This window comes from Streptomyces sp. NPDC086766, assembly GCF_044746005.1.
In the GTDB taxonomy this organism is placed as follows: domain Bacteria; phylum Actinomycetota; class Actinomycetes; order Streptomycetales; family Streptomycetaceae; genus Streptomyces.
The window spans coordinates 226,154-283,824 of sequence record NZ_JBIVBI010000008.1; the positions used below are offsets into that span (position 1 = coordinate 226,154).

General features: G+C 71.1%; 40 protein-coding genes and 2 pseudogenes (1 of these 42 cut by a window edge). 16 read left to right on the plus strand and 26 right to left on the minus strand.

What is annotated here, in order from left to right; genetic code table 11:
* Positions 1 to 137: the beginning of a hydrogen peroxide-dependent heme synthase gene (gene hemQ, locus ACIPM1_RS17850; RefSeq protein WP_402435330.1), read on the minus strand. It extends 595 nt beyond the left edge of the window; only the first 137 of its 732 coding nucleotides appear in the window; it begins with the start codon at positions 135 to 137; its stop codon lies beyond the left edge, outside the window.
* Between the two features lie 4 nt (positions 138 to 141).
* A complete protein-coding gene (gene hemG, locus ACIPM1_RS17855; protein ID WP_402435333.1) occupies positions 142 to 1,596 on the minus strand; it encodes a protoporphyrinogen oxidase in 1,455 nt (484 codons plus the stop codon).
* Between the two features lie 162 nt (positions 1,597 to 1,758).
* Between hemG and ACIPM1_RS17860 the strand changes: the two genes are divergently transcribed.
* Both ACIPM1_RS17860 and ACIPM1_RS17865 read left to right on the plus strand, forming a co-directional pair.
* Positions 1,759 to 2,742 (plus strand): DUF4349 domain-containing protein, encoded by a 984-nt coding sequence (locus ACIPM1_RS17860; protein WP_402435336.1) that lies wholly within the window; start codon positions 1,759 to 1,761, stop codon positions 2,740 to 2,742.
* 27 nt (positions 2,743 to 2,769) lie between these two features.
* Entirely contained in the window at positions 2,770 to 4,185 is a 1,416-nt protein-coding gene (locus ACIPM1_RS17865; RefSeq protein ID WP_402435339.1) for an FAD-dependent oxidoreductase, read from the plus strand.
* A gap of 65 nt (positions 4,186 to 4,250) precedes the next feature.
* Here the strand turns inward: ACIPM1_RS17865 and ACIPM1_RS17870 are convergent, their stop codons facing one another.
* The gene (locus ACIPM1_RS17870) at positions 4,251 to 4,559 is read right to left on the minus strand and encodes a hypothetical protein (RefSeq protein WP_402435342.1); all 309 of its coding nucleotides are present in this window, start codon (positions 4,557 to 4,559) and stop codon (positions 4,251 to 4,253) included.
* Between the two features lie 123 nt (positions 4,560 to 4,682).
* On the opposite strand from ACIPM1_RS17870, the gene ACIPM1_RS17875 reads away from it, so the two are divergent.
* The gene (locus ACIPM1_RS17875) at positions 4,683 to 5,507 is read left to right on the plus strand and encodes a rhomboid family intramembrane serine protease (RefSeq protein ID WP_402435345.1); all 825 of its coding nucleotides are present in this window, start codon (positions 4,683 to 4,685) and stop codon (positions 5,505 to 5,507) included.
* A 9-nt stretch (positions 5,508 to 5,516) separates the two neighbouring features.
* Here the strand turns inward: ACIPM1_RS17875 and hemE are convergent, their stop codons facing one another.
* Complete coding sequence (hemE, locus tag ACIPM1_RS17880) at positions 5,517 to 6,596, minus strand: uroporphyrinogen decarboxylase (protein ID WP_402435348.1); 1,080 nt, start codon at positions 6,594 to 6,596, stop codon at positions 5,517 to 5,519.
* A gap of 120 nt (positions 6,597 to 6,716) precedes the next feature.
* On the opposite strand from hemE, the gene ACIPM1_RS17885 reads away from it, so the two are divergent.
* The 5 genes from ACIPM1_RS17885 to ACIPM1_RS17905 all read left to right on the plus strand — a co-directional run bounded on the left by ACIPM1_RS17885 (position 6,717) and on the right by ACIPM1_RS17905 (position 13,563).
* Positions 6,717 to 7,385, plus strand: coding sequence for a DUF3000 domain-containing protein (locus ACIPM1_RS17885; protein WP_356184279.1), 669 nt, complete (start codon positions 6,717 to 6,719; stop codon positions 7,383 to 7,385).
* A gap of 416 nt (positions 7,386 to 7,801) precedes the next feature.
* Positions 7,802 to 8,464, plus strand: coding sequence for a response regulator transcription factor (locus ACIPM1_RS17890; RefSeq protein WP_356184276.1), 663 nt, complete (start codon positions 7,802 to 7,804; stop codon positions 8,462 to 8,464).
* A gap of 263 nt (positions 8,465 to 8,727) precedes the next feature.
* Positions 8,728 to 10,017 carry a ribonuclease D gene (locus ACIPM1_RS17895; RefSeq protein WP_402435351.1) on the plus strand — a complete coding sequence of 430 codons (1,290 nt, stop codon included), beginning with the start codon at positions 8,728 to 8,730 and terminating at the stop codon, positions 10,015 to 10,017.
* A gap of 199 nt (positions 10,018 to 10,216) precedes the next feature.
* The gene (locus ACIPM1_RS17900) at positions 10,217 to 11,437 is read left to right on the plus strand and encodes an acetyl-CoA C-acyltransferase (RefSeq protein ID WP_356184270.1); all 1,221 of its coding nucleotides are present in this window, start codon (positions 10,217 to 10,219) and stop codon (positions 11,435 to 11,437) included.
* Positions 11,434 to 13,563, plus strand: a complete 2,130-nt coding sequence (locus ACIPM1_RS17905) for a 3-hydroxyacyl-CoA dehydrogenase NAD-binding domain-containing protein (RefSeq protein ID WP_402435354.1) — start codon at positions 11,434 to 11,436, stop codon at positions 13,561 to 13,563. The genes ACIPM1_RS17900 and ACIPM1_RS17905 overlap by 4 nt, the downstream gene beginning before the upstream one ends.
* A 128-nt stretch (positions 13,564 to 13,691) precedes the next feature.
* On the opposite strand, the gene ACIPM1_RS17910 is transcribed toward ACIPM1_RS17905, so the two are convergent.
* From ACIPM1_RS17910 to ACIPM1_RS17935, 6 genes are all read right to left on the minus strand, one after another.
* Positions 13,692 to 14,417 (minus strand): Ig-like domain-containing protein, encoded by a 726-nt coding sequence (locus tag ACIPM1_RS17910; RefSeq protein WP_402435357.1) that lies wholly within the window; start codon positions 14,415 to 14,417, stop codon positions 13,692 to 13,694.
* On the minus strand, positions 14,414 to 15,220 hold the full coding sequence (locus tag ACIPM1_RS17915; RefSeq protein ID WP_402435360.1) for a rhamnogalacturonan acetylesterase: 807 nt from the start codon (positions 15,218 to 15,220) through the stop codon (positions 14,414 to 14,416). Before ACIPM1_RS17915 ends, ACIPM1_RS17910 begins: the two co-directional genes overlap by 4 nt.
* Positions 15,207 to 19,736, minus strand: coding sequence for a glycosyltransferase (locus ACIPM1_RS17920; RefSeq protein WP_402435363.1), 4,530 nt, complete (start codon positions 19,734 to 19,736; stop codon positions 15,207 to 15,209). The genes ACIPM1_RS17915 and ACIPM1_RS17920 overlap by 14 nt, the downstream gene beginning before the upstream one ends.
* Positions 19,733 to 20,902, minus strand: a complete 1,170-nt coding sequence (locus tag ACIPM1_RS17925; RefSeq protein ID WP_402435365.1) for a CDP-alcohol phosphatidyltransferase family protein — start codon at positions 20,900 to 20,902, stop codon at positions 19,733 to 19,735. The genes ACIPM1_RS17920 and ACIPM1_RS17925 overlap by 4 nt, the downstream gene beginning before the upstream one ends.
* Before the next feature lie 263 nt (positions 20,903 to 21,165).
* Positions 21,166 to 22,722 carry a hypothetical protein gene (locus ACIPM1_RS17930; RefSeq protein ID WP_402435368.1) on the minus strand — a complete coding sequence of 519 codons (1,557 nt, stop codon included), beginning with the start codon at positions 22,720 to 22,722 and terminating at the stop codon, positions 21,166 to 21,168.
* A 4-nt stretch (positions 22,723 to 22,726) separates the two neighbouring features.
* Complete coding sequence (locus tag ACIPM1_RS17935; protein WP_402435371.1) at positions 22,727 to 23,887, minus strand: hypothetical protein; 1,161 nt, start codon at positions 23,885 to 23,887, stop codon at positions 22,727 to 22,729.
* A 228-nt stretch (positions 23,888 to 24,115) separates the two neighbouring features.
* On the opposite strand from ACIPM1_RS17935, the gene ACIPM1_RS17940 reads away from it, so the two are divergent.
* Entirely contained in the window at positions 24,116 to 25,225 is a 1,110-nt protein-coding gene (locus ACIPM1_RS17940; protein WP_402435374.1) for an LCP family protein, read from the plus strand.
* Between the two features lie 149 nt (positions 25,226 to 25,374).
* Here ACIPM1_RS17940 and ACIPM1_RS17945 read toward each other — a convergent pair whose 3' ends face one another.
* The 3 genes and pseudogenes from ACIPM1_RS17945 to ACIPM1_RS17955 all read right to left on the minus strand — a co-directional run.
* Positions 25,375 to 26,436 carry a C40 family peptidase gene (locus tag ACIPM1_RS17945; protein ID WP_402435377.1) on the minus strand — a complete coding sequence of 354 codons (1,062 nt, stop codon included), beginning with the start codon at positions 26,434 to 26,436 and terminating at the stop codon, positions 25,375 to 25,377.
* Positions 26,437 to 26,472: 36 nt separating this feature from the next.
* Positions 26,473 to 26,955 (minus strand): poly-gamma-glutamate biosynthesis protein PgsC/CapC, encoded by a 483-nt coding sequence (locus tag ACIPM1_RS17950; protein ID WP_402435380.1) that lies wholly within the window; start codon positions 26,953 to 26,955, stop codon positions 26,473 to 26,475.
* Positions 26,952 to 28,106 (minus strand): annotated as a pseudogene (locus ACIPM1_RS17955) (poly-gamma-glutamate synthase PgsB); the annotation flags it as partial. The gene ACIPM1_RS17950 and the pseudogene ACIPM1_RS17955, both read right to left, overlap by 4 nt.
* 636 nt (positions 28,107 to 28,742) lie before the next feature.
* Between ACIPM1_RS17955 and ACIPM1_RS17960 the strand changes: the two are divergent.
* Positions 28,743 to 29,129: an NTP pyrophosphohydrolase gene (locus tag ACIPM1_RS17960; RefSeq protein ID WP_402435384.1), complete on the plus strand. Its 387-nt coding sequence runs from the start codon at positions 28,743 to 28,745 to the stop codon at positions 29,127 to 29,129.
* A 165-nt stretch (positions 29,130 to 29,294) separates the two neighbouring features.
* Here ACIPM1_RS17960 and ACIPM1_RS17965 read toward each other — a convergent pair whose 3' ends face one another.
* The 7 genes from ACIPM1_RS17965 to ACIPM1_RS17995 form a co-directional block, all read right to left on the minus strand.
* Complete coding sequence (locus ACIPM1_RS17965) at positions 29,295 to 30,818, minus strand: amino acid permease (RefSeq protein WP_402435387.1); 1,524 nt, start codon at positions 30,816 to 30,818, stop codon at positions 29,295 to 29,297.
* A 157-nt stretch (positions 30,819 to 30,975) separates the two neighbouring features.
* Complete coding sequence (dxs, locus tag ACIPM1_RS17970) at positions 30,976 to 32,904, minus strand: 1-deoxy-D-xylulose-5-phosphate synthase (RefSeq protein ID WP_356184228.1); 1,929 nt, start codon at positions 32,902 to 32,904, stop codon at positions 30,976 to 30,978.
* Positions 32,905 to 33,182: 278 nt separating this feature from the next.
* Positions 33,183 to 34,475, minus strand: coding sequence for an ABC transporter permease subunit (locus ACIPM1_RS17975; RefSeq protein ID WP_356184226.1), 1,293 nt, complete (start codon positions 34,473 to 34,475; stop codon positions 33,183 to 33,185).
* A complete protein-coding gene (locus tag ACIPM1_RS17980) occupies positions 34,472 to 35,263 on the minus strand; it encodes an ATP-binding cassette domain-containing protein (protein WP_356184224.1) in 792 nt (263 codons plus the stop codon). The genes ACIPM1_RS17975 and ACIPM1_RS17980 overlap by 4 nt, the downstream gene beginning before the upstream one ends.
* A gap of 187 nt (positions 35,264 to 35,450) precedes the next feature.
* The gene (locus ACIPM1_RS17985) at positions 35,451 to 36,551 is read right to left on the minus strand and encodes a substrate-binding domain-containing protein (RefSeq protein WP_356184534.1); all 1,101 of its coding nucleotides are present in this window, start codon (positions 36,549 to 36,551) and stop codon (positions 35,451 to 35,453) included.
* A 133-nt stretch (positions 36,552 to 36,684) separates the two neighbouring features.
* Entirely contained in the window at positions 36,685 to 37,884 is a 1,200-nt protein-coding gene (locus ACIPM1_RS17990; RefSeq protein WP_356184222.1) for an ROK family transcriptional regulator, read from the minus strand.
* Between the two features lie 304 nt (positions 37,885 to 38,188).
* Positions 38,189 to 39,112 carry a carbohydrate ABC transporter permease gene (locus ACIPM1_RS17995; RefSeq protein WP_402435392.1) on the minus strand — a complete coding sequence of 308 codons (924 nt, stop codon included), beginning with the start codon at positions 39,110 to 39,112 and terminating at the stop codon, positions 38,189 to 38,191.
* 56 nt (positions 39,113 to 39,168) lie between these two features.
* Here ACIPM1_RS17995 and ACIPM1_RS18000 point away from each other — a divergent pair.
* A pseudogene (locus ACIPM1_RS18000) lies at positions 39,169 to 39,996 on the plus strand (RNA-guided endonuclease InsQ/TnpB family protein); the annotation flags it as partial.
* A 39-nt stretch (positions 39,997 to 40,035) separates the two neighbouring features.
* On the opposite strand, the gene ACIPM1_RS18005 reads toward ACIPM1_RS18000, so the two are convergent.
* Positions 40,036 to 40,962 (minus strand): carbohydrate ABC transporter permease, encoded by a 927-nt coding sequence (locus ACIPM1_RS18005; protein WP_402435395.1) that lies wholly within the window; start codon positions 40,960 to 40,962, stop codon positions 40,036 to 40,038.
* 85 nt (positions 40,963 to 41,047) lie between these two features.
* Entirely contained in the window at positions 41,048 to 42,493 is a 1,446-nt protein-coding gene (gene ngcE, locus ACIPM1_RS18010) for an N-acetylglucosamine/diacetylchitobiose ABC transporter substrate-binding protein (protein ID WP_356184215.1), read from the minus strand.
* 466 nt (positions 42,494 to 42,959) lie between these two features.
* Between ngcE and ACIPM1_RS18015 the strand changes: the two genes are divergently transcribed.
* On the plus strand, positions 42,960 to 46,760 hold the full coding sequence (locus ACIPM1_RS18015; protein ID WP_402435398.1) for a GH92 family glycosyl hydrolase: 3,801 nt from the start codon (positions 42,960 to 42,962) through the stop codon (positions 46,758 to 46,760).
* A gap of 160 nt (positions 46,761 to 46,920) precedes the next feature.
* Here ACIPM1_RS18015 and ACIPM1_RS18020 read toward each other — a convergent pair whose 3' ends face one another.
* Complete coding sequence (locus ACIPM1_RS18020; RefSeq protein ID WP_402435401.1) at positions 46,921 to 49,716, minus strand: aconitate hydratase; 2,796 nt, start codon at positions 49,714 to 49,716, stop codon at positions 46,921 to 46,923.
* 402 nt (positions 49,717 to 50,118) lie between these two features.
* Between ACIPM1_RS18020 and ACIPM1_RS18025 the strand changes: the two genes are divergently transcribed.
* Together ACIPM1_RS18025 and ACIPM1_RS18030 are read left to right on the plus strand one after the other, a co-directional pair.
* Positions 50,119 to 50,316: a DUF4236 domain-containing protein gene (locus ACIPM1_RS18025; protein ID WP_402435404.1), complete on the plus strand. Its 198-nt coding sequence runs from the start codon at positions 50,119 to 50,121 to the stop codon at positions 50,314 to 50,316.
* 78 nt (positions 50,317 to 50,394) lie between these two features.
* Positions 50,395 to 51,924: a helix-turn-helix domain-containing protein gene (locus tag ACIPM1_RS18030; protein WP_402435407.1), complete on the plus strand. Its 1,530-nt coding sequence runs from the start codon at positions 50,395 to 50,397 to the stop codon at positions 51,922 to 51,924.
* A 103-nt stretch (positions 51,925 to 52,027) separates the two neighbouring features.
* Here the strand turns inward: ACIPM1_RS18030 and ACIPM1_RS18035 are convergent, their stop codons facing one another.
* Positions 52,028 to 53,884, minus strand: a complete 1,857-nt coding sequence (locus ACIPM1_RS18035; RefSeq protein WP_402435409.1) for a trypsin-like serine protease — start codon at positions 53,882 to 53,884, stop codon at positions 52,028 to 52,030.
* Positions 53,885 to 54,505: 621 nt separating this feature from the next.
* Between ACIPM1_RS18035 and ACIPM1_RS18040 the strand changes: the two genes are divergently transcribed.
* Complete coding sequence (locus tag ACIPM1_RS18040; RefSeq protein WP_402435412.1) at positions 54,506 to 55,849, plus strand: FG-GAP-like repeat-containing protein; 1,344 nt, start codon at positions 54,506 to 54,508, stop codon at positions 55,847 to 55,849.
* 70 nt (positions 55,850 to 55,919) lie between these two features.
* On the opposite strand, the gene ACIPM1_RS18045 is transcribed toward ACIPM1_RS18040, so the two are convergent.
* A complete protein-coding gene (locus ACIPM1_RS18045) occupies positions 55,920 to 56,354 on the minus strand; it encodes a DUF6299 family protein (protein ID WP_402435415.1) in 435 nt (144 codons plus the stop codon).
* Between the two features lie 249 nt (positions 56,355 to 56,603).
* Between ACIPM1_RS18045 and ACIPM1_RS18050 the strand changes: the two genes are divergently transcribed.
* Positions 56,604 to 56,798 carry a DUF5999 family protein gene (locus ACIPM1_RS18050; protein WP_356184182.1) on the plus strand — a complete coding sequence of 65 codons (195 nt, stop codon included), beginning with the start codon at positions 56,604 to 56,606 and terminating at the stop codon, positions 56,796 to 56,798.
* A 22-nt stretch (positions 56,799 to 56,820) separates the two neighbouring features.
* Here ACIPM1_RS18050 and ACIPM1_RS18055 read toward each other — a convergent pair whose 3' ends face one another.
* On the minus strand, positions 56,821 to 57,651 hold the full coding sequence (locus ACIPM1_RS18055; protein WP_402435418.1) for an alpha/beta fold hydrolase: 831 nt from the start codon (positions 57,649 to 57,651) through the stop codon (positions 56,821 to 56,823).
* Positions 57,652 to 57,671: the final 20 nt, after the last annotated feature.

A 57,671-nucleotide genomic window follows, 5' to 3' on the forward strand; every position in this document is an offset into this window, starting at 1 on the left:
GCGCGGTCCGCGGGGAGCGCGTCCTTCAGCTTGAAGACCGACCACAGGGTGTAGCGGATGACCTCGTTGAGGTCCTTGGCCAGCTTGCCCTTGTTCGGGATCCTGCCGGTCTCGGTGGTGGAGGCGTCGTCACTCATGGGGCTATTCTCCCGCTCCGCCGTGCAGGCTCTGCACCGGGTGGGCGGTGAGTTCCTGCACAGCGCCCGAGTCGCCGCCGAGCTGGTCCACCGCCGCGTACGCGCTCGCCACGCACGCCGGGATGCCGACGCCGTCGTACTGCGCGCCGCACACCGCCAGGCCGGGGAGCCCGGCGACGTGGTCGCGGATGCGGGCCACGCGCGCGTGGTGGCCGACCGGGTACTGCGGCAGGCCGTCGTCCCAGCGGGTGACCCGGGTCTCCAGCGGGGTGGCGTCCAGGCCGGTGGCCTCGCGCAGGTCGTGCCGGGAGACCTCGACGAGGTCGGCGTCCTCGCGGCCGAGGATCTCCGTCTCCCCGTACCGCCCGACCGAGGTGCGCAGCACCACCGTGTCCGGGTCCTCGTCGGCGATCCAGCCCCACTTGGCGGAGGCGAAGGTGGAGGCCTTGATGGTGCGCCCGTCGACGGGCGGCACCAGGAAGCCGCTGCCCTCCGGCAGGGCGGTGTCGCCGCGGCGGTAGGCCAGGGTGACCAGCGCCATGGACGCGTACTCCACGGCCCGCAGCTCCGCGGCGGCCTCGGGGGATTCGGCGGCCAGCAGCCCGGCGGCCACAGGCGCGGGCACGGCGACCACGACGGCGTCGGCGTGCAGCGCCCGGTCCCCGGCGACCACCCGCCAGGCCGTCGGCCCCTCCCTGCGCAGCTCCGTCACCGGGGTGCCGGTGAGGATCTCGCCGCCGCGGGCCCGCACCGACTCCGCCACGGCGAGCGGGAGCCGGCCCACACCGCCCTCGATCCCCAGGAACACCGGGCCGGTCTGACCCGCCGCGGCGGCCTTCGCCTGGATCTCGCGCACCGCCTCCGTCAGTGAGGCGTGCGCGCGGGCGGCCTCGAAGAGCTGGGGGACGGCGGAACGCATCGAGATGCGGTAGGCGTCACCCGCGTAGACCCCGCCGAGCAGCGGCTCGACCAGCCGGTCGACGACCTCGCGGCCCAGGCGCGCCGCCACGTACTCCCCGACGGCCACGTCGTCGCCGATCTCGGTGCGGGGCAGGTCCGCGTCGCGGTCGATGCGGGCCAGTCCCTCGTCGGACAGCAGGCCGGCGAGGGCGGCGGAGGTGCCGGGGACGCCCATGACGTGCCCCTTGGGCATGGGGCGCAGCGCGCCGCGGGTCCAGATCGAGGCGGTCGCTGTGGCCGGCGACCGCAGCCGGTCGCCGAGGCCCACCTCGCGGGCGAGGCCGACCGCCTCGGGCCGGCGGGCCAGCATCGACTCGGCGCCCAGGTCCACCCGCACGCCCGCGATCTCGCCGGGCAGCAGCTTGCCGCCGACCCGGTCCGCCGCCTCCAGCACGGTCACCCGTGCCCCGCGCTGCAGCAGCCGGTGCGCGGCCGCCAGCCCCGCGATCCCGGCCCCGATGACGACGACATGCCCCGTTTCCGCACCCGTTGCGCTCATGGCCCCACTCTCTCAGACCCCGCCGACACGCCCTGCCCTGCCCCGGTGTCCGGCACGAGTCCCGACCGTGACCGCATCGGGATCATTCTTGGCCAACGTTCCGCGCGGGCCGGGCGTCGAAGAAACGTCAGCCGTCAGGAGATCCCCCGGGGGTAGGTCCACATGCGCGTACGACGTTCCGTCCGGCCCGTTCACGCCCTGTCCGGGCTGCTGCTCGCGACCGCGCTCGCGCTCACCGGGTGCGGCGCGGCAGGCGGCTCCAGCGACAAGCCCGCCGCCGCGGGCGACACCCGACGGGGCGCGGCGGACGGGAGCGCGGCGGACGGGGGCGCGGCCTCCGACGCGAAGGCGGGCCCGCAGGGCACCGCCGCGCCCCGGATCACCACGAGCCACATCATCCGCACCGCCTCCCTCACCGTGCAGGTCCGGGACGTGCCGAAGGCGCTCGACGCGGCCCGCGCCACCGCCGAGGACGCGGGGGGCTACGTCGGCGACGAGAGCACCAGCAGGGACGACGGCGGCCACGAGCGCACCCGGGTCGTGCTGCGCGTGCCCACCGACCGGTACGACGAGGTCCTCACCGACCTGGCGGGCACCGGCAAGCTGCTGGAGCGCACGGCGAAGGCGAAGGACGTCACCGACCGGGTCGTCGACGTCGAGAGCCGCATCAGGTCGCAGCGCGCCAGCGTGGCCCGGGTGCGGGCCCTGATGGACCGGGCCGACAAGATCGGTGACGTGGTCACGCTGGAGGGCGAGCTGAGCCGTCGCGAGTCCGATCTGGAGGCTCTGCTGGCCCAGCAGGCCGCCCTGAAGGACCGCACGAGCCTGGCCACCGTCACCCTGTCGCTGTCGCAGACTCCGGTGACGCGGGCCGCCGGCGACGACGGGCCGGGCTTCGTGGACGCGGTGACGGGCGGCTGGCACGTCTTCGTCACCGTGGTCCGCTGGATCGCCCTGGCGCTCGGCGCGGTGCTCCCGTTCGCCGCGACGGCGGCGCTGTTCGCCTTGGTGTGGGTGCGGTTCGTACGGCCCCGGCGGGCCCGCCGCCCGGCCGCCGCGCCGGCTCCCGCGCCGTCCGCGGCCGGACCGCTGCCGGCGGCCCCGCCGGCGCCACGACCGGGCGGGGAGCGGGGCGGGCGCCACTGAAGTCCCGCGTGGCCGTAGCGTGTTCGCATGAGCATGAGCGGTGCGCGGGGAACGAGGGAGCGACTGGTCGTCGTCGGGGCCGACGCCGCGGGGATGTCCGCGGCGTCGCAGGCGCGGCGGACGCGCGGGCCCGACGAGCTGGAGATCGTGGCGTTCGAACGCGGCCGCTTCACCTCGTTCTCGGCGTGCGGCATCCCGTACTGGGTGGGCGGCGACGTCGGCGAACGGGACCGGCTGATCGCCCGCACGCCCGAGGAGCACCGCGCGCGGGGCATCGACGTGCGTCTGCGCACCGAGGTCACGGAGATCAACGTCGCCCGGGGCCGCGTCCGCGCGCGGGACCTCGATTCCGGGGCCGAGTCCTGGACGTCGTACGACGATCTCGTGATCGCCACCGGCGCCCGCCCCCTCCGGCCCGACCTGCCCGGCGCCGACGCGCCCGGCGTGCACGGCGTGCAGACGCTGGACGACGGCGAGGCGCTGCTCGGCACCCTGGCCCGCGTGCGGGACCACGCCGGGGCGGCCCGTCCCGGGCGGGCGGTGGTGGTCGGCGCGGGCTACATCGGCGTGGAGATGGCCGAGGCCCTCATCAAGCGCGGCTACGAGGTGACGGTCGTCAACCGCGGCCGGGAACCCATGTCGACGCTCGACGCGGACATGGGCCGGCTGGTGCGCGAGGCCATGGAGGGGCTCGGCATCACCATGGTCGACGACACCGAGGTGACCGAGATGCTCACCGGGGACGACGGCCGGGTCCGGGCGGTGGCCACCGCCGGCGCCGAGTACCCGGCGGACGTCGTCGTGCTCGGCATGGGCGTCCGCCCCGAGACGGCGCTCGCCCGGGCGGCGGGGCTGCCGCTCGGCGCGCACGGCGGCCTGCTCACCGACCGGGCGATGCGGGTGCGCGGGCACGGGAACATCTGGGCCGGCGGCGACTGCGTCGAGGTCCTGGACCTGGTCTCCGGGCAGACGCGGCACGTCCCGCTGGGCACGCACGCCAACAAGCACGGCCAGGTCATCGGCACCAACATCGGCGGCGGTTACGCCACCTTCCCGGGCGTGGTCGGCACCGCGGTCAGCAAGGTGTGCGACCTGGAGATCGCGCGCACCGGGCTGCGCGAGAAGGACGCCCGCCGGGTGGGGCTGCGGTTCGAGACCGTCACCGTCGAGTCGACGAGCCGCGCGGGCTACTACCCCGGCGCCTCCCCCATGACGGTCAAGATGCTCGCCGAGCACCGCACCGGCCGCCTGCTCGGGGTCCAGATCGTCGGCCGCGAGGGCGCGGCGAAACGGGTCGACATCGCCGCGGTCGCCCTCACGGCCGGCCTGACGGTGGAACAGATGACGGCGCTGGACCTGGGGTACGCGCCGCCGTTCTCACCGGTGTGGGACCCGGTCCTGGTGGCGGCGAGAAAGGCGGCCGCGAAGGTGCGGGGACACTAGGGGCCCACTCTCGGATCCCGCCCGGGGGCGGCGGGGGGTCCGCACGACCGCCCGGGACAGCGCCTCTAGGCCGTCCCGTTGAGCCGCGGCAGCGACGACACCGACCCGCTGGACGACGACACCGACCCGCTGGACGACGTCACCGCGGCGGGCTGCTCCCCGGCCGGCTTCGCGTGCGCCGCGGCCGGCCGGGTGGAGCGCAGCCGGTTGCTGACCGCCTCGTCGAGCGTCACCGGCCGCTGCATCTGCGCGGCCAGCCGCCCGGCCTCCTGGCCCAGTCGGGCCACGTCCTCCCACGGCAGCCGCACCACCAGCGAGATCTCCGCCTCGCCGTCGGGCAGGGCGTGCATCGGAGGAGTAACTCGGTCGTTCATCGCCTGATCCTCACGTCGTCCCCGCGGCCCGCGTCCCCGCGCCGCCGCCGTCGAGGGGACATACGGACGTCCGGCGCTCCGCGTTCATCGATTCGCCGGGCGCGTGGCGGGCACTACTCCCTTGTGGTCATACCCGTGCACGACCTGAACCCGGTGCGGCGCACCCCCTGGGTGACGTACGCCCTGATCGCCGCGAACGTCGCCGTGTTCCTGTTCATGCCCGGCCTGGCCGGCTCCGTGGCGGGCGACAGCTCCCTGTCGCAGCTGTGCCATCTGCAGGCGTTCACGGAGCACTTCGCCGCCGTGCCGCGCGAGTTGATCCACCATCAGATGCCGTCGCTGGTGCCCACCGGCGCGGTCGGGGTGGGCGCGCACGGGCCGGGCTGCGTGCTGGGACCCCCGGCCTACGACAAGTCCCCGCCGCTGTCGGTGTTCACGGCGATGTTCCTGCACGGCGGCTGGCTGCACCTGCTGGGCAACATGCTGTTCCTGTACATCTTCGGCAACAACATCGAGGACCGCATGGGGCATGTGCGGTTCTTCCTCTTCTACGTCGCCTGCGGCTACGCGGCCGGGTACGGCTTCGCGCTGCTCAACGCCGGCTCCGCCACGCCGCTGATCGGCGCCTCGGGAGCGATCGCGGGTGTGCTCGGCGCCTATCTGGTGCTGTATCCCAGGGTCCGGGTGTGGGTCCTGGTGCCCTTCCTGATCTTCCTGCCGCTGCGGCTGCCGGCCTGGCTGGTGCTCGGCTTCTGGTTCGTGCTGCAGGCGCTGTACTCGTCCGGGGAAGGGGTGTCCGGCACGGGCGCCGTCGCGTACGCGGCACACGTCGTCGGCTTCCTCGTCGGCATGCTGATAGCGCTGCCGCTGCGCCCCGGCACACCGCCCCCGCCGGAACCGGGCCGTCTGCTCTTCGGCAGGCAGGCCCGGCCCCGGCACACGTGGTGAGCGCCGCGCTCAGCGCGCGGTCTGCGTGTGGACGTACTCGACGAGACGGGTGAGCGCGTCCGGCTCGGTGGTGGGCAGGACGCCGTGGCCGAGGTTGAAGACGTGGCCCTCCAGGCCCGCGGCCGCGTCCAGCACCTCGCGGGTCTTGGTCTCGACCGCCTCCGGGCCGGCGAACAGGACCGCCGGGTCGAGGTTGCCCTGGAGCGCCTTGCCCGGGCCGACGCGGCGGACGGCCTCGTCGAGCGGGACGCGCCAGTCGACGCCGACCACGTCCGCGCCCGCCTCCCCCATGAGGCCGAGCAGTTCGCCGGTGCCGACGCCGAAGTGGATGCGGGGCACGCCGTACCCGGCGACGGCCTCGAAGACCTTGCGGGAGGCGGGCATGACCGAGCGGCGGTAGTCGGCGGGGGCGAGGGCGCCGACCCAGGAGTCGAAGAGCTGCACGGCGCTCGCGCCCGCCTCGATCTGCACCTTCAGGAAGGCGGCCGTGATGTCGGCGAGGCGGTCGAGCAGGTCGGCCCACAGCCGCGGGTCGCCGTACATGAGGGCCTTGGTGTGCTCGTGGTTGCGGGACGGGCCGCCCTCCACGAGGTAGCTCGCGAGGGTGAACGGCGCACCCGCGAAGCCGATCAGCGGGGTGGTGCCGAGTTCGCGGGTGAGCAGGCCGATCGCCTCGGTGACGTAGGAGACGTCCTCGGGCGTGAGGTCGCGGAGCCGGTCCAGGTCGGCGCGGGAGCGGATCGGGCGCTCGACGACCGGGCCGACGCCCGGCTTGATGTCGAGGTCGACGCCGATGGCCCTCAGGGGCACGACGATGTCGCTGAAGTAGATCGCCGCGTCCACGCCGTGCCGGCGGACCGGCTGGAGGGTGATCTCGGTGACCAGCTCGGGCCGCATGCACGACTCGAGCATCGGGACGCCCTCGCGCACCTTGCGGTACTCGGGGAGGGAGCGCCCGGCCTGCCGCATGAACCACACCGGTGTGTGCGGCACGGGCTCGCGCCGGCACGCCCGGAGGAAGGCGGAGTCGTAGGTGGCTGTCGGCGGCTGCGGCTGCGGCCCGCCCGCGGGGGTCTCGTTGGCACTCACGGTGGCAAGTCTCGCACGGCCGGAAGTGCACTTCGTGCGAGGTGCGGGATAGCGCTGCCGCCGTCCCCGGCGGGGTGTCTTGCCCTGCACCGGAGCCCCGTTCCCCTTACTCTTCCCCGCATGGCTGCGGCACAGGGACGACGGTCGGACGGCGCTGACGGAATGGACGACGCGAAGGAGGAGGAGGGCCATGAGGGCAGGTCGGCTCCGCCCCCCTTCCGGACCGCCGTCGACGCGCTGCGCGCGGCACGGGTGCGGCCGCAGGTCGAGATCGAGCAGGTGCCCGCGCCGAAACGCCTCGCCCCGTTCGCGTACGCCCTGGAGGCCACGGTCGTCGACGGCGAGCAGGAACTCGCCGACGGCCGCCTGGTGCTGCTGCACGACCCGGCCGGCCACGAGGCCTGGCAGGGCACCTTCCGGCTGGTGACGCTGGTGCGCGCGGAACTGGAGCCGGAGATGGCCGTCGATCCGCTGCTGCCGGACGTGTGCTGGTCGTGGCTGACCGGCGCGCTCCAGGCGCGCGGTCTGACGTACGGGGAGCCGAGCGGCACCGTCACGCGCGCCTCCTCCCACCACTTCGGCGGGCTGTCGGCGCGCCCCGCCGCCTCGCAGATCGAGATCCGTGCCTCCTGGACGCCGCGCGAGGGCCTGGGCGGGGCGCCGGACACCGCCGCCCACCTGGCGTCCTGGTGCGACCTGCTGGCCCAGGTCGCGGGGCTCCCGCCGGCCGGGCCCGGCGACGCGTCGGTGGTGACGCTGCCGCAGCGGCGCGGTCCGCAGTCGCGCTGAACCCACGCACCGGTCCCCACGCACCCGTCCCCCTGCGCCGAACCCACGCGCCGGTCCCACGTGCCGAACCGCCGCGCCGAACGCACTCGCCGGCCGGCCCCCGCGCGCGTCCCGGCCGCGGGGGCCGGCCGGTCGCTGTGCGCTCCCCTGGGGGCGCCTTACCGCCTCCTTGTTGTCCCTTTGTCGATACGGCCATATTCGGGCGGGTATCGACGCCGAACGGCCCCGTCCGAACCGATTCGATCTTCGGATGATCGATAGCGTGTCCGAATTGCACGGATTGTTACTCACCAGATCGTGATCATTCTCTAAAGGACACCGGGTTTGGTGCCGAAGACGACTGTGACCTTGCAAGCACGGTTAGTCCCGGCTTCGCCCCCACAAGCCGGCCCCGTCCCCCACCCCCAGGAGGCCTGGTGTCCGTTCTCCTCGAGCAGCCCGCAAGCCTGGTCGCCTACCGCCCGAACAAGCCGACCGCCATGGTCGTCGTGGCGGACCCGCGCGTCCGTTCCACCGTGACCCGCCACCTGTGGGCGCTCGGAGTCCGTGACGTCATCGAGGCGTCGTCCGTCGCGGAGGCCCGCCCCCGCATCGGCAACCCGCGCGACATCTGTGTCGCCGATGTCCACCTGCCCGACGGGTCCGGCCTCACGCTGCTGTCCGAGACCCGCGCCGCCGGCTGGCCCAACGGGCTGGCCCTGTCCGCCGCCGACGACATCGGTGCCGTCCGCAACGCCCTCGCGGGCGGAGTGAAGGGCTATGTCGTCACCGGCACCCGCACCAACCTCGGGCTCCCCACCCGACCCGGTGCCGCCCCCATCGGTTCGGCCGCGGCCCGGCTGCACCGCCGCCCCCCGGGTGCCCCGAGCCACCCGGGCGGCTACCGGGAGCTCTCCGGCCGCGAGGTCGAGGTGCTGCGGCTCGTCGCCGAGGGCCAGTCGAACAAGGCGATCGGCGTCTCCATGGGGCTGTCCGCGCTGACCGTCAAGAGCCACCTCGCCCGCATCGCCCGCAAGCTCGGCACGGGCGACCGCGCCGGCATGGTCGCGGTGGCCCTGCGGACCGGCATCATCCACTGACCAGACTGACCAGAGCCGGATTCCGGCACCGAAACGACCACCCTGAGCAAGATCCATCCCGCCCCCGTCACCCTTTTCGCGGATCAGGCCGAGAATCGCGACGATTCCCCCACGTGACCGGTGCCGACAGCCGGTTCCGCCGCCTCCTCCCTGCCGGTCGTCAACCGGACGTGTCATCGACCTGACCGGTTTACGACCCCCCGGCGCCCGCCGACGGAACGTTCCGTCGGCGGGCGTCGTCCATCCACGGATACCCTTGACAGGTGACCGACGCCCAAAAGACCGCAGCAGACAGCCCACTGCGCACCACCGGAGGCGCCCCTCCGGACGACGGCGGATCTTCTGACACGGGGGCGCCGATCCCATTGCTCGAGCCGCGCGAGGGCATCCCGCCCGTCGTCGCCGACGCCGAGACGCTCGCGGAGGTGGTCGCCGCGTTCGCCTCCGGCTCCGGCCCCCTCGCCGTCGACGCCGAGCGCGCGTCCGGCTACCGCTACGGCCAGCGCGCCTACCTGGTGCAGCTGCGCCGGGAGGGCTCCGGGACCGCGCTGATCGACCCCGTCGCCTGCCCGGACCTCTCGATCCTCGGCGACCGGCTGGACGGCGTCGAGTGGGTCCTGCACGCCGCCACCCAGGACCTGCCGTGCCTGCGCGAGATAGGCATGGTGCCCGCCAGCCTGTTCGACACCGAGCTGGCCGGCCGGATCGCCGGGTTCCCGCGGGTCGGGCTCGGGGCGATGGTCGAGAGCGTCCTCGGCTTCGTCCTGGAGAAGGGCCACTCCGCCGTCGACTGGTCGACCCGGCCGCTGCCCGACCCCTGGCTGCGGTACGCGGCCCTCGACGTCGAACTCCTCGTCGACCTGCGGGACGCCCTGGAGAAGGAGCTGGACCGGCAGGGCAAGCTGGAGTGGGCACGGCAGGAGTTCGACGCCATCGCCTCCGCGCCGCCGCCCGAGCCCCGCAAGGAGCCCTGGCGCCGTACGTCCGGGCTGCACAAGGTGCGGCGCAGGCGGCAGCTGGCCGTGGTGCGGGAGCTGTGGGAGACCCGGGACCGGATCGCCCAGCGGCGGGACGTCTCCCCCGGCAAGGTGCTCTCGGACACGGCCATCGTGGAGGCCGCGCTCGGCCTGCCGTCCAACACGCACGCACTGGCCGCGCTGAACGGTTTCGGGCATCGCATGGGCCGCAGACAACTGGAGCAGTGGCAGGCCGCGGTGGAGCGCGCCCGCGCACTGCCCGACCCCCAGCTTCCCCAGCCCGGCCAGCCGGTCACCGGACCGCCGCCGCCCCGGGCCTGGGCCGACAAGGACCCGGCGGCCGCCGCGCGGCTGTCGGCGGCACGCGCCGGCGTCTCGGCGCTGGCCGAGCGGCTCGCGATGCCGCAGGAGAACCTGGTCGCGCCGGACGCCGTGCGGCGCCTGTGCTGGGAGCCGCCGCAGGACGTCGACGCCCAGTCGGTCGCGGCCGCGCTCACCGGCCACGGGGCGCGTCCGTGGCAGGTGGAGCTGGTCACACCGGTGCTGGTGGCGGCGCTGACGGCGAAGGGCGCCTGATCGCCGCACGGCTCCCCCGGCGGGGCGACGGCGGCAGCCCGTCGGGACCCCGCGCCGGGGCGCGGCCGCCGGTGTGACGTTCACCGCTCCCCCCGGCAGGACTGGGCAGCTACGTTACCCACAAGTAGCATGGGCCTGAGCGCGCGCTCAGTGCTGCGCGTCGCAGCAGTGCCATCCCGCACCCTGGAGGAGAGCCATCGTGCCTCGTACCGTCAGGGACGTCGTCTTCGTAGACGGCGTCCGCACCCCGTTCGGCAAGGCGGGCCCGAAGGGCATCTACCACGAGACCCGCGCCGACGACCTCGTCGTGAAGGCGATCCGGGAGCTGCTGCGCCGCAACCCCGGCCTCGACCCGAAGAAGATCGACGAGGTCGCCGTCGCCGCGACCACGCAGATCGGCGACCAGGGCCTGACCATCGGCCGCACCGCCGGCATCCTCGCGGGCCTGCCCACCTCGGTCCCCGGTTACTCGATCGACCGCATGTGCGCGGGCGCGCTGACCGCCGTCACCTCCGTCGCCGGCTCCGTCGCGTTCGGCGCGTACGACGTCGCCGTCGCGGGCGGTGTCGAGCACATGGGCCGCCACCCGATGGGCGAGGGCGTGGACCCGAACCCGCGGTTCGTGAGCGAGAAGCTGGTCGACCAGTCCGCCCTGTTCATGGGCATGACGGCGGAGAACCTGCACGACCGCTACCCGCAGATCACCAAGCTGCGCGCCGACGAGTACGCGGTGCGCTCGCAGGAGAAGGCCGCCAAGGCGTACGCCAACGGCAAGATCCAGCAGGACCTGGTGCCGGTGTCCGTGCGCCGCACCACCCCCGAGACCGGCGAGACCGGCTGGGGCCTGGTCACCGCCGACGAGCCGATGCGCCCGGGCACGACCCTGGAGAGCCTCGCGGGGCTCAAGACCCCGTTCCGCGTGCACGGCCGGGTCACCGCGGGCAACGCGGCCGGCCTGAACGACGGCGCCACCGCCTCGATCATCGCGTCCGAGGATTTCGCCCGCGAGAACGGCCTGCCGGTCAAGATGCGCCTGGTCTCCTACGCCTTCGCCGGCGTGGAGCCGGAGGTCATGGGCTACGGCCCGATCCCGGCGACGGAGAAGGCCCTCGCCCAGGCGGGGCTGTCCATCTCCGACATCGGCCTGTTCGAGATCAACGAGGCCTTCGCCGTCCAGGTCCTGGCCTTCCTCGACCACTACGGCATCGCGGACGACGACGAGCGCGTCAACCAGTACGGCGGCGCGATCGCCTTCGGTCACCCGCTGGCCTCCTCCGGCGTCCGTCTGATGACGCAGCTGGCCCGCCAGTTCGAGGAGCAGCCGCAGGTCCGCTACGGCCTCACCACCATGTGCGTCGGCTTCGGCATGGGCGCGACGGTCATCTGGGAGAACCCGCACTTCGACGGAGGCGACAAGTGAGCACCACCGCTGAACTCCTGAAGGGCGCGGCCGAGCTGTTCCCGGACGAGGTCGTCACGCAGGCGCACGTACGCCACTTCGACCTGCCGCTGGGTGCGGGCCGCTTCGCCCTGATCACCCTGGACAACGGCCTCGACCACACCAAGCCGACCACCTTCGGCCCGCAGTCGCTCGCGAACCTGAACGCCGCGATCGACCAGGTCGAGAAGGAGGCCGCGGACGGCGACATCGTCGGCGCCGGCGTCACCGGCAAGCCGTTCATCTTCGCGGTCGGCGCCGACCTCAAGGGCGTCGAGCTGCTGAAGCGGCACGAGGACGCGCTGGCCATCGGCAAGGGCGGCCACGAGGTCTTCAAGCGCCTGTCGAAGCTGGCCGTGCCGACCTTCGCGTACTACAACGGCGCGGCGATGGGCGGCGGTGTCGAGGTCGGTCTGCACTGCACCTACCGCACGGTGTCCGCGGCCCTCCCGGCGTTCTCCCTGCCGGAGGTCTTCCTGGGCCTGGTCCCGGGCTGGGGCGGCTGCACCCTGCTGCCGAACCTGATCGGCGCCGACAAGGCCGTCTCGGTGATCATCGAGAACTCGCTCAACCAGAACAGGCAGCTCAAGGGCAACCAGGTCTACGAACTGGGCATCGCCGACGCCCTGTTCGAGGGCGCCGACTTCCTGGAGCAGTCGCTGATCTGGACGGCGGCCGTCCTCAAGGGCGAGATCGTCGTCGACCGCCCGGTGATCGACCGCGGCGAGGCCTGGGACCAGGCCGTCGCCAAGGGCCGCTTCATCGCGGACGGCAAGGTGCACGGCGCGGCCCCGGCCGCCTACCGCGCCCTGGACATCATCGCCGCCGCCAAGAACGGCGACCTGCAGCAGGGTTACGACGCCGAGGACCAGGCCCTCGCCGACCTCATCATGGGCGGCGAACTGCGCTCCGGCATCTACGCGTTCAACCTCGTGCAGAAGCGCGGCAAGCGCCCGGCCGGCGCCCCGGACAAGAGCCTGGCCCGCCCGGTCACCAAGGTCGGTGTCGTCGGCGCCGGTCTGATGGCCTCGCAGCTGGCCCTGCTCTTCCTGCGCCGCCTCGAGGTGCCCGTCGTGCTGACGGACATCGACCAGGAGCGGATCGACAAGGGTGTGGGCTACGTCCACGCCGAGATCGACAAGCTGCTCGGCAAGGGCCGGATCAACCAGGACAAGGCCAACCGTCTCAAGGCGCTGGTCACCGGTGTCCTGGACAAGGCCGAGGGCTTCGCGGACGCGGACTTCGTCATCGAGGCCGTGTTCGAGGAGATGGGCGTCAAGCAGAAGGTGTTCGCGGAGGTCGAGGCGGTCGCCCCGGCGCACGCGATCCTCGCCACCAACACCTCCTCCCTGTCGGTGTCGGAGATGGCGTCGAAGCTGAAGCACCCCGAGCGGGTCGTCGGCTTCCACTTCTTCAACCCGGTCGCCGTCCTCCCGCTCCTGGAGATCGTCCGGGGCGAGCAGACCGACGACGCCTCGCTGGCCACGGCGTTCGGTGTCGCCAAGAAGCTGAAGAAGACCGCGGTTCTGGTCAAGGACGCCCCGGCGTTCGTCGTGAACCGCATCCTGACCCGCTTCATGGGCGAGATCCAGAACGTCATCGACGAGGGCACCCCGGTCGAGGTCGCGGAGAAGGCGATCGAGCCGCTCGGCCTGCCGATGTCCCCGCTGGTCCTGCTCGAACTGGTCGGCCCGGCGATCGGCCTGCACGTCTCGGAGACCCTCAACCGGGCCTTCCCGGACCGCTTCACGGTCTCCCCGAACCTGAAGGCGGTCGTCGAGGCGGGCAAGCGCGGCTTCTACGTCTACGACAGCGGCAAGCCCGAGCTGGACCCGGAGGTCGCCGCGCTCCTGAAGCAGGGCGACACCGTCCTGACGGAGGAGCAGGTCCGCGACCGTGTCCTGGACGCGGTGGCGCAGGAGATCGGCCTGATGCTCGACGAGGGCGTCGTCGCCGAGGCCCAGGACATCGACCTCTGCCTGATCACGGGCGCCGGCTGGCCCTTCCACCTGGGCGGCATCACGCCGTACCTGGACCGCGAGGGCGTCTCGGAGCGCGTGAACGGCAAGCGGTTCCTGGCTCCGGGCGTGGCGAGCGTCCCGGCGTAACGTCCGCACACCCGCAGCCGGTGCCCGGCCCGCCCCACGGGGTGTGCCGGGCACCGGCTTGTCGTCGAGATCGTCCCCGGTCGGCTGTCGGCGCTCCTCGCCGGGGTGACGCTGCCGGAGCGGGCTCCCTACTGATACGGGAGCGCGCCCGGTGAGGCCCCGAAGTCGCCGACGCACACGGTCACCTCGGACCACACCCGCTCGCCCAGCTCGCCCTCGAAGGCCAGCTCGAAGCGGTCGTACCCGGCGTGTGCCGGGTCCGCCTGATAGGTGACGCTGCCGTCGGGCAGGCAGGTGACCGCGCCGTACTGCGCGAGGCTCACGCCCATGAACCGCAGTCCGGGAGCCTGGGTGTGGCCCGCGGGCAGGGTGGCGCGGCCTCCGGGATACAGGTTCAGGCTCTGTCCGGGCAGCCAGTGGCGCCGTACCCGGAAGCCCGCGTCGGAGACCGCCGACGACGAGATCAGGCGGTCGCCCTGCGTGGGCACCAGGCCGACCACCACACGAGGCAGCAGCACCGCGCCCTCCTGGGCGTCGTCCTTGATCTTGAGCAGACAGGTCACGGTGCGCGGCTCGGCGTCGCTGGCGTAGGTGGCGTAGCGGCCGTTGGCGAGGTGGCTCATGCCGCGGTGGCGGACCATGCGGGCGGTCTGCCCGAGGAAGTCGTCGAGCAGATAGCCGTAGGTCCGGTACACGCCGCCGGTCGGGGTGACCGCCAGCGTGAGCGTGATCTTCTGACCGGGCGCGACGGGCGCCGAAGGATCGGTGTCGGCGTACAGCTCCAGCGTCCCGCCGATCTGCGGGGCCTCGGGGTGTGTCACCCAGGTGCGGGCGATCGGATACCAGTCGCTCATGAGGAGACCATCCCTGTCTCGTGTGGCAGGCCCACCCGGGACCTGGTGAGGCGCTCCACGACGTCGTCGTCGAGGAAGTCCACGGCCGCCTCCGGCACGGCCGCGTCGAGGTCGCGGAAGTGCTCCGGCGTGAGCAGGCGCTGCGCCCGCATCTCGCGGGCCACGAAGCGGGCGCACTCCAGTCCGCCGCGGACCCGGAGGTGGGTGTTGTCCGCGACGCCTTCGGGGTAGTTGGGGTGCTCGCCGGGGTCGAGGTGCAAAAAGATGTTCCGGGTGCCCTCGGGACCCTTGCGGCGCCACTGGGCGACGCTCCATTCGTTCAGGTCGATGAGCGGAACGGACAGGGCGGCGGCCAGTTCCCGCATGGCCGAGGGGTACAGGCCGAGCGGCCGGAGCATGTTGCCGTGCCGGTCGAAGACGCGGCGCTCGTGGCAGGTGACGAAGACCGGGTGGGCTCCCCGGTCGCGGGCGCCGTGCGCGTACCGGCGCAGGAAGTGCTGGTAGTCGCGGAAGGGTTCGGTGAAGCGCCCCTCGGCCCGTTTCATGTCGATCAGGCCGAAGGAGACCAGCAGCAGGTCCTGCGAGGCGATGTTCCCCAGGATCCAGGCGAGTCGGCCGCGTTCCAGGAAGCTGCGCGAACTGGCCCCGGCGCGGGCGGCGTTGACCACCCGGGCCGAACGCAGGAAGAGCGGCAGCGCCTGACCCCAGCCGGCCATGGGGGCCATGCTGCGGGGCCGGCCGGCCACCGCGGAGTCGCCGGCGAGGAACACTCTGACGCCCGGCACGGCCTCAGTTCCAGGCACCCTGGTGCTCCTGCGGACGACCCATCACCAGGGGGGCGGGCGGGGGGCCGGGGTCGCCGGCCGCCTCCGCGTCCATGGTGTCGATGACCTCGAAGGCGCGCTCGCAGTTGCGGGTGTCCCGGAGGACGAAGAACTCCTCGGCGCGCCTGCGGTAGTGCGGCTCGACCTGGAAGCCGCGCTCCATACAGGCGACCATCTCGTCCACCGCCTGGTCGACCGTGGCGCAGGCCGGGCCGAAGCCGTCACGGGCCAGGTCGAAATAGCCCCGCTTGTAGTGCTTGCTGTAGAAGGCCTCGTCGTCGAAGTTGGTGTAGACGATCGGCTTGCCCATGTAGGCGACGTCGAAGAAGACCGACGAATAGTCGGTGACGAGCATCGAGCACTCGCGCATCGCCAACTGCACGTCCCGGCCGGTCGTGGAAACGGTGATGGAGGGGTGGTCGATGCGGAAGTGCTTGAGATAGGGCCGGATCTCGTAGTGCGGCATGAACTCCAGCTCCACGCGGTGGTACTGAAGCGCCTTGAGCAGCCGCTCGTCCCGGAGCAGGGCGGAGAAGAACCGGTAGTAGTCGGAGGCCGCGAAGGGGATCTCGGGTTTGGCCGCCTTGTTGTAGGAGGGCGCCACGATGTCGCGTCGCCAGGTGGGCATGACGAGGATGCGGCGAATGCCCGGCACCGGCTCCAGGGCGTCGAACCGCGGGAGTCCGGTGGCCGCCACCCGGTCGTAGCCGTAGCCGCAGTGCTCGGCGTAGTAGGCGCGCTCGCTGCGGCCGGTGGTGAGGACCATGTCGACATTGGTGACCTGGGCGTGGATGGACCGCACGACGTCGTTGTAGACCACGCCGTGCTGCAGGAAGACCCGCTTGTAGCGCAGCAGGTCGCCGTAGCCGGTGAGGAAGGCGCGCTTGGACAGCCCCGGGAAACCCAGGTAGGCCTCCAGGTCATAAGCGTTGATGAGGCGGGTGGCGTGCAGGAGGTACACCCGGTACTTCCAGGACAGGCGGTCCAGGACCCGCCCCAGCGGGGCGAGTTTGGCGCGGTCGGCCGCGTCGCGGTTGATGGCGTAGTAGACCCGGCGCTTCGGCTCGTTCTGCCGGATCCACGTGAACAGGTGGTACGAGTTGTCCTGGGCGGTGTCCTCGCGCTCGCCGATGATCCAGATGTCCTTGCGGCGCAGCCAGGGGTGGTAGAGCCAGTACAGCAGCCGGGTGCGCCAGCCGGGCCGGCCGGGAAGCGCGGACCGGAACGCGCCAAAGAAACGATTCATCTTGTGGATGGTCCGATGCATTCGCCCCGCGACCCGGCGCACGGTGATCCGCTCGTCGGCGTCGATGGCCATGACCCACGTGGCGCTGCCCGCGCGGTGCACGCCCTTGAAGCGGTGCAGCATCTGACGGGCGTCGACCGGCGTCTCCAGGTGCCTGTCGCCGTCGTGGACGCGCAGCACCAGTCCGAGGTCCCGGTTGTTCAGTTCCGCGAAGTCCTCCGGGCGGGCGACGGCGCGCCAGCCGGAGTACCGGTCCTGTTCCTTCCGGGTGCGCCAGCGGTCTCGCCGGTACACCTGCTCGACGGCGAGGGCCCGCTCCGTGCGGCCGTCGGTGAGGACGAGTTCGACACGGTTGGCGAAGGCGTGGCAGATGTCCACGCCGGACAGGACCATCAGCCCCTCGAAGGTGATCTTGTCGGCTGCCATGTGGCAGGTCTCCAGGAGCACCTTCTGGCGTTCCACCCGCAGCAACGACGTATCGACCCTGTCGACGGTGAGTCTGCGGTACAGGCCTTGCTCGTCGAGGTGGAGGTAGGGCCGGTACTCCGGGGTGACATGGGGCGCGCAGAACAGTTCGAGGTTCCCGGTGCGCACGGCGTGGTGCTGCAGGCGGGGCATCGGGGCGACTGCGTACTGCAGGATCAGATCGTCGGGAATCCGCAAGTAGACGTCGTGCAGCGTGGGGAAGACCGCGGCCAGTTCCGTCCTGCTCATGATGCGGTTCAGATTGCGCAGATAGGGCTGGAAGGTGCGCACGACGAAGCGCTGCACGAGGCGTGCGGTGCGCGCGTCGAGCCGCTCGGTGCGCCCGAGGAGGTGCCTGCAGAGCCGGAGGAGCTCCTGCGCCTTGACGGCGTCGTTCCACGGCAGGTCGAACAGGGAGTCGCTGTGGTCCGCTTCGCGCTCGTAGGCGGTGGCCCGCGGCGCGACGGTCACCCGATCGGCGTGCAGCAGCGCGGGTACCGTCAGCCAGGCGTCCTCGTGGCCCGGCCCGCCCCCGCAGCGCAGCCGGTGCTCGCGCACCAGCCGGGTCCTCAGCAGCTTCGCGCCGAGGCTCGTGGAGAAGATCAGGTACGGGGCGTCGGCCAGCCGCTGCACGTCCGTGGACTCCTTGAAGTACCTCTTCCAGGGAGCGTCGGTGTACCGGCGAGGGCCGGGAAAGGTGTCGATGTCCCCCACGACGACGTCGGCCTTGGCCGCATGGCCTGCGCGGAGCAGATGGCTGAGGCTGTCCTCACCGAGGAGGTCACGGGCGCGGACGAACATGACGTACGGGGCCGTCACGTACCGCAGTCCGTGGTCGAAGGCGGCGCGCATGCCCATGGCCACCTGCGTGACGACCGTGGTGTTGGGGCAGTGCGCGGCGAAGGAGGCCAGCCGCCCCGGGGTGGAGTCGGTCGACCCGTCGTCGACGAGGATCACCTGGAAGCGCTCGAAGTCCCGCTGGGCAGCCAGCGAGTTGAGGAACTCGTACAGGTTGTACTCGTCGTTGTGGCAGTGCACGACGACGGCCGCGCGGTAGCCCTCCCGCGGGGCGACGACCTCCGGCAGCGTCCGGTCCGCCCACCACAGCCACGGGGTGCCGCGCGGATCGGTCTCCACCGGCTGCTCGCCGGTCTCCGGGCGCAGGGCGAGGTTGCCGCTGACGGTCTCGTAGACCTCGTACGCCGCTTCGCCGCCGGCGTAGCGCTCGCGGCCGGGATCGATGCCGCGGACGCACACGGTGGTGGTCGCGCGCTCGCCGCCGTGCCGGAGCTGGACGAAGAGGTTCCACACGGCCGGCCGGCTGGACCTGCCGATGGTCGCGTCCAGGTCGACGGTGGTCTGGTAGCGGATGTACTCCTCGTCGACCTCGACGCCGGTGACCTTGAAGGTGTGGTCCGTCCTGGGACTGCGGCGGCGCAGTACGGCGGTGAGTTCGACCTTGTCCTTGGGGCGCACCCTGCCGAACTGGTTGCGGATGAAGCCGGTGACGTGGAGCGATCCGTCGCGGATCGCCACGCGGGTCGCCTGGTTGAACAGCCGGGCGTCGGCCAGGCCGTTGCCGGTCAGGTCGAGGTCGGTGACGTCGAGGAAGCGCTCGGCGTGCGGACGCCCGAGCAGCGAGCCGGACCAGTAGACCTTGCCGTCCCGCTCCACCAGGTCGGAGCTGAGCACGCTGCGCCGCTGGGTGTAGTCGGCGACGGACAGCGCCACGTCGGCCCTGCCGTGCATCAGCCCGAAGGCGCGCACCCGCTCCAGCGGGCCGCAGAGGTCGTAGGCCTCGGCCGGGAGCGAGCGCAGGTACGGGCCGGTGATCCTGAGGAAGCCCTCACGGAAGGCGTCGTCCCCCGAACGCAGTTCGGGCGTGTAGAGCCGGAGGTCGTGCGAGAGGAACTTCGCCGCCTTGTGGGCGACGAGGTGTCCCGCACCGTGCTGGGCGAGGTACTCGTCGGCCCACTGGTGGACCAGCACCCGGTCGCGGATGCTGCGCAGTTCACCGCGGCGGTTGGTGATGGAGGGGGTGTCCGTCTCCCTCTCCCACATCCACCGGTAGACGGGGGTGGCGAGCAGGGTGACGGTCCGCGCGCACAGACCGGCGACCGTGGAGAAGTAGGTGTCCTCGAAGAACACGCCCTCGGGGAAGCGGATGCCGTGGTGATGCAGGAAGTCGACGCGGTACAGCTTGGCCGCCGCGATGGGGTCCTCGAACAGTTCGGGCGCGCCGGTCAGGCCGCCCCGGACGGTGCGGTCGGCGCCGTACAGCTGCGGCTGCCAGACGGTGGTCTCGTTCTTGCCCAGGTTGATCCTGAGCGCCCGTCCCGCGGTGATCTCGGCGCCGGTGGCCAGGGCCGAGGCGAGGAGCACTTCGCAGGCCCTGTGGGGCAGTTCGTCGTCGGCGTCCAGGAACATCACGTACTGGCCGGCGGCACACTCGATGCCGTCGTTGCGAGGGGCGCCGACGCCGCCGCTGTTCTCGGGCCGGGCGACGATCCGTACGCGGGAGTCCTTCCGCGCGTACCCCTCGGCAACCCTGAGGGTGCCGTCGGTGGAGGCGTCGTCCACGACGACGACCTCCAGGTTGCGGTGGGTCTGGTTCAGGGCCGAGCGAAGGGCCCGTTCCAGGGTGGCGCTCGCGTTGAACGCGGCGACGACGACGGTGACGGTGTACGCGGAGGGGTCGACGTAGGAGATCGCGTCGCCGTGAGCGGAGGCGCTCGGGTACTCGGGGGCGCCGTCGCGGGCGGCGTGGTCGGCCGGTGCACTCATCGGCGGTGCCCCTCGCTGTCCTGCCACGGCATCTCGACCCGGCGCAGGGGCACGGTCTCGGTGAAGACCGGCTGGGCCGTCGCGACCTCGTCGAGGTACTGCGGCTGCGGATAGGGCCGGAAGCCGGGATCGTCGTCCGGCTCCGGCGCCTGGTAGCGCTCGTCGTGGAGCAGGACGTCCTGGGTGGCACGGCGGTGGCGGCCCCGGTGCAGGTGGGGGGCGATGGTCCCGGCGGTGTCGGGGACCACGCTCAGTTCCTCCATGACGCGGGTGAAGTCGCGGGTGGAGAGCCAGAACTTGTACATGATGACCAGCTCGAAGAGCATGAGCAGGGTCGCCGAGACCGCGGTGGTCCACAGGATCCGGCCGATCAGCGGACCGATGATGAAGATGAACATCTGGAACTCGATGCCGCTGATCAGATGGGGGCGGATCCGGGTGCGCAGCATCGCCCGACGGACCCGGGTGTACCAGGGGAACTGGCCGCGGAACTGCTCGTGCAGGTCGACCACGTTGGCCTCGCCGGCCTCGGCGCGCAGGGCGTCGGCGGAGGCGCCGGGGTTCTCGCGCAGCAGGTCCTCCATGAACACGACCTGCGAACCCTCGGCGGCGGCCCGGGCCTCACGCTCGGTGCGCTCGGCCTCCGCACGCGCCAGGGTGACCTTCTCGATCTTGGCCCGCATCGACATGCGCATCTTGTAGATCTGGAGGGCGTCGACGTAGCGCAGCATGTCGAGGAACACCACGCCCAGAGCGGCCACCAGGTAGCGCTCGTCGTCCGTGCGCAGGAACTGACCGCCCATCAGGGCGAGGGCGCAGAACAGTACGCGTATGCGGTCGAAGACGTAGTCGAGCCAGCCGCCGAACACCGTGCCGTTGCCCTTGAGGCGGGCCAGCTTTCCGTCGATGCAGTCGAGGATGAAGCTCAGGTGGTACAGCAGTGCGCCGATGAGCAGGGACCCGGGGTCACCCTTCAGGAAGAAGGCCGCCGAGCCCAGGCCTATGAAGAGAGCGGCCCAGGTCACGCGATTGGGCGTGATGAACCGAAAGCGGGCGACCAGGAGCAGCATCCTGGTCGCCACGGGGTCGACCAGGAAGACGGTCCACCAGGCATCGCGCTTCTTGCAGGTCAGTTTTTGGACAGCCCGCAGCGACAGCTTGGCCATAACCCCTCAGAAGGACACAGGACAGGACAGAAATGCCCCGCGGCTTCGATGGCACTACCCCCGGGGAGCCCACGAGTGCCGCTGCGTCTTCACAGGAACACCACATGAGCGCGAGAACTTTAACAATAGTTCAACTAAGTGTCGACTGAAATTGAGCGAGGGGCAGCATGGAGTTTCATCACACACCTATCGGTACAACCATTTGCGAGCTTCGCTTTTCACAAGCCTCGGCAAGGCTCCGGAGGCGGCGCTCCCGGCCGGACTCAGACCGGTGCCGGCGCGCCGAAGGCGAAGCCGCCCGGGTGCGGTAGGCGCTGTGCGACCAGTAGCCGTCCGCCGGGCGTCGCGGTGGCGACGGTGAGCCGTCCGGTGCGGGTCACCGCCGCGCCCGGCGCGCCGTGCGAGGACATTCCCAGGTCCTGCCACCGCACGCCGATGTCGGGGCGGCCGCCAGGATGGGCTCCCACCGAGACCAGGCCGCCCGGCCCGACGCGGGCCACCACCGTGTACGGCCGGCTGTCCGTCTCCCATCCGGACACCGCCGCCAACGGGCCCGCGCCGTCGGCGTCTCCCAGGGGGCAGGGGGAAGGCAGGCCGGGACGCCACACGCATGCCTCATTGGTGCGCAGGTCGCGAAAGAGAACGGCGCCCGGCTCGGCGGTCGGCGTCAGGCTGCCGGGGCGCGGCGCCAAGGGAGGGGTGCGGTCCTCGGCCCACTCGCCGTCCGGACCCGGGTGCCAGCGCACCACGCCCGCATCGTCGCGCGCCCGCCCGTAGACCTCGACCCCGCCGTGCGGAGCCGTCACGGCGACGAGGTCGTCGGCGACCCGGGTGCCGCCGAGGTGCCGCCAGGGCGTGAGGGTGCCGTCGGCCGCCCGGCATCGGTAACTGATGCTGTGGCCGAAGTTGCGGACAAAGACGAAGAGGTTGCCGGCCGCGTCGAACGCGGCTGCCGGGAAGCCGACTTCACGTCCCTTGCGCCAGTCGCCGGCGTTCGGGCCGCCCAGGGACTGCCAGGGAGTCGGCGGCTCCCCCGTGCGGTACTGGGCGGAGTGCACGACCTCGACGTCCACCTCGCCGTCGCCGCGGACGGTCCTGCGCAGCGCGAACAGCTGCGGCAGCCCGAACGGATCGGGCACCACGAGCAGACCCGGCAGCAAGCCGGCGCCCTCCACGAGTTCCGGGTCGCTCCACGCTCCGCCCGGCACCCGCTCGAACCGGCGCAGCACACCCGCGGCCGTTGGCAGAAAGGCGGTCAGGCGCCCGTCGAACCCGGCGGAGAGCCAGCGCACGGGGAGGGGATGACGCCGGCAGGCGGCGGCGCCGAGCCGCGGATCGGACCCCTCTCGGTGACAGTCCACGGACACCGGTCGCACGGTCTCCACCTGCAGGGCCCGGGCCGCGGCGAGGGCGTGCGCCGCGACCTCGGCGTGGGTGGGCGGCACGGCGTACGACGGCGTGCCGCTCGCCTGATGGAAGGAGGTGTGGGCGGGGTCGGGGTCCAGGGTGTGGACACGCTCCGGGCCGATGGCCCGCAACGCCTCGAGCAGGGCGGTCACCTCGTCGCCGTCCGCGCCCAGCACCTTGGCACCGCCGCGCACGGCGCAACCGCGGTCGGCGGCGACGCCCAGGGCACGGTCAAGCGCCGTTCGATCCCCCTTCGATCCCGGACGCAGACAGACGACGGCCACCCGGGCACCCGACGGCTGCAGCGCGACGAGTGGCACGGCGTCCCCGGGTTCGGGCACGACGAGAGCCACCGTATGCGCACCACCCTCGTGCGGGGCGGCGACGGCGCCGGTTCCGGGTCTGCGTGTCATGCGCTCACACCCCTACGTGTGGCGTCGGCCACCGATTCGTTCCTATGCGGATCCAGTCGCCGAGCACCAGTTCCCGACCGCTCGCCTGACGCGCCAGAATCAGCCCGCCGTCCGCGGCGACGGCGAGGACGGCGACCCGGCCCCGGCTGTCGCGGGCGAGCACGGGGTCGCCCAGGCAGGTCGTGCCCGTGTCGGTCCACCAGACGCCGTTGCGCTCGTCCTCGGCGGCGCAGACTCCCAGCATGATCCGTCCGGCCGCGTCGCGGTGGGCGAGCACCGTGCACGGCCGCCCACCCAGGACGGTCGTGAGCGCCGCGTGCCGCCCGTCGCCAGGATCGCCCCCGAGTGGAACGGGCCACTCTCCCGGGCGCGCGGCGACGATTCCGCCGCCTCGCAGATCGGTCAGGTACCAGGTGACCCGGCCCGGGGAGGTCTCCAGGCCGGTCGCGGATCCGGGCAGGGCGAGTACCGGAAGGTCGTGTCCGCGCTCCATCGGCGCGTCCGGCCCGCGCTGACACCAGGTCAAGGCGCCGGCACGGGCGGGGGCGAGGAGTGCGACGTGCCCGCTCGTGGTGGCCACCGCCGCGGGGGTGTCCAGCGCGGCGGTGACCCCGAGGTCCAGCCACGGCTCCCAGCGCCCCTTGGCGTCCTCGCGCCGGAGAAGGACGCGCCCTTCGGCGGTGGGTGCGAAGACGTGCAGTGCGCCCGCCGCGTCCACCGCCGCGGCCGGGAGTCCCGTCTGTGCGCTGCGGGGGCGCGAGGGCTGCGGATTTCCCAGCGTCCGCCACTCGCTCATCGGGCGGCCCGCCTGGTACTGGATCGCGTAGACGAGTTCGGCGGTGAGGCTCCCGTCACCGTTCTCACGTACCTGGCGGCCTATGAGATGGACGTAGCGGTTGCCCCCCTGGGCGACCGTGAGCCGGGTGACGTCGGGCGCGGGCAGGATGTCGGGGCCGAGCCAGTGGTCGCCGCCCTGCGCACTCTCCGTCCAGCGCAGCACGGACCGGTCCACGAGCGCGTACACGAGCAGACGGCCGTCGTGGCCGGGCAGCAGCCAGGGTCCGGAGAGCACTTCGCGCCACCGGCCGGGGGCCGACGCCTCCGACTCCCCTTTCCCGGCACGCAGTTCTCGCCCGCCGTGGTCACGCACGCTGCTCACCACCACGGTTCGTCCACGTCCTTCCCCACCCGTCTTCGGTCAACTTCGCGATCCGCATACTATTTGGTGGCTGCATCTTTACAAATGCGTCACTTTTCGTACAGGATCAGTCGATCTCATGCCTATAGTGCGGGATCGATCGGGCACCACACGGACCGGTTCCTCCCCCCACCCGAGTCCTCACGCCATATGCCACTGCCCTTCGGGGCACGACCGCCAAGGACTCGAAACAGGATGAGCCATGTCTCGACGCCCCAGCACACCGACTCCGACACGCCGTCCCGGCGCCCCGGCGGCCGAGGAAAGGGGGGCGGCCGCTCCGGCGGACGCCGCGTCGGAAGGAAGATCCTGATCGGCCTGGCCGTGCTGGCCGTGGCCGCCGGTGGCGTGGGCTACTGGCTGTACAGCGATCTCGACTCCAACATCAAGGGTGTCGACATCGACAGGGCCATCGGCGACGACCGGCCGCAGAAGCTGCCGACGTCGGGTCAGAACCTCCTGGTGCTGGGTTCCGACTCGCGGGCCGGGGCGAACGCGGCGCTGGACGCGGGCAGGGTGTCCGGGGCGCGCTCCGACACCGCCCTGGTGATCCACATACCCGAGGGCCGCAGCAGGGCCGTCGCCGTCAGCATCCCGCGCGACACCCTGGTGAACCGCCCCGAGTGCGCCACGTCCGACGGCAAGACGCTGCCCCCGGCGAAGCGCGTCATGTTCAACTCCGTCTACTCACTGGCCGGTCCGGCCTGCACCGTGAAGACGGTGGAGAAGATGTCCGGGATCCGCATGGACCACTACGTCGAGATCGACTTCGCCGGCTTCAAGGAACTGGTGGACGCGATAGGCGGGGTGACCGTCACCCTCGACGAGCCGATAGACGGCCACAAGGGCGGGCTGCGGCTCGGGGCGGGCACCCACCGGCTCGACGGCACCCAGTCACTGAAGTTCGTGCGGACCCGCTACGGCTACGGCGACGGCAGCGACCTCGGCCGCATCACCCTGCAGCAGAAGTTCCTGACCGCGCTCCTGTCCGAGATCAAGAAGCAGGACCTGCTGGGCAGCCCCACCAAGACCTACGCGATCGCCGACAGCCTCACCCAGGCGCTCACCACCGACTCCGACCTCGCCTCCCTCAGCAAGCTGGCGGAGTTCGGCCGCAGTCTCAACGGCATCGACCCGGCCACCATGGAGACGATCATGCTGCCGGTGAAGTACGACGTCCGGGACCCCAACCGCGTGGTGGCCGCGCAGCCCCAGGCCGGCCGGCTGTGGCAGGCCCTGCGCAAGGACGAGGCCGTTCCGGAGTCGGCGAAGAAGTCGCCGGCCCACGGAGCCACGGCGTCCTGAGGGGCGAAGACCCTCCTGGAGCCTCCCCCACCCCCCGGGCGAGCCCCCCGCTCGTCCTCGCGGCGGGCGGGGAGGCCGTCACCGCGAGCGTGAGCGCGTGGGGGCGGGGCCGCGGCCCCGCCCGCTCACGCCGCCGGTTCCGGTCCGGCTCACAGCCGCTTGGCGCTGCGGAACAGCCCGGCGTAGAAGCCGTCGCCGTCGATGCGGGACGCCCCGCCCTTGTCGCCCATCGTGGGGCCGTTGACCTCCTTGCGGCTGGAGACGAAGACGCGGTGGCCCTCGGAGTCCAGGCCCAGGTAGAGGCCGACGTGGTCGATGTGGTTCCCGGTGCGGTGGTCCATCTTGAAGAACAGCAGGTCGCCCGGCTGGAGGACGTCGATGTTCGTCGGGCGGACGTACCAGGGGGACGGGCCCTGGAGCTTGATGATGTCGACGCCGGCCTTGGAGCGGGCCATGCTGTCGGCGGTGCGGGGCAGCCCGTCGCCCAGGGCGTTGGACGCCATCAGCGGATAGCGGGCGCGGTAGCCCCAGACCATCCGCATGAAGCCGGAGCAGTCCAGCGCCCGGTAGCGCTCCTTGCGCGGGTACAGGGTGGTGCCGTTGCGGAAGGTGTACGGGATGCCGAGGTAGTCGTAGAAGTCGTTCTGCTCCAGGCGGTCCACGCCGTCCGCCTTGAACGGGCCGAACACCGCGTCACCGGCGTACGGGACGCCCGAGGAGTTCTTCTTGACCGGCGCGCCCTGCACGTACTGGAAGGCGATCGCGAAGATGTCGTCCTCCTGGCTGCCGTAGTACTCCTTGAACCAGTCCTTGAACCACTGCTCGTCCTCGGCGCCCTTGGTCCAGGGTTCGGGCATGAGGCGGACCCAGTCGTCGGTCACGACGCGCGAGGTGGTGGCGGCCGGTTCGGCGAAGGTGCGCGAGGGGCCCTTCAGGGTGGCGGTGCGGGCGCCGTCGGTGAAGGTGGCGACGACCGCTCCCCCGGCGTCGCGCAGCACCGAGCGCGCCGGGTTGTTCAGGCGCTCCCAGCTCTGCTTGCCGGTGGCCTTGCCGCCCGAGTTCCTCAGGGCCGCGTTGTCGGTGACCGTCTGCGCGGCCGGGACCTTCGCCTGTTCGTCCTTGCGCAGTTCGTAGGTGAAGTACGCGCTGCCCGCGAGCAGCGCCAGCACCGTCGCCGCGTGGACGACGGGGCGGCCTTTGCGCTTCGGCATGGTGGGGGCTCCAGGTGTGCGGTAGGACGGGCGGGTTCAGGCGGACGGCAGGGCGCCGAGGAGGATGCCGGCGGTCAGCACCACGTAGGTGGCGAGGGTGACCGAGCCGGTGGACAGCAGCGTCGCGCCCTTCGGCTGACGCACCAGCTGGTAGCCGATCAGGCCCGGGACGATGAAGCCCAGCGTCTGGTTGGCGTACAGCAGCGGGAACTCCATCTGCAGCACGATGATCACGGTGGCCTGGATGAGCACGCCGGTGAGCACCACGGCCGCGAACAGCCGCTTGCCGTAGAGGATCACGAACTTCTGCAGCAGCAGGGTGGTGACGTACGTCAGCACGGTCACCCCGACGACCAGCGCCGCCCGCTGCAGGTCCTCGATCAGGGTCAGCGCGAGCCAGCCCGGCGTGATCATGCCGCCCGGCGACAGGTTGGTCGTCAGGTAGCACATCAACGAGAACATCAGGCCCAGGTCGATGCCGATCGCGGCGATCTCGGGGGTGAGGACGGAGGGGATCAACGCTGCTCTCCTGGGCTGTGCCACTGCTGGTGGTCGTCTGCGGGATGCGTGGGCTGGACGCGGGGTTCGAACAGGCCCCGCGGGTGGTCCTGGGACGGGTTCTGCCCCTGGTTACGCGGCTGGGGCCGGTACCCGCCCTGGTGCTGCTGACCGCCCTGGTCCCGGTGCTGCGCCTGGTGCTGGGGCAGGTCCTGGTGCTGGTGCTGCTGCGGCCAGGCGTCCTGCGGGTACGGCCGGGCGGGCGCGCCCTGGACCGCGGGCTCCTGGTACGGGTGCGCGGCCTCGCGCTGCTGGGGGATCTCCGGGACGTGACGGACCTGCGCGTACCGGGACTCGTACGCCTGCGAGTAGGGCTGGTACGGGTCGATGCGCGGCGCGTAGAGCTGCATCGTCTCGACGTGCTCGGGATGACGGGCCGGCTCCGGGCGCCCGGCCGGGGCCGTGGGGGCGGTGGGCGAGTCGTCGGGGCTGTCGTCGGCCGGGAGTTCGGCGAGGTGCTCCAGGAGCACCTCGCCCTGGCCGTGGATGTTGCCGATGGCGACCAGGGAGGAGTCAGGGCCGAGGCGGCCGAGCAGTTCGGCCATGAACTCCTCGGGGTCGCGGCGGTCGCCGCCGAGGTCGACGGCCCGGCCGCGGTACTCGGCCGGGATGGCGTCGATGGCCGACTTGGCCGGGTGGCCGATGACGAAGACCTGCTCGGGGTCGAGGTCGGGGATGATCTCGCCCATCTGGCCGTTGCGCTCGACGCGGTCGGGGCGGCAGTTGATGACGACGTTGAGCGGGCGGTGGATGGCGCCGAGGTCGAGGAGCTGGTTGATGTTCATCAGCGTCGACTCGGGGTCGTTGGCCGCGAAGACGTTGGCGAAGCGCAGCTTCTTGTCGTCGTGGGTGAGGTAGCGCTCGACGGAGAGCACGCCGGGGTCCGGCGGCGCGTCGTACATGCCCTGCAGGGCCGTCTCGCGTTCGACGCCGAGCAGTTCGGCGACGGCGAGCGCGATGGCGACGTTCTCCTTGAAGGTGAACCAGCTGAAGCCGCGCAGCTCCTCGTCGCTGACCGTCTCGGGGTCGGCGTAGATCAGCTCGCAGTTCCGGGCGTCCGCCTCCTCCTGGAGGATGTGGAAACGGTCCTTCTCCGCGGTGACGCATCGACCACCGCGCGCGCTGGTCGGTCCAGGTCCCGCACCCGGTCGCCGACCAGGGCACCGAGCAGCTCGGCGTCGGCGTCCTGCGCGGCTCCCCGGGCGGCATCCTCGTCATTGCGGGAGCACATCGCAAAGCCGGACGCGGGGACGCGGCGGACGTGGCGCACCGCCGGGACACCGTCTTCGACGCGGTGTGCGACGAGCTGGCCCGGCGCCGGCTGCCCGGCATCCAGGTGCACGGCTTCGCCGACGACTCCGCCCCCGGCTACGACGTCGTCGCCTCCACCGGCCGCGGGACGGCGGGCCGCGACGACGGCCGCCGACTCGCGGACGCGCTGCGCGCGAAGGGCTTCGCGGTGTGCCGCGCCTGGGCCCGCTCCTGCCCGCTGGAGGGCCACGAGAACGTGCAGGGCGGCCGGGCCGACAGCGACGACCTCCCCTTCCTGCACGTCGAGTTCGCCCACGCGATACGCGACGACGCGGCCCGGATGGGGCGGGCGGTGACAGCGGTGGACACGGTCACGGGGCGGTGGGCGCGGGGGCGTGACGCCGGGCGGCCACGTGGGGCCCGGTCCGGCGCAGGAAGAGGTGCGGGGAGGGGACCCACTCGGGCGGGCGCGAGGCGGGGCGTGCCAGGCTGGGGCCATGGTCGAGGACAGTGGCAGCACTCCCCCGCTCGTGATCGTCGACGGCGCCAATGTCGTCGGGTCGGTGCCCGACGGGTGGTGGCGGGATCGCAGGGGCGCGGCGGAGCGGCTGCGGGACCGGCTGGCGGCGGACGGTGTGCCGGAGCTGTCCGGGCCGGTCGAGATCGTCCTCGTGGTCGAGGGCGCCGCACGCGGTGTGGAGGCGGTGCCGGGGGTGCGGGTCGAGGCGGCGCCCGGCAGCGGGGACGACCTCGTGGTCGAGCTGGTCGAGCGGGCCGGCGACCGTGCCGTCCTGGTCGTCACGGCGGACCGGGAGCTGCGGCGCCGGGTGACGGAGCTGGGCGCCGAGGTGACCGGACCGCGCGCGGTGCGCGGGCGCGAGTGAGCCGGGCGGGAGGCCCCATCGCCCGGTCCGGGTGAAGGCGCTGGGCGCCGAGGTGACCGGGTCGCGTGCGGTACGGGGGCGGGTGAACGAAGCGGGAGGCCCGCGGGCGGGCCTCCGGCCTTCCCCTGCCCGTGTCGGCCGCCGCGCGCCCACCGGCGTCGTGGCCTACGGCGTCGTGTCGCTGCCCGGCCTGGTGGTCTCGCCGGTCGCGGCGGCCTCGCCACGGGCGAGCCGGCTGTGGGTGCGGCCGTAGAGGAAGTAGACGGCGAAGCCGATCACCATCCAGATCGCGAACCGCAGCCAGGTCTCGGCGGGCAGGTTCAGCATCAGCCACAGCGAGGCGCACACCGACAGGATCGGGATGACCGGCACCCAGGGGGTGCGGAAGGCGCGGTGCAGGTCGGGGCGGGTCCTGCGGAGGATGAGGACGCTGATCGCCACCACGATGAAGGCGAACAGGGTGCCGATGTTCACCAGCTCGGCGAGCTCGCTCAGGCTGGTGAAGCCCGAGACGATCGCGATGATGACGCCGAGCAGGATGGTCGGGCGGTGCGGGGTCCGGAAGCGGGGGTGCACCTGTGAGAAGAAGCGCGGCAGCAGCCCGTCGCGGCTCATGGCGAAGAACACCCGGCTCTGTCCGAGCAGCAGGATCATGCACACGGTGGTCAGGCCGATGGCGGCGCCGAAGCTGATCAGGCCGGCGTAGAAGGGGTGCCCGACGGCCTTGAAGGCGTCCGCGAGGGGGGCGTCGACCGACAGGTCCTTGTAGTTCTGCATGCCGGTCACGACGATCGACACCGCCACGTACAGGACGGTGCAGATGAGCAGCGAACCGAGGATGCCGCGCGGCATGTCGCGCTGCGGATGGCGGGTCTCCTCCGCGGCGGTGGCGACGATGTCGAAGCCGATGAACGCGAAGAAGACCACCGAGGCGGCGGTGAAGATGCCCATGACCCCGAAGTTGGCCGGTGCCCAGCCGAACATCAGCTGGATGAGCGGGGCCTTCAGAGTGCCCTCGGCGGCCACCGACTGGGTCGGCGGGACGAACGGCTTGTAGTTGCTGCTGGTCGCGAAGAACGCCCCGGCGATGATCACAAGCAGGACCACGGCCACCTTGATGGCGACGACGATCGAGGTGACGCGCGCGGACAGCTTCATGCCGAGCACGAGGATGCAGGTGAGCACCAGCACCAGAGCGGCGGCCAGGACGTCGAAGCCGAAGCCCGTGGCGCCCTCCCGGCCCGACAGGTACGCGGGCAGGTGCCAGCCGGCGTTGTCCAGGAGCGAGCGGATGTAGCCCGACCAGCCGACCGCCACCACCGCCGTGCCGAGCGCGAACTCCAGGATCAGGTCCCAGCCGATGATCCAGGCGGGCAGCTCCCCGAGGGAGGCGTACGAGAACGTGTACGCGGACCCCGCCACCGGGACCGTGGAGGCGAACTCCGCGTAGCAGAGCGCCGCGAGGGCGCAGACCACGGCCGCCACGACGAAGGCCAGGGACACCGCGGGGCCCGCGTTCTCCTTGGCGACCTTGCCGGTGAGAACGAAGATGCCGGTGCCGATGATGACCCCGACGCCGAAGACGGTCAGGTCGAGGGCGGAGAGGGATTTCCTGAGCGCGTGCTCCGGCTCCTCGGTGTCCTGGATGGACTGCTCGACGTTCTTCGTCCTGAAGAGCGCACTGCTCACGGGCCTACCTCCCACGCGCGTCGTCCTCGACATGATCGAGAGGGCTGGGGATGCGTATGCCCCGGCACAGGCAGGTTCACGCAGATGGGCCGGTTCCGCCACCGCTGAAGGGTGGCGGAACCGGCCCGGAGCGTCCCGTCGCGGCCGCGCCCGCGGCTCAGTCGCGCGCGGTCCGCACCTCGTCGACGTCCGCGGTCGGCCGGTCGAACCGGCCGTCCAGCCTGGCGACCAGTCCGGTGACCTGGCGGGCGATGTCCGGCGCGGTCAGGCCGATCTCCGCCATGACCTCGGCGCGGGAGGCGTGGTCGAGGAAGCGCGGCGGGATGCCGAAGTCGCGCAGCGGCACGTCGACGCCCGCGTCCCGCAGGGCCTGGGCGATCGCGGAGCCCACACCGCCGACGCGGGAGTTGTCCTCGACGGTGACGACCACCCGGTGCCGGTCGGCGAGCGGGGCCAGGGCCGCGTCGACGGGCTTGACCCAGCGCGGGTCGACGACGGTGGTGGAGATGCCCTGCCGGTCGAGCAGTCCGGCGATCTCCAGGCACATCGGCGCGAGGGCGCCGACGGAGACCAGGAGGACGTCCGGCCGGTCGGTGCCCGGCTCGCGCAGCACGTCCATGCCGCCGACGCGGCCCACGGCGGGTACGGCGGGGCCGACGGCGCCCTTGGAGAAGCGGACCACGGTCGGCGCGTCGTCGACCTCGACGGCCTCGCGCAGCTGGGCGCGGACCTGGTCGGCGTCGCGCGGGGCGGCCAGCCGCAGGCCGGGGACGACCTGCAGGATGGACATGTCCCACATGCCGTTGTGGGAGGCGCCGTCGGTGCCGGTGACACCGGCCCGGTCCAGGACGAAGGTGACGCCGCACTTGTGCAGCGCCACGTCCATGAGCACCTGGTCGAAGGCGCGGTTGAGGAAGGTGGCGTACACCGCGAAGACGGGGTGCAGCCCGCCGTGCGCGAGGCCGGCGGCGGAGACGGCGCCGTGCTGCTCGGCGATGCCGACGTCGTAGACCCGGTCGGGGAAGGCCTTGGCGAACTTGTCGAGGCCGACGGGCTGGAGCATGGCGGCGGTGATGGCGACGACGTCCGCCCGCTCCTCGCCGAGCCGGACCATCTCGTCGCCGAAGACGCTGGTCCAGTCGGCGCCGGAGGAGGCGATCGGCAGGCCCGTGTCGGGGTGGATCTTGCCGACGGCGTGGAAGCGGTCGGCCTCGTCCTGGAGGGCGGGCTGGTAGCCGCGGCCCTTCTCGGTGAGGCAGTGCACGATCACCGGGCCGCCGAAGCGCTTGGCGCGGGCCAGCGCGGACTCCAGGGCCTCGATGTCGTGGCCGTCGATCGGGCCGACGTACTTCAGGCCCAGGTCCTCGAACATGCCCTGCGGGGCGATGAAGTCCTTCAGGCCCTTCTTGGCGCCGTGCAGGGTGTCGTAGAGGGGACGGCCGACGACCGGGGTGCGCTCCAGGAGGTCCTTGGTGCGGGCCAGGAAGCGCTCGTATCCGTCGGTGGTGCGCAGGGTGGCCAGGTGGTTGGCGAGGCCGCCGATGGTGGGCGCGTAGGACCGCTCGTTGTCGTTGACGACGATGACCAGGGGGCGGTCCTTGGCGTCGGCGATGTTGTTGAGCGCCTCCCAGGCCATGCCGCCGGTCAGCGCGCCGTCGCCGATGACCGCGACGACGTGGCTGTCGCGCCGGAGCAGCTCGTTGGCCTTGGCGATGCCGTCGGCCCAGCCGAGGACCGTGGAGGCGTGGCTGTTCTCGATGACGTCGTGCTCGGACTCGGCCTGCGAGGGATAGCCGGACAGGCCGCCCTTCATCTTCAGGCGGGAGAAGTCCTGGCGGCCGGTGAGCAGCTTGTGCACGTAGGACTGGTGGCCCGTGTCCCAGAGCACCTTGTCCTTGGGCGAGTGGAAGACCCGGTGCAGGGCGATGGTCAGCTCCACGACACCGAGGTTGGGACCGAGGTGGCCGCCGGTCTTCGCGACGGCGTCGACGAGGAAGGTCCGGATCTCCTCTGCCAGCTGGTCCAGCTCCTCCAGGCTGAGCCGGTCCAGATCGCGCGGTCCCGTGATGCGGGTCAGCAGCGGCACCCGTGCCTCCTTGCAGTAGAGCTGATCGAGCTGTTGCCGGGCTTGTCGAGTCTAATGTTCCGCCCGAGCGCCCGGTGTCCGGGCCGTGCGTCCTGAGTCACGCGAACGGCCCCGCCCCGGGGGACGGCCCCCGGCGGGGCCGCACGGCACGGGTGCGTGCCCGCACGGCGCGGGCCCGGCCGCGCCGTGCGGGCACGGTCGTACGGACACGCCCGTGCGGGCATGACTGTGCCCGGTACCGCCATTGGTACCGGGCACAGTGGCCTGGGTCGGCGGCGCTACGCGCGGCCGGCCGTCTTCTGCGTCTTGCGGGTCACCGCGTCGATGACGACGGTCGCCAGCAGCACGCCACCGGTGATCATGTACTGGACCGGCGAGGCGATGCCCTCCAGGGCGAGGCCGTACTGGATCGAGACGATCACCAGCACGCCGAGGAGCGCGTTCCAGGTGCGGCCCCGACCGCCGAAGAGGGAGGTGCCGCCGATCACGGCCGCCGCGATCGCGTTCATCAGCAGGTCACCGCCACCGGCTCCCTGGTTCGCCGAGGCGATCTTGGAGGCGATGAACAGACCGCCGATGGCGGCGAAGGTGCCGGAGATCGCGAAGACCGAGATCCGGACCATCTCGACGTTGATACCGGCACGGCGCGAGGCCTCGACGCTGCCGCCGAGCGCGAAGATCTTCCGGCCGTAGGCGGTGCGGCGCAGGACGAAGTCGGTGATCATCAGCATGCCGACGAAGATCACCACGGCCAGCGGCAGACCCTTGTACTGGTTGAAGACGATCGCCGCGGCGAAGGCGACCACGGCCAGCAGCGCGGTGCGCAGGATGGTCTCGCTCAGCGGCCGGGAGGGCACACCGGCGGCCTCGCGGCGCTTGTTGCCGAAGAAGGAGCTGAGGAAGAACAGCACGGTCACCGCGATGGCCAGGCCGTAGGCGGCGGCCACGTCGGAGAAGTAGTAGCTGGTCAGCTTGGCCACCAGGCCGTCGCTGTTCAGGTTGATCGTGCCGTTGTCGCCCAGGATCTTGAGCATGAAGCCGTTCCAGAACAGCAGACCGGCCAGGGTGACCGCGAACGCCGGCACACCGATCTTCGCGAAGAAGAAGCCGTGGATCGCGCCCGCGACCGTACCGGTGAGGATGGCCAGCACGAAGGCCAGCACCTCGTTCATGCCGTTGGTGACGTTCAGCACCGCGAAGCTGGCGCCCGCCACACCGGAGACCGAACCGACCGACAGGTCGATCTCGCCGAGCAGCAGGACGAACACGATGCCGACGGCGATCATGCCCGTGCCGACCATGGCGACGGAGATGTCGGAGAGGTTGCCCGCGGTGAGGAAGTTGGAGTTCAGGCTCTGGAAGATGATCCAGATGATGGCCAGACCGAGGACGACCGGGATGGAGCCGAGGTCACCGGCCTTCATCTTCCGCTTGAACTCGGTGAGGTAGCCCGCGAAGCCCTGTTCGCGCACCAGCAGGCGGGGGTCTACGGCGACGTCGGAGCCGCGTGCCGCCTCGGGGTTCTCCACGACCGTGTCCTCGGGGGACGCGGAGGTCTTGTCGATGCTCACTTCTTGATCTCCCCATTGGTGCGCGCCGCACGACGGGTCACGGCGTTGTCCGTGGCGCCGGTGATGGCGGAGATGATCTCTTCCTGCGAGGTCGACTTGACCTCGAAGACGCCGTTGTTGCGGCCCAGGCGCAGGACGGCCACCTTGTCGGCCACCGCCTTCACGTCGGCCATGTTGTGGCTGATGAGGATCACGGCGTGGCCGCGTTCCCGCAGCCGCTCCACCAGGTCGAGGACCTGGGCGGTCTGCTCGACGCCGAGCGCGGCGGTGGGCTCGTCGAGGATGACCAGCTTGGGCTCGCCGAGCATGGAGCGGGCGATGGCCACGACCTGGCGCTGACCGCCGGAGAGCGAGGCGATCGGGATGCGGACGCTGGGGATGCGGATGGACAGCTGGTCCAGCAGCTCGCGGGAGCGGCGCTCCATCTCGACCTCGTCCAGGACGCCGTACTGGCGGAGCTCCCGGCCCAGGTAGAGATTGCCGACGACGTCGATGTTGTCGCACAGCGCGAGGTCCTGGTACACCGTCGCGATGCCCAGGTTCTGGGCGTCGTGCGGCTTGTTGATCTGGACGGACTTGCCTTCCCATTCGATGGCGCCCTCATCGATGGGGTGCACGCCGGCGATCGTCTTGACCAGCGTGGACTTTCCGGCGCCGTTGTCGCCGACCAGGGCGACCACCTCACCGGCGTGGACCTCAAGCTCTACGTCGGTGAGCGCCTGGACGGCACCGAACCGCTTGGAGACCCCGCGCAACGCCAGCACGGGCGTAGCGGACACGTGAACCATCTCCTTCGCCGCCTGACCCGGCGGGAGGTTGTGCAGAAGAGTATGGGGGAGAGTTCCGTCCGGCGCCCCGCACGAGCTTGCGGGGCTGTCTGATGGCGGGGCGCCGGAGGAGCCTTGGGGTGCGCCGTCGTCCCGTCAGGGGGATTCAAGAACGAATCCGCCTAGAGGGAAAGGCGCGTGCGGCTGCTTACTTGAGGCCGATCTTGTCGCAGGCCTTCTTGTACTGGGCCGTGCAGATGTCGCCGGCGGTGTAGACGCCGTCCTTGATGACGGTGTCCTTGATGTTGTCCTTGGTCAGCGAGGTGACCGGGACCAGGACCGACGGGACGCCCTTGGTGGTGGGGCTGTCGACCTTGTCCTTGGCGACCGAGTCGAGCGCCTTGCCCTGGGCCAGGTCGACGGCCATGGTGGCGGCGGCCTCGGCCTCGGGGGCGTACGGCTTGTAGACGCTCATGTACTGCTCACCGGCGACGATGCGCTGGACACCCGCGAGCTCCGCGTCCTGGCCGGTGACCGGGATGTTGGAGAGGCCGGCGGCCTTGAGGGCGGTGATGATACCGCCGGCCATGCCGTCGTTGGCGGAGTAGACGCCGACGAGGTTCTTCTTGCCGATGGCGGAGATGGCGCCCTCCATGTTGGAGTTGGCGTTCTCCGGCTTCCACTCCTTGGTGTCGTACTCCTTGCCGACGTTCACCTTGCCGTCGAGCACGGAGTGGGCGCCCTGCTTGAACTGCGCGGCGTTCGGGTCCGTGGAGGAACCGTTCATCATGACGATCTTGCCGGACTTGGCCTTGGAGCCGAGCGCCTTCAGCAGCGCCTCGCCCTGGGTCTTGCCGACGGTCACGTTGTCGAACGAGGTGTAGGCGTCGATCGGGCCCTGGGCCAGGCGGTCGTAGGCGACGACCGGGATGCCCGCGTCCTTGGCCTTCTGCACCGAGTTCTTGATGGCGGCGGCGTCCACGGCGTCGACGATCAGCACGTCCACCTTGTTGGTGATCATGGTGTCGACCTGCTGGTTCTGCAGGCTGGCGTCCTGCTTGGCGTTGGCGTAGACGACCTTGCCCTTGTTGTTCGTGAGCTCCGCGACCTTCTTCTCGATCAGCGGGCGGTCGAACTTCTCGTAGCGCGCGGTCTGGTTCTCCGGAAGGAGCAGACCGACCTTGATGTCGTCGCCCTTCTTCGCACCCGAGGACGACTTGGAGCCGCCACCGGACTCCTTGGCGCTGCCACAGGCAGCAAGCGAGACGGCCATCGCACCAGCAGCAACGGCAAAGGCCGCACGACGCATACGCGTGTTCACTTCACAAACCTCCCTGACGAGGCCGCGTCGTTGCGGCCGAGGTGGCTGGAAGTCAACTCGGCCACACGTGCGACGTCAAGAAGTAAATCCTTAACGAGATGGCAACGGTGCCATCCGTTCTCTAAGTGAAGGCAGGAGCGGCCATGGGCAGCGTGCCATCCAAAAGGGTCGAATCGCCCATCTCGCTGAGCGCGAGGGCGAGCGCCCCGAGCACCTCCGCACGGCCGCCAAGGGCCCCCGGGAGGACGGAGAGTTGGCGTGCGGCGCTGGGAATGGCGTAGCGGCCGACGGACTCCCTGATCGGCCCGAGCACCAGCTCACCGGCCTCGGCGAGATCACCGCCGAGCACGACCCGGCTCGGGTTCAGCAGGTTGCAGAGGTTGGCGACTCCACTGCCGATGTGACGGCCGACGTCGGCGATCACCCGACGGCAGCCCGGGTCACCGTCCCGCGCCAGCCGTACGACGCCTTCCATCGTGAGGTCGGTGCCATGGCTGGACTGGAGGAGCGGCAGCACGTACCGGGCGGCCGTGAAGGTCTCCAGGCAGCCCCGGTTTCCGCAGCGGCAGACGGGGCCGGATTCATCAAGGGTAATATGCCCGATTTCACCCGCCGTGCCGCCGGGGCCCCGGTAGATCTTGCCGTCGATGACCAGGCCGGCGCCGACGCCGCTGGCGATCTTGATGTAGGCCAGGTCCTTCACCCCCCGGCCGCTGCCCCAGACCAGCTCGCCGAGGGCGCCGAGGTTGGCGTCGTTGTCCACGTGCACCGGCACGCCGAGCCGCCCCCGCAGCTCCTCGGCGGGCTTGATGCCGGTCCAGCCCGGCAGGATGGCGGTGGAGCCGAGGGTGCCCGACTCCACGTCGATCGGTCCGGGGACGCCCAGGCCCACGCCGGCGATCTTGGAACGGTCGACCCCGGTCGCCGCGATCAGGCGGTTGACCAGCACCTCCGCCCGGTCGAAGCCCTCGGTCGAGGAGGCGTCCACGTCCAGCGGCTCGGCCTCCTCGGCCAGCACCTGATGGGCGAGATTCCCGATCGCGACCCGCAAATGGGTGTGTCCGAAGTCGACGCCGATGACGATGCCCGCGTCCCCGCTCAGGGACACGCTGCGCGCCCGGCGGCCGCCCGCCGAGGTGGGCGTGACCTGGACCGTTCCGCCGTCCTTCAGCTCGCGCACGATATTGGAGACCGTCGCCGCGGACAGCCCCGTGGTCCTCGCGATCTCCGCCTGCGTGAGGGATCCGGCCAGGCGCACTGCACGTACCACCCGCTCCAGGTTGGCTCGGTGCAGCGACGACTGCGACCCTGGAGTCTCCACGACGACCTCCTGAGCGCGGGGCCGCTTCGGCGAGGCCCCGTCTATGTCCAACTAGTGAACTCTAAGCTGAGCCGTTCGGGTTGCCTCCCGTCAAGAGGTTGAGCCGTTTCCGGGTCCTTGGACACACTTGCGCCCCGCGCCCGGCCACCCTCTGGGGAGTGACCGGGCGCGGGGCGCGGGGCGCCGTGACCGCGGGCCGGCGCGGTGCGCGGGCGGGAGAAGGCCGGGGGCACGGGCCGCTCGGGCCGGTGGGACCCCGGGCGGCCCCGGACCGGCGCAGCCTGGTGCCGGAGGCCGGCCCGGGCTACTTCAGGGCGCCCGCCGTCAGGCCCTGGACCACCTGGCGCTGGAAGATGATGTAGGCCGCCAGGACCGGGAGCATCGCCATCACCAGGCCGGCGAAGAGGCCGGACCAGTCGCCCTTGTAGCCCTGGCTGACGGCGAGCTGCACCAGCCCCTGGGTGAGGACCCGCTTGTCCGGGTCGGTGTTGAGCACCGTCGGCAGCATGTACTGGTTCCACTGGCCGAGGAAATTGAAGATCCCCACGCTGATCAGCCCGGGCTTCGCCATCGGCAGCATGATCTGGAAGAACGTCCGGGTGTGCGAGGCCCCGTCCACGAACGCCGCCTCGGCCACCGAGGTGGGCAGGGTCCGGAAGAACGCGGTGAGGAAGAACACCGTGAAGGGCAGCGAGTAGGCGATGTAGACCAGGATCAGCCCGTGGATCGTGTTGAGCAGGCCCATGTTGTTCACGACGTAGAACAGGGGCACCAGGGCCAGCATGATCGGGAAACTCATGCCGCCGATGAACAGGAAGTAGATGAAGCGATTGCCCGGGAAGTCGAACCGGGCCAGTACATAGGCCGCCATGGACCCCAGTACCAGGGTGCCGATGAGCGACCCGCCCACCACCAGGACGGTGTTCAGGAAGTAGTCGCTCATATTGGCGTCGGTCCACGCCCGCGCCCAGTTGTCGAAGTGGAGTTTGTCCGGCAGCGACCAGGGCGAGCCGAAAATGGAGCTGTCGTCCTTGAAGGACGTCATCACCGCCCACACCAGCGGCGTGACCACCATGATCGCCCAGATGACGAGAATGCCGTGCGAGAAGACATTGAGTACGCCGCCCTCCCGTTTCTCCGGGCGCGGTTTCGGCGCCACCGTCTCGATCTTCGCGACGGTGATTCCGGACTCGGCCGGAACGGGGGCGGGGGTCTCGGTCGTTTTCATCGGTTCCCTCCTTCGCGGAGACCCCGGCCTTCAGGCCGGGGAGAGGAAACGAAGCGCGCTTCCGTGACGGGAAGCTGACGCTGGCGAAGATGGCGGAGCCGCTGGACATCATCTGGTCGCGTCCCCTCCCCGAGGGTGCGGCCCCCTCCACCGTGACCGTGTCCCAGGACCTGGCCGGGCGCTGGTTCGTCTCGATGCTCGTCGAGGACCCAGGCGTGCAGCCGCTCCCGCCGAACGGAACCGCTGTCGGCGTAGACGCTGGGCTGGACCACCTGCTGACCCTGTCCACCGGGGAGAAGATCGCCAACCCGAGGCATGAACGGCGCGACCGCGCCCGCTTGGCCAAGGCGCAGCGGGAACTGTCGCGGAAGGTCAAGGGCTCGGCGAATCGGGAAAAGGCCCGCCGCAAGGCGGCCCGCGTCCATGCCCGCATTGCCGACCGGCGGCGGGACCATCTGCACAAGCTCACTACTCGGCTCGTCCGCGAAAACCAAGTGGTCGTGATCGAGGATCTCGCCGTCCGGAACATGCTCAAGAACCGCAGCCTGTCCCGGGCGATCTCCGACGCCGCCTGGTCGGCATTCCGCAGCATGCTGGAGTACAAAGCTGCCTGGTACGCCCGCGAAGTGATCGTGGTCGACTGCTGGTTCCCGTCCAGCAAGCTGTGCTCCACCTGTGGAGCCTTGCAGGGCAGGATGCCGCTGCACGTCCGCACCTGGACGTGCGACTGCGGCACCAGGCATGACCGCGACGTGAACGCGGCACGCAACATTTTGACCGCCGGGCTGGCGGTGTCGGCCTGTGGAGCCGGTGTAAGACCTCAACGGAGCACTCCGGGCGGGCAGTCGGCGATGAAGCAGGAAGCCCTACGGCGCGAGCCGTAGGAATCCCCCCTCCTGCAGGAGGGGGAGGAAGTCAACTGATCAGAACTCCAGCCGCTCGCGCCGGCCCAGCCGCATCACCACGGCGGCGAAGGCCAGCGTGACGACGAGCAGGGCGACGCCGATGGTGGTGGCGTAGGCGGCCTGCCCGTCCCGGAACGCCTTCTGGTAGACGTACAGCACCATGACGGTGGTCGAGTAGTCGGGGCCGCCCGGACCGGTCGTCATGATCTGTACGACTGCGAACGACTCGGCGCCGAGGGCGAGGATGCCCATGTAGACCCAGCCGGACTGCACGGTGTCCCACAGCAGCGGCAGGGTGATCCGGAAGAACGTGGTGAACCGGCTGGCCCCGTCCAGCAGCGCGGCCTCGTACATCTCCGCCGGGATGGAGGCCATGCCCGCCGAGAACAGGACCACGAAGAAGCCGACCGTGGACCAGACGAGCACCGCCATCACGCACCACAGCGCGAGTCCGGGGTCTCCCAGCCACAGCGGCTGCACCCCGTCGAGCCCGATGCCGCGCAGCAGGGAGTTGATCGCTCCGCTGTCCGGGTTGTACGCGAAGGCGAACAGCAGGGCCACGATCGCGATCGACAGCACCTGCGGGAAGAAGTAGACGATCTTGTAGAACGAGGAGCCGCGGACGCCGGAGACCACCGGCCCGCCCCTCCTGCGCCGGCCTCCCACATTGATCATGAAGGCGAGGAACAGCGCCAGACTGATCGTCACCAGCGGCAGCACCAGGGCGAACAGGAGGCTGTGCTGCAACGACTTCCAGAAGATCTCGTCGTCGAGCATCCTCTTGTAGTTGTCGAACCCGACCATTTTGAATTCGGGGCTCAGCCCGGTCCAGTCCGTGAACGAGTAGTAGATGGACTGGATGAACGGCCAGACGACGAAAAGCGCGTACAGCCCCAGGGGAACCGCGAGGAACCCCACGACGAACCGGTACTTGCCGTGCTGCATTGCTACCGACCCCGTTCTCTGGGCGGGTGGTGCCACCCGGTCCGGTCCGGCCGGTCCGAGCCGGACCGGACCGGGTGACGGACCCTCACTGGTGCTTGTAGTGCTTGATCGACGTGTCCTTCGCGGCCTCGTCGGCGAAGCCCTGGATCTTGCTGATGGCCTCGGCCGGGGTGAGACGGCCGGCCATCATCTCGCCGAGGCCGGCCACACCGATCTTCTCCTTCTGGAGCTGCACGTACCAGTCCTGCAGCCGCGGATTCACCACGTTGGACCCGGCCTTCTCCAGCGCCGCGACGCCGGACTTCAGCCCCGGGGTGAGGGTGATGCCGGTGGTGCCGCCGTTGTACGCGGTCAGCGACTTCACCTTGGCGGTGAAGTTCTTCGAGGAGGCCTCGCTGAGCATGATGCGCAGCTGCTCCATGCCGCCCTCGGCGTTCTTCGCCTTGGCCGGGACGATGAAGGGCTCACCGCCGGAGGCCCAGATGGTGCCGAAGGGCATCTTGTCGGAGCCGTCGAGCCCGGTGGGCGCGGAGACGGCGAGGTCGAAGTCCTTCGGGATGACGTTGGCGGACTCGTTCTCCACCCAGGAGCCGTTCGGGATGAACAGCGCCTTGCCCTTGGCCCAGGCGGTCTGCGACTGGATGTGGTCCAGGCCCGGGGTGCCCTTGAGGACGTAGCCCTTCTTGTAGAGCTCGTAGTAGGCGTCGAAGCAGGCCTTGACCGCCGGGTGCTTCCAGGCGTTCGGCTCCAGGTTGTCGATCGCGTCGAGGACCTCGCGGCCGCCGACCTTGCCGATCATCGGGTACAGCGAGAAGGGGAGGTAGTACGGGTACTTGCCGGCGTACGTCCAGCCCGCCATGCCCTTCTTCTTGGCCTTCTCGCAGACCTTGAGCATCGCGTCCCAGGTCTCCGGGTACTGCTCGTCGAGCGAGTCGAGCGCCTTCTGCGAGTACCAGACGCCGTAGACCGTGTAGGCGTAGTAGAGGATCCAGACCGGCTTGCCGTCGAACTGGCCCATCTCCACGATGCCCGGGCGCAGCGTGTCGCGGACCTTCTTGCCGGGGTCGTCGTACGAGGGCGCGTCCAGCAGCGGAGTGAGGTCGGCGAGCTGGTTCTTGCCGACGAGGACGCCCATGTCCATCTGCTCGGCGCCGGAGTTGTCGATGAGGTCCGGCGGGTTGCCCTGGTTGAAGCGGGGCTGGAGCGTCGACTGGATCTTCTGGGTGGCGGCGAACTTCACCTTCGCCTTGGGGAAGCCCTTTTCGTAGACCTTCACCGCGTCCTCGGCGTACTCCTTGCCGAAGCCGCCGTCGAACAGGACGAATTCCATCTGCGCGGTGTCGTTGACGCCGAGGGGGTTCTTCGCGGTCTTCTTGCCCGCCTTGGCCTTGTCCTGGCCACCGCCGCCACTGCTGGCGCACGCGGACAGGAAACTCATCGCGGGAACGCTGATCAGGCCGAGTGCGGCGGACCGCTTGATCAGATCGCGGCGGCCGACGCCACCGTGGTTGTCGGCGGAAGTGGATCCCATGCTCAAGTCCTCGCCTTCTCCAGGACTCAGGCGGTGAACCGGATCCTCCCCGGCACCGCGGTCAGGTGAAGCTGGGTCGTGCAGGAAGTACTTCGTGCGTCATCCACCGGGATCGCGGGGATTACAAGGAGGCCGGCGCGTTTCGCACGTCGAACCACCCTTTCCGGCTCCCCCGGTGCCCGCTTCCGGCCGGTCAACAGCCTCACGGACGCCGACAGGTATAGTCCACTTTCCGCCGACTGAGCAAGATCGAATGCAAGGTTGGCTGCCGGTCTTTTCCGAGTTGAGACCTCGCGGAGATATGAGCCGTCTGTGCGTTCCGCGCCGGATGAATCCACGGCATTGCGCTCGAATGCCACAGTCAACACCCTTGACATCCCTGGCCACTTGACTCCCTACTGGTCCTTGCGCGCCGATGTTGACAACGTTGTCCGGCGCGCGGGGAAGCCAGGGAGGGTGCCCGCGTATGCAGCGCAGAGAACGGCACAGATGGGGTCCGGCGGTCGTCCTTGCGGCCGCCTTCACCATGGCCGTCGGCTCACCGGGGGCGGCGGTCGCCCTGCCCGGCGGGGCCGCGGCCGCCGACCGGGAGTTCGCGTCCTCGTTCGAGTCCGGGGAACCCGCGCCGGACTGGCTGAACACGGTCGACACCGCGCCGGACGGCAGCAGGCGCGCCTCGGGCGTGGACGGTGGATACAGCACCGGCATTCCGGGGAACGTGGACGACCACGTGGTCGACGTCCGGGCCAGCGGTGAGAACTCGGGCGCCGGCGAGGTCAAGGAGAACCTCGTCGACAGCGAGCCGGGCACCAAGTGGCTCACCTTCGAGCCCACCGGATGGGTCGAGTTCGACCTCGACAAACCGGCGAAAATTACCCGATACGCCCTCACCTCCGCCAATGACTACGCCGAACGCGACCCGCGGGACTGGACCCTGAAGGGCTCCACCGACGGCAAGGACTGGAGGACCCTCGACACCCGCTCGGGCGAGACCTTCTCCGAGCGGTACCGGACGAAGACGTACGACCTGGCCGAGCCGGCCGAGTACCAGCACTTCCGGCTCGACATCACCGCGAACAACGGCGCCGGCATACTCCAACTCGCCGACGTCCAGTTCTCCACCGGCGGCAGCGGCGGCCCGGTCCCGCAGGACATGCTCTCGCTGGTCGACCGCGGCCCGAGCGGATCACCGACCGCGAAGGCGGGCGCGGGCTTCACCGGCAGGCGGGCGCTGCGCTACGCGGGGCGGCACACGGCCGGCGGGCGGGCGTACTCGTACAACAAGGTCTTCGACGTCGACGTCCGGGTGGCCCGCGACACGCAACTGTCGTACCGCCTCTACCCGTCGATGGCGGACGGCGACCGGGACTACGACGCGACCAACGTCGCGGTGGACCTGGCGTTCACCGACGGCACCTACCTGAGCGATCTGGGCGCCACCGACCAGCACGGCTTCGGCCTGAGCCCGCGGGCGCAGGGCGCGGCCAAGGCGCTGTACGTCAACCAGTGGAACAACGTGGTCTCCCGGATCGGCCCGGTCGCGGCCGGCAAGACGGTGGACCGGATACTCCTGGCCTACGACTCCCCCGGTGGCCCGGCGAAGTTCCGGGGCTGGCTGGACGACGTGGCCATCCGGCAGGCCGCCCCCGAGCCGCCGAAGGCGCACCTGTCGGACTACGCGCTGACCACCCGGGGCACCAACTCCAGCGGCGGCTTCTCACGCGGCAACAACTTCCCCGCGACCGCCGTCCCGCACGGTTTCAACTTCTGGACGCCGGTCACCAACGCGTCGTCGCTGAGCTGGCTGTACGAGTACGCACGTGCGAACAACGACGCCAACCTGCCGACGATCCAGGCGTTCAGCGCGAGCCACGAGCCGAGCCCCTGGATGGGTGACCGGCAGACCTTCCAGGTGATGCCGTCCGCGGCCTCCGGCGCCCCGGACACCGGCCGCACGGCTCGCGCGCTGGCCTTCCGCCACGAGAACGAGACCGCGCGCCCCTACTACTACGGGGTGCGGTTCGAGAACGGCCTCAGGGCGGAGATGACGCCGACCGACCACGCGGCGGTGCTGCGCTTCACCTACCCCGGCGACGACGCGAGCGTGCTGTTCGACAACGTCACCGAGCAGGCGGGCCTGACCCTGGACAAGGAACACGGGACCGTCACCGGCTACTCGGACGTCAAGTCCGGCCTGTCGACGGGGGCGACCCGCCTCTTCGTCTACGGCGTGTTCGACCAGCCCGTGAAGGACGGCTCCGCGAGCGGGGTCAAGGGCTACCTGCGCTTCGACGCGGGTGCCGACCGCACCGTCACGCTGCGCCTGGCCACCTCCCTGATCAGCGTCGACCAGGCGAGGGACAACCTGCGCCAGGAGGTCCCGGACGGCATGTCCTTCGACGCGGTGAAGGTGCGCGCCCGGCGCGCCTGGGACAAGCTGCTCGGCAAGGTCGAGGTCGAGGGCGCCACTCCGGACCAGCTCACCACGCTGTACTCCAGCCTCTACCGGCTGTACCTGTACCCGAACTCGGGCTTCGAGAAGGTCGGGGGCGCGTACCGGTACGCCTCGCCCTTCTCCCCCATGCCGGGCCCGGACACCCCGACGCACACCGGCGCGAAGATCGTCGACGGCAAGGTGTACGTCAACAACGGCTTCTGGGACACCTACCGCACCACCTGGCCCGCGTATTCGCTGCTGACGCCCGGTCAGGCGGGCGAGATGGTCGACGGTTTCGTGCAGCAGTACAAGGACGGCGGCTGGACCTCGCGCTGGTCCTCCCCCGGCTACGCCGACCTGATGACCGGCACCTCCTCGGACGTCGCCTTCGCCGACGCCTACGTCAAGGGCGTCCACATGGACGCGAAGGCGGCCTACGACGCGGCACTGAAGAACGCCACCGTCGTGCCCCCGGTCTCGGGCGTGGGCCGCAAGGGCATGAGCACCTCGCCCTTCCTCGGCTACACCGCCACCGACACGCACGAGGGCCTGTCGTGGGCGATGGAGGGCTACGTCAACGACTACGGCATCGCCAGGATGGGCGAGGCCCTCTACCGGAAGACGGGCGAGAAGCACTACGAGGAGGAGGCGCGGTACTTCCTCGACCGCGCCCGCGACTACGTGAAGCTGTTCGACTCCGGGGCGGGCTTCTTCCAGGGCCGGAACGCCCGGGGCGACTGGCGTGTCGACTCCTCGAAGTACGACCCGCGCGTGTGGGGCTACGACTACACCGAGACCGACGGCTGGGGCTACGCCTTCACCGCCCCGCAGGACAGCCGCGGCCTGGCCAACCTGTACGGCGGCCGGACGGGACTCGCGAAGAAGCTCGACACCTACTTCGCCACGCCGGAGACGGCCTCCCCGGAGTACACCGGCTCCTACGGCGGGGTCATCCACGAGATGACCGAGGCGCGGGACGTCCGGATGGGCCAGTACGGCCACTCCAACCAGGTCGCGCACCACGTCCTCTACATGTACGACGCGGCCGGCGAGCCGTGGAAGGCGCAGGCGAAGGTCCGCGAGGCGCTCTCCCGCCTCTACGTCGGCAGCGAGATCGGCCAGGGCTACCACGGCGACGAGGACAACGGCGAGCAGTCGGCCTGGTACGTCTTCTCCGCGCTCGGCTTCTACCCGCTGGTGATGGGCAGCGGCGAGTACGCCATCGGCTCCCCGCTGTTCACCAAGGCGACCGTGCACCTGGAGAGCGGCCACGACCTGGTGATCAAGGCGCCGGGGAACAGCGCGCGGAACGTCTACGTCCAGGGCGTGCGGTTCGACGGAGCGGCGTGGAAGTCCACGGCGCTGCCGCACTCGCTGCTCGCCGGGGGCGGGGTGCTGGAGTTCGACATGGGGCCGAAGCCGTCCTCGTGGGGCACCGGCCCGAACGCGGCGCCGGTGTCGATCACGACCGACGACAAGGTGCCGAGCCCCAGGGCGGACGTGCTGAAGGGCGACGGGGCACTGTTCGACGACACCTCCTCGACGGACGCCACGGTGACGACGGTGGACCTGCCGGTGGCCGACCCCGCCAAGGCCGTCCAGTACACCCTCACCTCGGCCGCGGACCACACCAGGGCCCCGAGGGGGTGGACCCTCCAAGCGTCCGATGACGGCACGACCTGGAAGACGGTGGACAAGCGCTCCGGCGAGTCCTTCGCCTGGGACCGGCAGACCCGCCCCTTCACGATCGCCTCGCCGGGCACGTACCGGAAGTACCGCCTGGTCCTGGACGGCGCGTCGACCCTGGCGGAGGTGGAGCTGCTGGCCTGAGCCGGGCACGGCGCTCGGCACGTTGCCGGCGCGTCCGGCATGAGGAAGGGGCGGACCCTCGGGCCCGCCCCTTCGCACGGCGGCGGCCCCGCCCGCCCGGAAGGCGAAGGGCCGCGCCCCCGGTGCCCGGGGACGCGGCCCGACCGCGTGGCGTGATCCCTTACTTGCGGATCAGGCTGCGCAGCACGTACTGCATGATGCCGCCGTTGCGGTAGTAGTCCGCCTCACCGGGGGTGTCGATGCGGACGACCGCGTCGAACTCGACACCGGTGTCGGTGGTGACCTTGACCGTGCGCGGCGTGGTGCCCTCGTTCAGCTCGGTGACGCCGGTGAAGGAGAAGGTCTCCTCGCCGGTCAGGCCGAGGGACTCGGCGGTCTGGCCCTCCGGGAACTGCAGCGGGAGCACGCCCATGCCGATGAGGTTCGAGCGGTGGATGCGCTCGTACGACTCGGCGATGACGGCCTTGACGCCGAGGAGCGCGGTGCCCTTGGCCGCCCAGTCGCGGGACGAGCCGGAGCCGTACTCCTTGCCGGCCAGGACGACCAGCGGGATGCCCTGCTCGATGTAGTTGCGCGAGGCGTCGTAGATGAAGGAGACCGGGCCGTCCGCCTGCGTGAAGTCACGCGTGTAGCCGCCCTCGGTGCCCGGCGCGATCTGGTTGCGCAGGCGGATGTTGGCGAACGTGCCGCGGATCATGACCTCGTGGTTGCCGCGGCGCGAGCCGTAGCTGTTGAAGTCGCGGCGCTCCACGCCGTGCTCCGTGAGGTACTGGCCCGCCGGGGTGTCGGCCTTGATGGCGCCGGCCGGGGAGATGTGGTCGGTGGTGACCGAGTCGCCCAGCTTGGCGAGCACCCGGGCGCCGGCGATGTCCTCGACCGGGGCCGGGTCCATCGTCATGCCCTCGAAGTACGGGGGCTTGCGGACGTACGTCGACTCCGCGTCCCACTCGAAGGTGTTGCCGGTCGGGATCGGCAGCGACTGCCACTGCGCGTCGCCCGCGAAGACGTCCTGGTAGGACGTGGCGAACATGTCCTGGCCGATCGCGGAGGCGACGACCTCGTTGACCTCCTGCTCGGACGGCCAGATGTCCTGGAGGTAGACCGGCTTGCCCTCGGTGTCGGTGCCGATGGGGTCCTTGGTGATGTCCACCTTCATGGAGCCGGCGATGGCGTAGGCGACGACCAGCGGCGGGGACGCCAGGTAGTTCATCTTGACGTCGGGGTTGATCCGGCCCTCGAAGTTGCGGTTGCCGGAGAGCACCGAGGTGACGGCCAGGTCGCGCTCGTTGATGGCCCGCGAGACCTCCTCGTCGAGCGGACCGGAGTTGCCGATGCAGGTGGTGCAGCCGTAGCCGACGAGGTTGAAGCCCATCTTGTCGAGGTACGGCGTGAGGCCCGCCCGGTCGAAGTAGTCCGTGACGACCTTGGAGCCCGGGGCCAGGGTGGTCTTGACCCACGGCTTGCGGGTCAGGCCCTTCTCCACGGCCTTCTTGGCGACCAGGGCGGCGCCGACCATGACGTACGGGTTCGAGGTGTTGGTGCAGGAGGTGATGGCGGCGACGGTGACGGCGCCGTGGTCCAGGTCGTACTCCGTGCCGTCGGGGGCGGTGACGGTCACCGGGTTGGACGGGCCGGGGCCGGGGATCACGGCGGAGTGCCGCGGGGCGCCCGCGCCGTTCTCCGTGTGGCCGTAGGCCGGGGCGTCGCTGGCCGGGAAGGACTCGTCGGACGCCTCGTCCACCGGCGACTCCGCGCCGCCCTCGGCCGACTCCGCGGCCTGGACGTAGTTGCGCACGTCGGCGTTGAACTGCTCGGCGGCCTGGGCGAGGACGATGCGGTCCTGCGGGCGCTTGGGGCCGGCGATGGACGGCACGACGGTGGACAGGTCCAACTCGAGCTTCTCGGAGAAGTCCGGCTCGGCGTGCGGGTCCAGCCAGAGGCCCTGCTGCTTGGCGTACGCCTCGACCAGGGCGACCTGCTGGTCGCTGCGGCCGGTCAGGCGCAGGTAGTTGAGGGTCTCGTCGTCGATCGGGAAGATCGCGGCCGTGGAGCCGAACTCCGGCGACATGTTGCCGATGGTGGCGCGGTTGGCGAGGCTCGTCGCGGCGACGCCCTCGCCGTAGAACTCGACGAACTTGCCGACGACGCCGTGCTTGCGCAGCATCTCGGTGATGGTCAGCACCAGGTCGGTGGCGGTGGTGCCGGTGGGCAGCTCGCCGGTGAGCTTGAAGCCGACGACGCGCGGGATCAGCATGGAGACCGGCTGGCCGAGCATGGCGGCCTCGGCCTCGATGCCGCCGACGCCCCAGCCGAGGACGCCGAGGCCGTTGACCATGGTGGTGTGCGAGTCGGTGCCGACCAGGGTGTCGGGGTAGGCCTTGCCGTCGCGGACCATGACGACACGGGCCAGGTGCTCGATGTTCACCTGGTGGACGATGCCGGTGCCCGGCGGGACGACCTTGAACTCGTCGAAGGCGGTCTGGCCCCAGCGCAGGAACTGGTAGCGCTCCTTGTTGCGGCCGTACTCCAGCTCGACGTTCTGCTTGAAGGCTTCGTGGGTGCCGAACTTGTCGGCGATGACGGAGTGGTCGATGACCAGCTCGGCGGGGGCCAGCGGGTTGATCTTGGCGGGGTCGCCGCCCAGCTCCTTCACGGCCTCGCGCATGGTCGCGAGGTCCACGACACACGGGACGCCGGTGAAGTCCTGCATGATCACGCGGGCCGGCGTGAACTGGATCTCCTGCGACGGCTGGGCCTGGGAGTCCCAGTCGCCGAGGGCACGGATGTGGTCGGCGGTGATGTTCGCGCCGTCCTCGGTGCGCAGCAGGTTCTCCAGCAGGACCTTCAGGCTGTAAGGCAGTCGGGCCGAGCCCTCGACCTTGTCAAGCCGGAAGATCTCGTACGACTCGTCGCCCACCTGCAGCGTGCTGCGGGCGTCGAAGCTGTTCGCCGACACGACAGTCTCCTTCATTGATGTGCGCGTACCACCACGATCCTGCCGCCACGGCATCTCGGCCAATCCGCTAAGGTAAGCCTTAGTTAGGTAAGCCTTACCAAGGTGACGGCTGCGGTGCGCCTTGGCAGATATCTCGATGTCGAGATAACTCTAGTACATGGGCGCCGGATGGTCATGCCCGGCCTCGCGCGGACGCCGCGCCGCCCCGCGTGAGCGCGCGCACACCCGCACCGCCGCCGCCGCTCGGCGGATCGGTGCCGGGCTCCCGGCCCGGGCGTTCTCGCGCACACCGCAAGGGAGTTGTGCCATGAGCAGGCCGAACGGGGGTATGCGGGCTGAGCCGGAGCAGCCCGGCACCACCTGAAATCGCCCGCTATGTACGACTTCAGAACGGAGACACCCATGCCGCTCACGTTCCGCAAGAGCTTCCGGATCCTTCCGGGGGTGCGCCTGAACATCAACAAGCGGTCCTGGTCCATCACGACCGGCGGGAAGAACGGGCCGAAGCACACGCACAGCAGCACCGGACGTCGTACGACATCGATGGATCTGCCGGGACCTTTCGGATGGCGCAGCACCCATTCCGCCAAGCGCCACTGACGGTGCCTCATCGCGGCGCCTCACCCGTCTGGCCCCCCACAAGAGGTGCCATCTCATATCTGAGATAACCTCAGCCTCATGGCAGACGACTACCTCATACGTATCGGCAAGCTCATCCGTGACGCCCGGCAACACCGGGGCTGGACACAGGCGCAGCTCGCCGAGGCACTGGGCACCAGCCAGAGCGCCGTCAACCGCATCGAGCGCGGCAATCAGAACATCAGCCTTGAGATGATCGCCCGGATAGGCGAGGCTCTCGACAGCGAGATCGTGTCGCTGGGCTACGCGGGCCCGATGCATCTGCGCGTGGTCGGCGGCCGGCGGCTGGCCGGCGCCATCGACGTGAAGACGAGCAAGAACGCGTGCGTGGCACTGCTGTGCGCCTCCCTGCTGAACAGGGGGCGCACGGTGCTGCGCCGGGTGGCCCGGATCGAGGAGGTGTACCGCCTCCTGGAGGTGCTCGGCTCGATAGGCGTCCGCGCCCGCTGGATCAACGACGGCACCGACCTGGAGATCGTGCCGCCGGCCGAGCTCGACATGGCCGCCATCGACGCCGAGGCCGCCGTCCGCACGCGGTCCATCATCATGTTCCTCGGACCGCTGCTGCACCGCATGGACCGCTTCATGCTGCCGTACGCGGGCGGTTGCGACCTGGGGACGCGGACCATCGAGCCGCACATGATCGCGCTGCGCCGGTTCGGACTGGACGTGGCGGCCACCGAGGGCCAGTACCACGCCGTGGTGGACCGCTCCGTCCGCCCGGACCGGCCGATCGTGCTGACCGAGCGCGGCGACACCGTGACCGAGAACGCGCTGCTCGCGGCCGCCCGCCACGACGGGGTCACCGTCATCCGCAACGCGTCCTCCAACTACATGGTCCAGGACCTCTGCTTCTTCCTGGAGGCGCTCGGCGTCCGCGTCGAGGGCATCGGCACCACCACGCTCACCGTGCACGGCGTGCCGACCATAGACGTCGACGTGGACTACTCCCCCTCCGAGGACCCGGTGGAGGCGATGAGCCTGCTGGCCGCCGCCGTCGTCACCGAGTCGGAGCTGACGGTGCGCCGGGTGCCGATCGAGTTCCTGGAGATCGAGCTGGCGGTCCTGGAGGAGATGGGCCTCGACCACGACCGCAGCCCGGAGTACGTCGCCGACAACGGCCGCACCCGGCTGGTGGACCTCACCGTGCGGCCCTCCAAGCTGGAGGCGCCGATCGACAAGATCCACCCGATGCCGTTCCCCGGCCTGAACATCGACAACGTGCCCTTCTTCGCGGCCATCGCGGCCGTCGCGCAGGGCAAGACGCTGATCCACGACTGGGTCTACGACAACCGCGCCATCTACCTGACGGACCTCAACCGCCTGGGCGGGCGTCTGCAGTTGCTCGACCCGCACCGCGTCCTGGTCGAGGGCCCCACCCGCTGGCGCGCCGCCGAGATGATGTGCCCCCCGGCCCTGCGCCCCGCCGTGGTCGTCCTGCTGGCGATGATGGCGGCGGAGGGCACGTCGGTCCTGCGCAACGTGTACGTCATCAACCGCGGCTACGAGGACCTGGCCGAGCGCCTGAACTCGATCGGGGCGCAGATCGAGATCTTCCGGGACATCTGAGGGGCGGGGCCGAGGGAGAACGCGGCGACGCGCTGTGCCCGGCCTGGGCAGGGGGCACAGCGCGTCGTGATGCCGGTGGGGCGAACCCCGTTCCGGCGGGAGATCAGCCCCAGATGTCGTACTGCTGGAACCCGGTGCCGACCGAGATCCTGGTGGCGAAGATGGAGCTGGACGCCTGGCCGGTGCCCTTGTACAGGTAGAGCGTGCCGCCCTTGGTGCGGGCCAGGAAGTCGGCCTTGCCGTCGCCGGTGATGTCGCCCACGGCGTCGAAGGCGTTGTAGTCGCTGGTCCAGGTGCGGACGTGGAGCCGGGTGGAGAACGCCCCGGAGCCGGCGGTGCCGGTGCCCCGGTAGAGGTAGACGTAGCCGGTGCTCTTGTTGCGGGCGATCAGGTCGGCCCGGCCGTCGCCGTTGAAGTCGCCGTGCCCGCGCAGGGAGTTGTACTGGCCCCAGCCGGAGCCGACCTTGACGCGCGTGGCGAAGGAGCCGTTGCCCTTGCCCGGGTAGATCCACAGGTAGCCCGCGGAGTCGACCGACAGCAGGTCGGGCAGGTAGTCGCCGGTGACGTCGCCGGGGGCGACGGTGAACTTGCGGGTGCTCCAGTCGCTGAAGATCTGCTTCGTGCCCCAGCTCTGGGTGGCCGGGATGTAGTGCAGCCAGAAGACCGCCCCGTCGCTGCTGCGGCGCAGCACGAAGTCCTGGTAGCCGTCCCGGTCCAGGTCCGTCTGCAGGATCGTGTTGTAGCCCTTGAAGCTGCCCCAGGACTGCCGGGTGGCGAAGGAGCTGCCGGTGGAGTCCTTCTCGTAGCCCGTGTACGTGGAGCTGTTGCGCACGAACAGGTCGGCCTTGTGGTCACCGCTGAGGTTGGTGTCGTCGATGCGCGGGTAGGCCGCGCCGACGTACGTCCGCACCTTGGTGAAGACGCTGTACGCGCCCTTGGCCACGCAGTCCTGCACACCCCAGGAGACGATGCCGACGATGCGGCCGCCCACGATCAGCGGGCCGCCGGAGTCGCCGTTGCAGGCCGAGGTGGTCCCCGCGTCGCTGCCGGTCGCCTGCTGGCCGGCGCAGACCATGTGGCCCTTGATGAAGTCGGTGCCGTAGTAGCCCGCGCACGTGGTGTCGGACTGGATGGGCAGCGTCGCCGTCTTCAGGGTCTGCGAGATGTCGTTGCTGGTGGAGCTGGTGCGGCCCCAGCCGTAGAGCTTGGCGCTCGTCCCGGCCGCGTACGACGCCGTGTCGGTCGACGTCGCCATGCGGACCGGCGTGGCGCTGATCGGGTTCGGCAGCGTCAGGACGGCGATGTCGTTGTCGATGGTCGTCGCGCTGTACGACGGGTGGTTCCACTGCCGCCAGACGCCGGAGACGGTGCCGCCGTGCAGGTCGGTGTTGCCGGAGCTGTCGGTGGTGGGCAGCTGGTCGGTGCCCGTGAGGACGGCGCCGCTCGCGTGCCAGTCGTAGCCCTTGACGCAGTGGGCGGCGGTGAGGATCTTCGTGGGCGCCACGACGGTGCCGCCGCAGAAGAAGCCGACGTCGTCACCGGTGTCGCTGGTGCCCTTGTCGTCGTAGTACCACAGCTGGGCCATCCACGGCGCCGAGGTGATGCTCGTCGTGGTGCCGCCGATGATCATCGGGCTGGTCGTCGAGGTGGACGAGGACCCGGAGGAGGTCGAGGACGTGGACGACGTGCCCGATCCGCCCGACTTCGTCTCCTTGGTCTTCGACGCCTTCTTGAAGTCCTTGTCGGTGGCCAGCGCGCCCGAGATACGGTCCGTCAGCTCGGTGAGCGAGGCGGAGCTGGTGCTCGGCTTGACGGTGGGCGAGGCCGAGGCCGTGGCGGCGCCCGCGGAGGCGGTGAGCAGCGCGGCGGTGACGGCCACGGCGGCGCCCGCGGCGGCGACGGGCAGGACGATGCGTATCCGGCGTCTGTGACGGCCTCTGCCGGACAGGGGTGTGGTCAAGGAAGTCCCCCCATGAGACGTGACCTGGAAGGGCGCAGAGTGCGCCCTCCCTGTCTGCGCCAAAGGATCGTCCCTTGTTACTCAGGTGACAGGGGGCGGCCTGCGGGACGGCGCTTCGCGCCCTCCGGCTCCCGGTCGCTGACCGGGATCCGGAGCCGGTAGGGGCGGGTTCGAAGGGCTGCCGGCCGTCGCCGCCCGCGGCCCGGGCCAGGTGGTGTGACGGAGGTGGGTTCCTCCGCGTTCTCCGGGGCAGCAGCGTCCTCTGGGGCGCGGTGTGACGTCTGACCGGGTCTGTGCGCTTGATCAGATACCGCCCCAGAAGGGTGGTGCGTACACGGAACTGACGTGGGGTGGGCTGTGGGTCGCCGGAGTAGGCGTGTGTGGCGGGGAGCGGGACTGACGGGAAGCGTGTGGCTGACCGGCGGGGTCGTCCTGGCGGGAGGGGCGGGGGCCGCCACGTACGCCGTCGCGTCTCCGGTGGCTCCGACGCAGGCGGCGCCCGTGGGCAAACCCGCGGTGCGGGCCGGGGAGTCGAAGGGGCGGGGCACGGGGACCGCCACCGTCCCGCCGGGGCGGGGCGGACAGACGGCGCCTGCCCCGCCGGGGCGCAGCGCGGAGGCCGTGCCTGCCGCGCCGGGGCGGGCTCGCCCGCACCGCGCACTGCCCACCTCCGACTACAACCGCGACGGCGTCCCCGACCTCGCCGCCGGTACTCCGCGGGCCGGCTCGGTGACGGTGGTCCCGGGCGGCGTGGACGGCCCGGCGGCAAGCTCCGCGAGGACGCTCACCCAGAACAGCCCGGGCGTCCCCGGTTCCGGCGAGCCCGGTGACGGCTTCGGCGCCGCCACCGCCTGGGGCGACGTGAACGGCGACGGCTACGCCGACCTCGCGATCGGCGCCCCCGGCAAGGACGGCACGGGCGGCCGCGCCGACCGCGGCGCGGTCACCGTGCTGTACGGCCCGGGGCTCGACAGCGGCTTCTCGTACAGCACCTCGGGGGCGGTCGCGGCGGCCGGGGCGGGGCTCGGCTCGGCGGTCACGGTCGGCGACTTCGACGGCGACGGCAGGGCCGACGTGTTCTCGGCCGGCACCGGCCACGGCGGCAGCTGGAACGTCCGCCTGACCGGCGGCGCCACCACCTCCGGCACGCTCACCACCGCCACCGGCCCGGTCGCTCATCCGGACGCGGTGAGCGGCGACTTCGACCGGGACGGCTACGCCGACGTCGCCCTCACCTACCTCGACGCGGACGGCGTCGGGCGCATCGTCCGGTTCGCGGGCTCGGCCACCGGCCTGACCGAGGCGGGCGCTCTCGCCGTCAGGGGCGGCCGGTCGCTCGCCGCCGGTGACATCAGCGGCGACGGCTACGACGACGTCGTCGTCGGCCAGCCCTACGCCTCCGAGTCCGGCGGTGCGCCCGGCGGCCAGGTCTCCGTGCTCCTCGGCACCGCGCACGGCCTCACCACGGCCGGCCTGAAGGTCGTCCGCCAGGACGGTGTCGGTGTGGCCGGAGCCGACCGGCCGGGCGACGCCTTCGGCGCCTCGGTCGCCGTCGGCGACTTCGACGCCGACGGCCACGCGGACGCGCTCGTCGGCGCGCCCGGAGAGGCCTTCACCCGCGACGGGGTCCGCCGCGCCGGCGCCGGACAGGCCACCCTCCTGCGGGGCACCGCGACCGGTCTGACGGTCTCGGGCTCGTTCACCCTGTGCCAGGACACCCCCGGCGTCCTGGACTCCACCGAGAAGGGCGACGGGCTGGGCTCCGCCGTGGCCCTCGCGGACCTGTCCGGCACCGGACGCGCCGGCCTCGTCCTGGGCGCGGAGGGCGAGGACGCGGGCGACGGGCTGCTCCTGTACGTCCCCGTGGACCGCGCCGGTTTCGGTCTCGCCCGGACCGTCGCCCTGCGCCCGACCGCGCTGGGGACGCCCGCCGGCGCCCGTCTCGGGGAGACGCTGGCACCGTGACAGCCCGTCGGGCGACGCCCGGCGCGGGATCGGTCCGCCCCTCGGCGCGGGGAGCGGACCGCTCCAGGGGTCAGTCGCCCGTCAGCGTCACGTCCTCCCGGCTCACCGCGTGGAAGCCGGGCAGCAGAAGCAGGCCGTTCGCGGCGAGTTCGGTGACGGTCGCCTCGACGCGGGCGGGGCCGGCCCGGAGCGCCTCGGCGGAGGGCAGTCCGGTGTTCACCCAGCGGTGCTCGGCGCCGTCGCACACGGCGCGGGTGCCGCCGATGCCCTGCCGGGTGGTGGAGGAGCCCTGGCTGACGGAGGAGCTGACGAAGGCGACGCCCGTGGCTCCGGTGCAGCGGTAGGTGCCGGAAAGCATGACGGTGCCGTCCGCCGCCAGGCGGCCCACCGGGTCGACGGTGACGCTCTCGGACGGGTCCGCGGTCGCGGGCACGGCGGGCGCGGCGAGCAGCAGCGCGGCGGCGACCGCGCCGAGGGCGCCGAGGCAGGGACGGCGTACGGGCATGGAAGGACCTCCCGGAGGTGAGTGGAACGGAGGCTTCCACTGGTACCCGGTGCCCACGCCGACGGCCGTGATCCTCACCCCTTCGGTGGCGCGTCCGCCCCGGTCACGCTCCGAACGTCGGTGAACGGTCCGTGCCGTGTCCGCGTGTTGTCACGCTTCGCGGCGGCCCGTTCCGCCGGGTCCGGGACGGGCGCATGGTCGGAGGTACGGGCGGTCGTACCGGCCGTCCGGACGATCTGGAGGTGCGCCATGTGTTCCCACCGGTTCTCGTGCCCCGCCGCCGACTCCGGCGCCCCGCACACCGTCGCCGCCCACCCCGAGCAGGGCTGGAGCCTGCGGTGCGACGGCGCGATCGTCTTCGACGACACCGGTGAGCTGCTGCCGGACGGCCGGGTGGTCGCGCCGCACCGGGGGCCCGGCGGGCAGCTCGCCATGGCCGCCTGACCCGCCCGGCCGCCGGCGCCGGTCACTTCCCCGTCCGCGCGACGAACTCCCGCAGTACGGAGGCGAGTCGTTCCGGCCGGTCCTCGGCGATCAGCGTCCGGCTGTCCTCGATCTCCACCAGTCGCCCCTGCGGGAGGAGTTCGGCGAGGCGGCGGCCGTGGGCGCGGGGCATCATCAGGTCCTCGGTGGCCCAGACGACGAGTGCGGGCTTGTCGAACTTCCGCAGTCCCTCGGCGGCTTCGAGCAGTTCGGTCCGGCGGATGTGCGTGTTGTAGTGGCGGAAGTCGCGCCGGATCGCCGGGTCGGTGCGCAGCGGGCGCAGCCAGCCGTCGACGATCTCGTCGGGGACGGGACGCTTGGTCAGGGCGCCGATGCCGACGGGCAGGCGGCGCAGAGGCCCGAGACCCAGGACGCGGACCAGGAGCGGCAGGGCCCCGGGCACCCGGCAGGCCGCGCCGATCATCTTCCCCGGCAGGCCGGGCGGATAGTTGTCGAAGGCCTCGCAGGACACGAGGACGAGCCGGGCGAGCCGCTCGGGGTGCCGGACCGCCACCGTCTGGGCGCGGCCGCAGTCGCTCTCCACGAGGGTCACGTCCGTCAGGTCGAGCCGGTCGAGGAACTCGGCGATCAGCTCGACGACGAGGTCGGGGGTGGGCGGGCGGTCCAGGGGCCTGCGGTGGGCGCCGTAGGGCAGGGTGGGGGCGACCACCCGGTGGCCGGCGCGCAGACCGGCGGTGACCTCGCGCCACACGGTGGAGTCGTGGACCAGTCCGTGCAGGAGGACCACGACCGGGCCGTCGCCGCCCGTGTCCTCGTACTCGACGGTCCCCGCGGAAAGCCGTATCTCGGGCATGACGGCATGTTAGACCCCGG

Coding starts and splice junctions, on each gene's coding strand:
- hemG (WP_402435333.1), bottom strand. CDS start 1,596: ATGAGCGCAACGGGTGCGGAAACGGGGCATGTCGTCGTCATCGGGGCC.
- ACIPM1_RS17860 (WP_402435336.1), top strand. CDS start 1,759: ATGCGCGTACGACGTTCCGTCCGGCCCGTTCACGCCCTGTCCGGGCTG.
- ACIPM1_RS17865 (WP_402435339.1), top strand. CDS start 2,770: ATGAGCATGAGCGGTGCGCGGGGAACGAGGGAGCGACTGGTCGTCGTC.
- ACIPM1_RS17870 (WP_402435342.1), bottom strand. CDS start 4,559: ATGAACGACCGAGTTACTCCTCCGATGCACGCCCTGCCCGACGGCGAG.
- ACIPM1_RS17885 (WP_356184279.1), top strand. CDS start 6,717: ATGGCTGCGGCACAGGGACGACGGTCGGACGGCGCTGACGGAATGGAC.
- ACIPM1_RS17910 (WP_402435357.1), bottom strand. CDS start 14,417: ATGAGCGACTGGTATCCGATCGCCCGCACCTGGGTGACACACCCCGAG.
- ACIPM1_RS17920 (WP_402435363.1), bottom strand. CDS start 19,736: ATGAGTGCACCGGCCGACCACGCCGCCCGCGACGGCGCCCCCGAGTAC.
- ACIPM1_RS17925 (WP_402435365.1), bottom strand. CDS start 20,902: ATGGCCAAGCTGTCGCTGCGGGCTGTCCAAAAACTGACCTGCAAGAAG.
- ACIPM1_RS17930 (WP_402435368.1), bottom strand. CDS start 22,722: ATGACACGCAGACCCGGAACCGGCGCCGTCGCCGCCCCGCACGAGGGT.
- ACIPM1_RS17940 (WP_402435374.1), top strand. CDS start 24,116: ATGAGCCATGTCTCGACGCCCCAGCACACCGACTCCGACACGCCGTCC.
- ACIPM1_RS17945 (WP_402435377.1), bottom strand. CDS start 26,436: ATGCCGAAGCGCAAAGGCCGCCCCGTCGTCCACGCGGCGACGGTGCTG.
- ACIPM1_RS17960 (WP_402435384.1), top strand. CDS start 28,743: ATGGTCGAGGACAGTGGCAGCACTCCCCCGCTCGTGATCGTCGACGGC.
- ACIPM1_RS17980 (WP_356184224.1), bottom strand. CDS start 35,263: ATGGTTCACGTGTCCGCTACGCCCGTGCTGGCGTTGCGCGGGGTCTCC.
- ACIPM1_RS17985 (WP_356184534.1), bottom strand. CDS start 36,551: ATGCGTCGTGCGGCCTTTGCCGTTGCTGCTGGTGCGATGGCCGTCTCG.
- ACIPM1_RS17995 (WP_402435392.1), bottom strand. CDS start 39,112: ATGAAAACGACCGAGACCCCCGCCCCCGTTCCGGCCGAGTCCGGAATC.
- ACIPM1_RS18005 (WP_402435395.1), bottom strand. CDS start 40,962: ATGCAGCACGGCAAGTACCGGTTCGTCGTGGGGTTCCTCGCGGTTCCC.
- ngcE (WP_356184215.1), bottom strand. CDS start 42,493: ATGGGATCCACTTCCGCCGACAACCACGGTGGCGTCGGCCGCCGCGAT.
- ACIPM1_RS18015 (WP_402435398.1), top strand. CDS start 42,960: ATGCAGCGCAGAGAACGGCACAGATGGGGTCCGGCGGTCGTCCTTGCG.
- ACIPM1_RS18025 (WP_402435404.1), top strand. CDS start 50,119: ATGCCGCTCACGTTCCGCAAGAGCTTCCGGATCCTTCCGGGGGTGCGC.
- ACIPM1_RS18030 (WP_402435407.1), top strand. CDS start 50,395: ATGGCAGACGACTACCTCATACGTATCGGCAAGCTCATCCGTGACGCC.
- ACIPM1_RS18045 (WP_402435415.1), bottom strand. CDS start 56,354: ATGCCCGTACGCCGTCCCTGCCTCGGCGCCCTCGGCGCGGTCGCCGCC.
- ACIPM1_RS18050 (WP_356184182.1), top strand. CDS start 56,604: ATGTGTTCCCACCGGTTCTCGTGCCCCGCCGCCGACTCCGGCGCCCCG.
- ACIPM1_RS18055 (WP_402435418.1), bottom strand. CDS start 57,651: ATGCCCGAGATACGGCTTTCCGCGGGGACCGTCGAGTACGAGGACACG.